A 57,466-nucleotide genomic window follows, 5' to 3' on the forward strand; every position below is an offset into this window, starting at 1 on the left:
CTACGTCGGCGTCGACGGTACCAACCCGGCGCTCAACAGCGCCCGCCTGCAAATCAACCTTAAGCCGCTGGACGAGCGCGACGATCGCGTGCAGACGGTGATCGGCCGCCTGCAGAACGCGGTGAGCGGCATTCCCGGCATTGAGCTTTACCTCCAGCCGACGCAGGATCTGACCATTGACACCACCGTCAGCCGCACCCAGTACCAGTTCACCCTGCAGGCCAACTCGCTGGACGCGCTCAGCAACTGGGTCCCGCAGCTGCTGGCCCGGCTGCAGGCGCTGCCGCAGCTCTCCGACGTCAGCAGCGACTGGCAGGATAAGGGCCTGGCGGCGTATATCAACGTTGATCGCGATAGCGCCAGCCGTCTCGGCATCAGCATGGCGGACGTCGATAACGCGCTGTATAACGCCTTCGGTCAGCGCTTAATCTCCACCATTTATACCCAGGCGAATCAGTACCGCGTGGTGCTGGAGCATGATACCCAGGCCACGCCGGGGCTGGCGGCGCTGGATAATATTCGTCTGACCAGCAGCGACGGCGGGATTGTGCCGCTGAAATCCATCGCCAGCGTCGAGGAGCGCTTTGCCCCGCTATCCATAAACCATCTCGATCAGTTCCCGGTTACCACCATCTCGTTTAACGTGCCGGACAACTATTCTCTGGGCGATGCGGTCGAAGCGATTCTTGGCGCCGAGCAGGCGCTGGAATTCCCGAGCGATATCCGTACCCAGTTCCAGGGCAGCTCGCTGGCCTTCCAGTCGGCGCTCGGCAGCACCGTCTGGCTGGTGGTTGCCGCGGTGGTGGCGATGTATATCGTCCTCGGAGTACTGTATGAAAGCTTTATTCATCCGATAACGATTCTCTCCACCCTGCCGACGGCGGGCGTCGGCGCGCTGCTGGCGCTATGGCTGGCGGGGAGCGAACTGGACGTTATCGCGATTATCGGCATCATTCTGTTGATCGGCATCGTCAAGAAAAACGCCATCATGATGATCGACTTCGCGCTGGCCGCCGAACGCGAGCAGGGCATGCCGCCGCGCGAGGCGATCTACCAGGCCTGCCTGCTGCGCTTCCGCCCGATCCTGATGACCACCCTCGCCGCCCTGCTGGGCGCGCTGCCGCTGATGCTCAGTACCGGCGTCGGCGCGGAGCTGCGGCGTCCGCTGGGGATTGGCATGGTCGGCGGTCTGATGCTCAGCCAGGTGCTGACGCTGTTCACGACTCCGGTTATCTATCTGCTGTTCGACCGGCTGTCGCTGTATATGAAGAGCCGGTTCCCGCGGCGTGAGGAGGAGGCGTAGGTGAAGTTTTTCGCCCTCTTCATTTACCGTCCGGTGGCGACGATTCTGATTTCGCTCGCCATTACCCTGTGCGGCATCCTCGGTTTCCGCCTGCTGCCGGTGGCGCCGCTGCCGCAGGTGGATTTCCCGGTCATCATGATCAGCGCCTCGCTGCCCGGCGCATCGCCGGAGACCATGGCCTCTTCGGTGGCGACGCCGCTGGAGCGCTCTTTGGGGCGGATTGCCGGGGTCAATGAGATGACCTCCTCCAGCTCGCTCGGCAGTACGCGCATCATTCTTGAGTTCAACTTTGACCGCGATATCAACGGCGCGGCCCGCGACGTGCAGGCGGCGATTAACGCCGCGCAAAGCCTGCTGCCGAGCGGCATGCCGAGCCGTCCGACCTACCGCAAAGCCAACCCGTCAGACGCGCCGATCATGATCCTCACCCTCACCTCGGATACCTGGTCCCAGGGTGAACTGTACGACTTCGCCTCTACCCAGCTGGCGCAGACCATTGCCCAGATTGACGGCGTCGGCGACGTGGACGTCGGCGGCAGTTCGCTGCCCGCGGTGCGCGTCGACCTCAACCCGCAGGCGCTGTTTAACCAGGGCGTATCGCTGGACGCGGTGCGCACCGCCATCAGCAACGCCAACGTACGTAAACCGCAGGGGGCGCTGGAAGATGCTACCCACCGCTGGCAGGTGGCGACCAACGACGAGCTGAAGACCGCCGCCGAATACCAGCCGCTGATCGTGCACTATAACAACGGCGCGGCGGTGCGCCTCGGCGACGTCGCCAACGTCACCGATTCGGTGCAGGACGTGCGCAACGCCGGGATGACTAACGCCAAACCGGCGATTTTGCTGATGATCCGCAAGCTGCCGGAAGCCAATATCATCGAGACGGTGGACAGCATTCGCGCCCGCCTGCCGGAGCTGCAGCGCACCATCCCGGCCTCTGTCGATCTGCAAATCGCCCAGGACCGCTCGCCGACCATCCGCGCCTCGCTGGAGGAAGTGGAGCAAACGCTGGTCATCTCGGTGGCGCTGGTGATCCTCGTGGTCTTCCTCTTCCTCCGCTCGGGGCGCGCGACGCTGATCCCGGCGGTGGCGGTTCCGGTTTCGCTGATCGGCACCTTCGCCGCCATGTACCTGTGCGGCTTCAGCCTTAACAACCTGTCGCTGATGGCGCTGACTATCGCTACCGGCTTCGTGGTCGATGACGCCATCGTGGTGCTGGAAAATATTTCCCGCCATCTGGAAGCCGGCATGAAGCCGCTGCAGGCGGCGCTGCAGGGGAGCCGGGAAGTCGGTTTTACCGTGCTGTCGATGAGCCTGTCGCTGGTGGCAGTGTTCCTGCCGCTGCTGCTGATGGGCGGCCTGCCGGGAAGGCTGCTGCGCGAATTCGCCGTTACCCTGTCGGTGGCGATTGGCATTTCGCTGGCGGTCTCTCTGACCCTGACGCCGATGATGTGCGGCTGGCTGCTGAAAAGCGGCAAGCCCCACGAGCCGACGCGCAAGCGCGGGGTTGGCCGCCTGCTGGTGGCGATTCAGGGCGGATACGGCAAATCGCTGAAGTGGGTGCTGAAGCACAGCCGCTTAACCGGCCTGGTGCTGCTTGGCACCATCGCGCTGAGCGTCTGGCTCTATATCTCGATTCCCAAAACCTTCTTCCCGGAGCAGGACACCGGGGTGCTGATGGGCGGTATCCAGGCGGACCAGAGTATCTCGTTCCAGGCGATGCGCGGCAAGCTGGAGGACTTTATGAAGATCATTCGTGAAGATCCGGCGGTGGACAACGTCACCGGTTTTACCGGCGGCTCGCGGGTCAACAGCGGAATGATGTTTATCACCCTCAAGTCGCGCGATGAGCGCCATGAAACGGCGCAGCAGATTATCGATCGGCTGCGGAAGAAGCTGGCCAAAGAGCCGGGGGCCAACCTGTTCCTGATGGCGGTACAGGATATCCGCGTCGGCGGCCGTCAGGCCAACGCCAGCTACCAGTATACGCTGCTGTCGGACGACCTTGCGGCGCTGCGGGAATGGGAGCCGAAAATCCGCAAAACGCTGGCGGCGCTGCCGGAGCTGGCGGACGTCAACTCCGACAGCCAGAATAACGGCGCGGAGATGGATCTGATCTACGATCGCGATACCATGTCGCGGCTCGGCATCAGCGTGCAGGACGCCAACAATCTGCTGAACAACGCCTTCGGTCAGCGGCAGATCTCAACCATCTACCAGCCGCTGAACCAGTATAAAGTGGTGATGCAGGTCGACCCGGTCTACACCCAGGACGTCAGCGCCCTCGATAAGATGTTTGTGATCAACAGCGAAGACAAGCCGATTCCGCTCTCCTATTTCGCCAAATGGCAGCCGGCTAACGCGCCGCTGTCGGTGAACCACCAGGGGCTGTCGGCGGCGTCGACCATCTCCTTTAACCTGCCTACCGGCAAGTCGCTGTCGGAAGCCAGCGACGCCATCAACCGGGCGATGACCCAGATTGGCGTGCCGTCCAGCGTCCGCGGGTCCTTCGCCGGGACCGCGCAGGTGTTCCAGGAGACCATGAACTCGCAGGTGATCCTGATTCTGGCGGCCATCGCCACGGTCTATATCGTGCTGGGGATCCTCTATGAGAGCTACGTTCATCCGCTGACCATTCTGTCGACCATTCCGTCCGCCGGCGTCGGTGCGCTGCTGGCGCTGGAGCTTTTCGATGCCCCGTTCAGCCTAATCGCGCTTATCGGGATTATGCTATTAATTGGCATCGTGAAGAAAAACGCCATCATGATGGTCGATTTCGCCCTTGAGGCGCAGCGCAACGGCAACCTGCCGCCGGAAGAGGCGATCTTCCAGGCCTGTCTGCTGCGCTTCCGGCCGATAATGATGACCACCCTGGCGGCGCTGTTCGGCGCGCTGCCGCTGGTTATCTCCGGCGGCGATGGCTCCGAGCTGCGCCAGCCGCTGGGGATTACCATTGTCGGCGGCCTGGTGATGAGTCAGCTGTTGACCCTGTACACCACGCCGGTGGTCTATCTGTTCTTCGACCGTCTGCGGCTGCGTTTTTCGCGAAAAGTCCCTCAACCGGTAAGCGAATAACATGACAGATCTTCCCTCCAGCGTGCGCTGGCAGCTGTGGATAGTGGCCTTCGGCTTTTTTATGCAGGCGCTGGATACCACTATCGTTAACACCGCCCTCCCCTCCATGGCGCAGAGCCTCGGGGAGAGCCCGCTGCATATGCATATGGTTATTGTCTCCTATGTGCTGACGGTGGCGGTGATGCTGCCCGCCAGCGGCTGGCTGGCGGATCGGGTCGGGGTGCGGAATATCTTTTTTAGCGCCATCGTGCTGTTTACCGCTGGCTCCCTGTTCTGCGCGCAGGCCGCCACGCTCGATCAGCTGATACTCGCCCGCGTGCTGCAGGGCGTCGGCGGCGCGATGATGGTGCCGGTTGGCCGCCTGACGGTGATGAAAATCGTCCCGCGCAGTCAATACATGGCGGCGATGACCTTCGTCACCCTGCCCGGCCAGGTGGGGCCGCTGCTCGGCCCGGCGCTCGGCGGGATGCTGGTGGAGTACGCCTCCTGGCACTGGATCTTCCTGATCAACATTCCGGTCGGCATCGTCGGCGCCATCGCCACGCTGTGCCTGATGCCCAACTACACCCTGCAAACCCGGCGCTTTGATATCTTCGGCTTTATTCTGCTGGCCGCCGGCATGGCGACGCTGACCCTGGCGCTCGACGGTAAAAAAGGGCTCGGGCTCTCCCCCCTGTGGCTGACGGCGCTGGTGGCCATCGGCGCGGCGTCAATGCTGTGCTATCTGTGGCACGCGCGCGGCAACCGCAACGCGCTGTTTAGCCTGAAGCTGTTTACCAACCGCACCTTTTCTCTTGGCCTTGGCGGCAGCTTCGCCGGGCGTATCGGCAGCGGCATGCTGCCGTTTATGACGCCGGTGTTTTTACAGATCGGCCTCGGCTTTACGCCGTTCCACGCCGGGCTGATGATGATCCCGATGGTGCTCGGCAGCATGGGGATGAAGCGCATTGTGGTCCAGGTGGTCAACCGCTTCGGCTATCGCCGGGTACTGGTGACCTCGACGATTGGCCTCGCGCTGGTCAGCCTGCTGTTTATGGCCGTTGCGCTCGCCGGCTGGTACTGGCTGCTGCCGGTGGTGCTGTTCCTGCAGGGGATGATTAACTCCAGCCGCTTTTCTTCAATGAATACGCTGACCCTGAAAGACCTGCCCGACGATCTGGCCAGCAGCGGCAACAGCTTGCTGTCGATGGTCATGCAGCTGTCGATGAGTATCGGCGTCACTATCGCCGGGATGCTGCTCGGTCTCTACGGCCAGCAGCATATCAGCGCCGATGCGGCGATCGCTCATCAGGTCTTTCTCTATACCTACTTAAGCATGGCGGTGATTATCGCGCTGCCGGCGCTGCTTTTTTCCCGCGTACCGGATGACACCACGACCAATACCGTGATTCGTCGCCGTAAAAGGAGTGAGTCTTGAAGTTCTGGCGTCCCGGCATTACCGGCAAGCTGTTTATCGCGATCCTCGCCACCTGCATCGTGCTGCTGATCAGTATGCACTGGGCGGTGCGTATCAGCTTTGAACGCGGCTTTATTGACTATATCAAGCGCGGCAACGAACAGCGCCTGACCATGCTCGGCGATGCCCTGAGCGAGCAGTATGCCCAGCACGGCAGCTGGACGTTCCTGCGCAACAACGACCGCTTTATTTTCCAGCTGCTGAAAACCTTTGAGCGCGACAACGATGACCGCTCGCCGCCGGGCCGCGGTATGGGCCACGGTCCGATGGATGAGCCGCACGGTGGCCCCGGCCCGGAAGAGATGCCGCCGGACGCCGCGCCGGACCGGCCGCTCGACGGTCCACGCGGCGATCGTGGCGACCGCGGTCCCGGCCCCGATATGCCTCCGCACGGCTGGCGCACCATGTTCTGGGTGGTCGATCAAAAAGGACGCGTACTGGTGGGCCCGCGCGAACGCGTGCCGAAGGACGGTACCCGGCGCAGTATTATGGTCGACGGCGTTGAGGTTGGCGCGGTCATCGCCTCGCCGGTTGAACGCCTGACGCGCAACACCGATATCAACTTTGACCGCCAGCAGAAACGTACCAGCTGGCTGATTGTCGCCCTCGCCACGCTGCTGGCGGCGCTGGCCACCTTCCCGCTGGCGCGCGGCCTGCTCGCGCCGGTTAAACGCCTGGTTGAGGGGACGCACCGTCTGGCGGCCGGCGATTTCTCCACCCGCGTCGCCGCCACCAGCAGCGATGAGCTGGGGCGTCTGGCCAAAGATTTTAACCAGCTGGCCAGCACCCTGGAACGCAACCAGCAGATGCGCCGGGACCTGATGGCCGATATTTCCCACGAGCTGCGCACGCCGCTGGCGGTACTGCGCGGCGAGCTGGAGGCGATTCAGGATGGGATCCGCAAATTTACCCCGGACTCCATCGCCTCCCTGCAGGCGGAAGTCGCTACCCTCACCAAACTGGTCGATGACTTACACCAGCTGTCGATGTCCGATGAAGGCGCCCTCTCCTACCAGAAAACCTCGGTGGATATCATCAATCTGCTGGAGGTCGCCGCCGGCGCGTTTCGCGAGCGCTTCGCCAGCCGCGGGCTGTCGATCGGCGTTTCGCTGCCGGAAAGCGCGACGATTTTCGGCGACCGGGATCGCCTGATGCAGCTGTTTAATAACCTGCTGGAAAACAGCCTGCGCTATACCGATAGCGGCGGCGGCCTGCAGATTAGCGCCAGCCAGAGCGGGGATATGCTGGTTCTCGATTTTGCCGATAGCGCCCCCGGCGTCACCGATGAACAGCTGGAGCGGTTGGTCGAGCGTTTTTATCGTACTGAGGGGTCGCGCAATCGTGCCAGCGGCGGCTCTGGTTTAGGGCTGGCGATTTGCCTTAACATTGTCGCGGCCCACGGCGGTACTTTGCGTGCCGGCCATTCGCCTTTGGGCGGGGTTAGCATTAAAGTAGAACTACCTCTGGAACGTAATTTATCGAGAGACGTATGACTGAATTACCTGTTGATGAAAACACGCCACGCATTCTTATCGTGGAAGATGAGCCCAAGCTGGGTCAGCTGCTGATCGATTATCTTCAGGCGGCGGGCTATGCGCCGACGCTGATTAATCACGGCGATCGGGTTCTCCCGTACGTTCGCCAGACGCCGCCACATCTGATCCTGCTGGATCTGATGCTGCCCGGCACCGACGGCCTGACCCTGTGTCGGGAAATCCGCCGTTTCTCTGAGGTACCGGTGGTCATGGTCACCGCCAAAATCGAGGAGATCGACCGCCTGCTGGGGTTAGAAATCGGCGCCGATGACTATATCTGTAAGCCCTACAGCCCGCGCGAGGTGGTGGCCCGCGTGAAGACCATTCTTCGCCGCTGCAAACCGCAGCGCGATCTGCAGGCGCTGGATGCGGAAAGCCCGCTGATTGTCGACGAAGGTCGTTTTCAGGCTTCCTGGCGCGACAAGCTGCTGGACCTCACGCCCGCCGAGTTCCGCCTGCTGAAAACCCTCTCCCAGGAACCGGGTAAAGTCTTCTCGCGCGAACAGCTGCTGAATCACCTGTACGATGATTACCGCGTGGTGACCGACCGAACGATCGATAGCCATATCAAAAACCTGCGGCGTAAGCTGGAGTCGCTGGACGCCGAGCAGTCGTTTATCCGCGCCGTTTACGGCGTAGGGTACCGCTGGGAAGCCGACGCCTGCCGGCTGGCATAGTTAGCCCCTGCCCGACTTTCCCCGGCTCGCGCTGCGCTTAGCCGGGCTACTGACTCACCGCCGTCTGCGGGCCGGTTAGCCCGGACAGGCGCGTCAAGCGCCGCCTCCGGGGAAAAAGCAGCGGCTGAAACCGGCAGATAGCGGCCGCTTGATGCCTACCCGGAACTGATTTGCCGTCCGCTTATCGCCAAAGATACCCGACTGATATTTACTCCCCTCCCCCACGGCGCTACAATGCCCGCCCTTAATGTGGGGGCACTCCCCAACTCGCCGTACCGGGTGCGGCGAATCTGACCTGTCATCAGAACGAGAAAATCATGTTTAAACCGGAACTCCTTTCCCCGGCGGGAACGCTGAAAAATATGCGTTACGCTTTCGCTTATGGCGCAGATGCCGTTTACGCGGGCCAACCGCGCTACTCCCTGCGCGTGCGTAATAACGAATTCAATCACGAAAATCTGCAGCTCGGCATCAACGAAGCCCACGCGCTGGGTAAAAAATTCTATGTGGTGGTCAACATTGCCCCGCATAACGCCAAGCTAAAAACGTTTATTCGCGATCTGAAGCCGGTGGTGGAAATGGGGCCGGACGCGCTGATCATGTCCGACCCGGGGTTGATCATGCTGGTGCGCGAAAATTTCCCGCATATGGATATTCACCTGTCGGTACAGGCCAACGCCGTCAACTGGGCGACGGTCAAGTTCTGGCAGCAAATGGGGCTCACCCGCGTTATTCTCTCCCGCGAGCTGTCGCTGGATGAAATCGCCGAAATTCGCAGCCAGGTGCCGGAAATGGAGATCGAAATTTTCGTTCACGGCGCGCTGTGCATGGCCTACTCCGGCCGCTGCCTGCTCTCTGGCTATATCAACAAACGCGACCCAAACCAGGGGACCTGCACTAACGCCTGCCGCTGGGAGTATAACGTGCAGGAAGGTAAAGAAGACGACGTCGGTAATATCGTGCATAAGCACGAACCGATCCCGGTGCAGAACGTCGAGCCGACGCTGGGCATTGGCGCGCCGACTGACCAGGTGTTTATGATTGAAGAGGCCAAACGTCCGGGCGAATACATGACCGCTTTCGAAGACGAACACGGCACCTACATTATGAACTCGAAAGATCTGCGCGCGATTGCCCACGTTGAGCGCCTGACCCAGATGGGCGTTCACTCGCTGAAAATCGAAGGCCGCACCAAATCACATTACTATTGCGCCCGTACCGCTCAGGTCTACCGCAAGGCCATTGACGATGCTGCCGCTGGCAAACCGTTCGACACCTCCCTGCTGGATACCCTGGAAAACCTCGCGCACCGTGGCTATACCGAAGGCTTCCTCCGTCGCCACACGCACGATGACTACCAGAACTACGAGCACGGCTACTCCGTTTCCGAACGCCAGCAGTTTGTCGGCGAATTTACCGGCGAGCGCAACGGCCAGCTGGCGGCGGTGGCGGTGAAAAACAAATTTTCCGTCGGCGACAGCCTTGAGCTGATGACCCCGCAGGGCAACGTTAACTTTACCCTCGAGCATATGGAAAACGGCAAAGGCGAACGCATGCCGGTGGCGCCGGGCGATGGCCACACAGTATGGTTGCCTGTTCCGGAAGATATGGCGCTGCAGTATGCGCTGCTGATGCGTAATTTTACTGGTCAGACGACCCGAAACCCGCACAGTAACTAGTTAATTTGGGTTATTTTTTCACGATGTAAAGATATTAGAAACGGATCACATACCGGTTCGTTCAAAGCAGATATCATCCATTTCGCTGAAAAACATAACCCATAAATGCTAGCTGTACCAGGAACCACCTCCTTAGCCTGCGTAATCTCCCTTACGCGGGCTTATTTTTTTATCACTCTCCCGGCCTTCCCATTCCGCATGCGGTACACTTTATGCATCATTGAGCAACAAAGGTCCCCTGATAATGTCCACGTTTCCAGCCAGCTTACTGATTCTGAATGGTAAAGGCGCCAATGAACCGTCCCTGCGAGAGGCGGTTAAACTGTTACGCGACGAAGGTATCGATATTCACGTCCGCGTCACCTGGGAAAAGGGCGATGCCGTTCGGTTTATCGATGAAGCCCTGACGCTGAATGTCGAAACGGTGATTGCCGGCGGCGGCGATGGCACCATCAATGAGGTGGCGACGGCGCTGGTGGAGCGCGACGGCAATCTGGCGCTGGGGATTTTACCGCTGGGCACGGCGAACGACTTCGCCACCAGCGTCGGCATCCCCCAGGATCTGGCCAGCGCCCTGAAGCTGGCCATCGTTGGCCGCGATGTGGCGATAGATGTTGCACGGGTTAACGATAAGACCGGTTTTATTAATATGGCCACCGGCGGTTTCGGCACCCGAATCACGACCGAAACCCCGGAGAAGCTCAAGGCCGCGCTGGGCGGCGTCTCATATTTAATCCACGGCCTGATGCGCATGGATACGCTTAAGCCGGACCGCTGCGAAATCCGCGGCGAGAACTTTCACTGGCATGGCGACGCGCTGGTCATCGGCATCGGCAACGGGCGCCAGGCCGGCGGCGGCCAGCAGCTGTGCCCGGAAGCGTTAATCAACGACGGCCTGCTGCATCTGCGCATTTTCACCGGCGAAGAGCTAATCCCCGCGCTGTTCAGCACCCTGGCCAATCCGGAAACCTCGCCGAATATTATCGACGGCGTCTCATCGTGGTTCGAGATCACCGCTCCCCACGAGATGACGTTTAATCTCGATGGTGAACCGCTAACCGGCAAAACCTTCCGTATGGAGCTGTTACCGGCCGCGCTACGCTGCCGACTGCCGCCGGACTGCCCGCTGCTACGTTAATCAGGTTTCGCAAAGCAAAGACGGCGCCCGGCTGGTATACAGCAGCCGGGTACGTTCGTTGAGCCGCTGGATGTTAAGGTAAAACGGCACCTGCGGCTGGAGGAAAAACGCTGGCAGAATACGCTTTACATGCTCTTCCTGCTCGGTCTCGCCGATGCTGGCTGAGACGGTTTCCGAACGCAGGAAGTAGTGCTGGCCGTCGCGGGTAAAGCTAAACCAGATGTTCTGATTAATGGTAAACGCAGCGCCCTGTGGCGGCGTAATTTCCCCCCGGACCATCGCCAGCCCGCGGCTGCTATCAAATACGTAGCGTAAGGAAATATCGCCCTGGTAGCCTGCGTTAATTAGCCGCATCTCGCCGCTGCACTGGAAATGATTGCGCTGCCAGTATTGCCAGGATTTTATCATTATTCCGCTAAGCACCCCGATAAATACGATAGCGATTAACCATTTAATTTCACACGGGCGCATTGGCTACCTCCTTAATGTAATATTTGGTGAGGCATTGATTATCACGCCATTGACTAAATGGCTGACGGCAGCGAATCACCGACACCCGCGCTTGCCCGGGATAAAGCGTCAAATAAATCCACGAGTATTCTTCACATTCAAATTTGCTGCGCTTGATAAAATTGACATGACGAACGTGATCAACCACATCATTATTGGCAAAGAAATGACATTGTTGCGAAAGTTTAGCAATTATGGGCGAATAAGTTTGCAAATAAGAGTCGAATTCTGTTTGCCACGCAACAAAACCGCCGACCAGACAGCTCAGCAGCGCCGCAAGCCCCCATAACAGAGAGCATCGCGGCCTTAACCGCTTTTTTTCAGGCACACTCGCAGCCGCGACCTCCTCGTGCACGGGCCCATCTACGGGCACCTGTGGCTCCGGCGCCTTCTCCATCTCGCACGGCTGGGACTCCGTCACCGATATTGTCGCATCCAGCCTGACGCCAACCCTCGGCAGCGTAATAATAATATCGCCCTCCATGCCCAGCTCTTTAAATGCCCGGCGCAGCAGAGAAATATTCTGGTAGAAACCGTTGCTGGTTACCTGGGAGCCATGCTTTATCCACACTTCCTCGAAAAAGGTTTCGCGGGCAACGGTTTTGCCATCCTGCTGAATAAGCAGCAATAAACAACGGCTGGCCGGCATATTTAATGAAACCGTTTTCGTCTCGTCAGCAATGAGTATTAGAGCACCACGTTGAGGAATAAATGTAATTATTCCATTAATCGTATATGTTTTTTCCATCCTGTTCCCTGAGAATAGTAATCAAGTGGATAAGCGGCATGGGTACCCTACTCTAATACGGTAATCCTTTATGACGCAGCTGATAACTTAAGATTATTCGCAGGCGAGTTTACTCTATTACTCAGCGGATCTGGAGGCGTAATGCGCAGTTTTTCCTTGCAATTAACAAGGTTTAAATGAATTTACAGCATGGAATATTTTGAAATTTGAAGAAAATCTGGTTATTTATTTCAAAATGAATAATAAACACAAATTATGATTCCATATATTTTCATTCATACAACAGATACTTTCATTTTAGATCTAAACACCACTTTTACATTAATAGACGATATTTATAACTATTAATACATATCATTTCAAAGTTTTATCCAAAAACAGGGCGCATTGTCCGCGAGACAATGCGCCATATCGCTTAGTATGCCGCCACCTCGCGCGCCATTTCGCGCGTATATTGCCGGCTGGCGTTAACCAGCATCTGCGTATAGGCCGTTTGCGCCTCGCCGTTGACCAGCGCATCGACCGTCAGGGTTTCAAGGATTTTCCCGTACTGCATTACCGCCACCTTCTGGCATAAATGGGCAATGACGCCCAAATCGTGGGTCACCATCAGGTAAGTGAGTTTAGCCTCCTGCTGCAATTCTGCCAGCAGGTTGAGGATCTCGGCCTGCACCGACACATCCAGCGCCGACGTCGGCTCATCCAGCAGCAGCACCTGCGGCTCAAGGATCAGCGCTCTGGCAATCGCCACGCGTTGCCGCTGGCCACCGGAAAGCTGATGCGGATAGCGTTCGCGAAACGCACGATTGAGGCCCACTTTGTCCAGCAGCGCATGAATCCGCCGGTCGCGATCGTGAATGCGATGAATCTGCAGCGGCTCTTCAAGGATATCGCCAATGGTGTGACGGGGATGCAGCGATCCGTACGGGTCCTGAAATACCATCTGCACCTGACGGCAGCGCTCGCGGCTAATCTCATGCCCTAAGCGCTGCCCGTCAATGGTTAGCTCCCCCTGCCAGTGGGTAAACAGCCCCGCCAGGCACTTCAGCACCGTGGTTTTGCCGGAGCCGGACTCCCCCACCAGACCGTAGATCTCGCCGGGCTTAACGTGGAAATTAACGTCGTACAGCACCTGGTTACGCTTCTCCCCTTCGCCAAATGCGAGGTTGAGACGTTGAACTTCAATCATCATCCACTCCTTATTCCGTTAACCAGCTGGCCTGGCGCTGCAGCACCGGCAGTATCGGGCGACGATGCTGCATATCCGGCAGCGAGTTAATCAGCCCCTGAGTATAGGGATGGCGGGCGTTATCGAGATCGCAGGCGGCAATAGACTCCACCACCCGTCCGGCGTACATCACCAGCACGCGGTCGCAAAAGCTGCGCACCAGGTTGATGTCGTGGCTAATAAAAATCAGCCCCAGCCCGCGCGACTGAACCAGATCATCCAGCAGGCCCAGTACCTGCAGGCGCACCGACACGTCCAGCGCGGAGGTCGGCTCATCGGCAATCACCAGCTCCGGGTCGGTAATCAGCATCATGGCAATCATGATGCGCTGCCCCTGTCCGCCGGATATCTCATGCGGATAAAGCTGATAAACGCGCTCCGGCTGGCGAATACGCACCACCTCCAGCATCTCCAGCGCCTTTGCCTTCGCCTCATCTTTGCGTCCCGGATGATGGGTCAGCCAGGCCTCGGCGATTTGCTTACCGACGCAGACCACCGGATTGAGCGAATATTTCGGGTCCTGCATAATCATGGAGATACGTTTGCCGCGCACGCCGCGCATCTGCGCTTCAGTAAGATGCAGCAGATCGAGGTTGGCAAACTGCATCCGGCTGGCGCTGACGCGGGCCTTTTTCGGATGCAGCTGCAGCAGGGCGCGCCCAACGGTGGATTTACCTGAACCGGACTCGCCGACAATGGCCAGCTTTTCGCGCCCCAGCTGGAAGGAGACACCGCGCACGGCATGGGTCACCGCGCTGCCGTTAACAAAGTCGACGCACAGATCGCGCACATCGAGCAGCGGAGCATTATTCGCTGCGGGGATCGAGGATGTCACGTAGGCCATCTCCTAAGAAGTTAAACGCTAAGCTGTTGATCAGAATCGCCAGCCCCGGAATCGTAACCACCCACCAGCACTCCATCATGTAAGTGCGCCCGCTGGAGATCATCGCCCCCCACTCCGGCTCCGGCGGCTGCGCGCCGAGCCCGAGAAAGCCCAGACCGGCCGCGGTCAGAATGATCCCGGCCATATTCATGGTGATACGGATAATGACCGAGGGCAGACACAGCGGCACGATATGGTGCCAGAGGACGCGGGCCGATGATGCGCCCTGCAGACGTACGGCGGAGATAAAATCGGCCTGGCGCAGAGAGAGCGTTTCGGCGCGCGCCAGGCGGGCTATCGGCGGCCAGGCGGTGAGCGTGATGGCGATAACCACGTGCTCCAGCCCCGGACCTAAGGCGGCGACAAACGCCAGCGCCAGGACCAGACTCGGGAAGGAGATGAAAATATCGGTGACGCGCATCAGCACCATATCGACCTTACCGCCAAAATAGCCGGCGCTGACGCCGAGCAGCAGCCCGAGCGGACCGACGGTCACCGAGACCAGCAGCACGATATAGAGCGTGATGCGCGAGCCGTACACCAGGCGGCTAAAGATATCCCGGCCAAACTCATCGGTGCCGAACCAGTGCTGCGCGTTCGGCGCGACCAGCGCGCTGTTGAGGTCCTGCACCAGCGGGTTATACGGCGCAATCAGCGGCGCGAAAATCGCCACCACCAGCAGCAGAAAGATAATTCCGCCGCCGATGGCCGTTAGCGGGTTGCGCGCCATTTTGCCGATAAACCCGACGGCCCGCGCCGCCGCGCGTTGCAGCCGCTGACGGCCTTCGCCCGTGCCGCCCGAAAGCGGCGAATCCAGAGAAACGGTCATGATTTTGTCCTCGGGTCAAAGAATTGATACAGCATGTCGGAGAGCAGGTTGAGCATCACGAAGATCGCCCCCACCAGCAGCACGCAGCCCATTACCGCATTCATATCGCCCAGCAGCAGGCTACCGGTGAGGTAGGAGCCGAAACCCGGCCACGAGAAGACGGTTTCAATCAGCACCGCGCCTTCCAGCAGCGCGCCGTAGGCCAGCGCCACCACCGTCAGCAGCTGTACGAGGATATTGCGAAACGCATGGTTCCAGATGACCTGACGCTCGGTCAGCCCCTTCACCCGCGCGGTAATAATGAACTCCTGCGACAGCTGGGCCAGCATAAAGCTGCGGGTCATGCGGCTGATGTAGGCCAGCGAGTGAAAGCCCAGCAGCGAGGCGGGCAGAATCAGGTGATTAATTGCGTTCCAGAAGACCTGACCGTTGCCCGCCAGCAGCGCATCAACGGTCATCAGCCCCGTGCGGCGCGGCACCATACCGTCCAGACCAAGGTCCACCCGTCCGGCGCCGCCCACCCAGCCGAGCCAGGCGTAGAAGACTAAAAGCCCCATCATCCCGACCCAGAAAATCGGCGTCGAGTAGCCCGCCAGGCTGATAATGCGCACAACATAATCGGAGACACTATTGCGCCGCGCCGCCGCCAGCACGCCCAGCGGAATACCGAGGCCCGCGCCGACGAGAATCGCCATCGTCGCCAGCTCCATGGTGGCCGGGAAGACGCGGATAATGTCGTCCACCACCGGTTTCCCGGTCAGCAGCGCGTTGCCCAGATCGCCGTGCAGCAGGTTGACGAAATAGATGCCAAACTGGGTGGTCAGCGATTTATCAAACCCCAGCTGATGGTAAACCTGCTGGTAGGTACTCTGGTCAGCGTCCGGACCAACAATCGCCAGCACCGGGTCGATGGGCATGACGCGGCCAATAGTGAAGGTCAACAGCAGCAGGCCGAACAGCGTAATCACCACCTGCAGCAGCCGTTTTGATAAGCGCCGGCCGCGTGAGCCGGGCGCAAGGATTGCGATACTCATCCTTTTTCTCCTTCGCGGACTTTATCGACGTCACGCAGAAAAGTGGTGGCTGAGGGGTGCGGCTGATACTCCCGCACCTCGTTACGCACCACCACGGAATCGACCATCTGCGAAAGCGGAATGAGGGCCGGGACCAGCTGGTCGTAGCGCGTCTGGATGGCCTGGTAGTCGGCCACCTGTTTTTGCGGATCGCGTTCCAGCAGGGCGCGGTCAATCATCGCGTTGAGCTGCGGGTCGTAAAAGCCGGTGCGCCAGCCCTGGAAGTTGGTCAGGCGCGCCTCATCGCTGTTATCCGGGTTATAGACCAGCGCGCGCAGGCTGGAGTGCGGGTGCGGCTCCATTCCGCTGCCGCCGCGTCCTATCAGCAGGTCAAATTTACGCTCGCGCATCGCGCCGTAGATCTGGTTACCGGTGCCGGTGATAATTTTGGCGTTAATCCCCGCCTGCATCAGCGTCGACTGCACGGCGATTGCAATGTTCAGGAACGGCTGATCCGAGAGGACCCGCAGCGTGGTATCAAAGCCGTTGGGATAGCCTGCTTCCGCCAGCAGCTTTTTCGCCCGCGCCACATCCAGCTTATAGCCCGGGTCGGGCAGCGTTGACGGCATGCCCGCCTTAATCGGCCGCTGGTGCAGCACCCCGTAGCCCGGCATCAGCGCTTTATTGATGCCCTGGTAGTCAATCAGATAGCGCACCGCTTCGCGCACTTTCGGATGGGCGAAGTGCGCCTCTTTCATGCTCATCGCCACGTAGTACATGGTGCCGCGCTGCACCGCATCGACGGTCAGCTGGGGGTCGCTGCGCAGGGCGTTGATGTCGGAAACCGCCATATTGTTGGCAATATCGAGGTCGCCTTTTTCGATCATCAGGCGCAGGGTTTGCGACTCCTGGAAATGGCGCAGCACCACGCGGCTCATTTTCGCCTCGCCGCGCCAGTAGTCAGGATTGCGCTTCATGCGCAGCACATCTTTCGCCTGCCAGGTTTCCAGCGTGAACGGCCCGGAACCGGCTTCATGGGTGATCAGCCAGCGGTTACCCCAGTCGTTATCCTGCTGGTGGCTTTGCACCGTTTTGCTGTCGAGCACTCCGAGGTTGCCCAGCGCCGCCAGCGAGTAGATCACCAGCTGCGGGTCGTTATCTTTAGGCAACACGATCTGCACCGTGAAGCTGTCCGGCGCGCTGACCTGGCCGTCGATGTTTTTCTGACTGAAGCCGTAGGATTTCCATACCGAGGCCTGCGCCAGGTTGAGGTGCAGGATGCGCCGCATCGACCACACAACGTCGGCGGCGGTCAGCGGATTGCCGGAGTGAAATTTCACGTCGTCGCGCAGATGAAAGGTCAGGGTTTTGCCGTCGGGGCTGATATCCCAGGATTTCGCCAGCGCGGGCTTAACGTTGGTGAGCTGCTCAGGGTCAAGCTCCACCAGCGAGTCGTAAAGGTTGACCACGATCCCCACCACTTCATTACCGGTCATCGCCGCCGGGTCCAGGGTGAGCAGGTTATTCATATTCATACCGATGATGAGCTGGTCGGGCGGCGTTTTCGCCATCGCCGCCCCGCTCCCCATCGACACGGCGAGCGCGAGCAAGCACGCTGCCAGTCGGGAGGTTTTTTTCATATCTCTGTTTGCCTGTACTGTAGGGTACATGTTGCCGGATAGCGGCATTTTCGCCTTATCCGGTCTACCGGGCCGCAGACCCGATAAGCGCAGCGCCATCGGGCATTTATTTTTTTGAATCAGTCGTGGCTAACGGTATTGGCTTCGATATACGCAAAATTAATGTCTTCGCCGAGGCCCGGACGTTGTGACAGATGCACAAAGCCCTGGTCATCCATCGGGTCAACAATGCTATTGAGATAAGCCGCCGGTTCATCGTAGTCGAGGAACGGATGCAGCAGGCCGCGCTCGTACCAGCGGCAGTTGCGGATCGCCCCGACCACCGCCAGGCTTGCCGCGCCGTTGCCGTGGACTTCGCAATCCATGCCGAAAGATTCCGCCAGCGCCGCGACCTTCATGGTCGGGGTAATACCGCCCACGCCGTTAGCGCCGGCGCGCAGAATGTCGCAGGCTCCGGCTTTCACCCATTCGGCGCGCATGCGGTGCTTGCCGCCGAAGCTCTCCGGCCCGACGATGGGGATCGACAGATTTTCCGCCAGCCACGCGTAGGAGGACATCGAATCCTCCTCCATCGGCTCCTCAAACCAGGCGAAGTTGAGTTTTTCCAGCTCTTTGCCGATCCACAGCGCCTCGGCGCGGCTGTACCAGTGATAGCCGTCAATCATCAGGTCAATATCCGGCCCCACCGCTTCGCGCACCGCCGCGCAGGCTTTAATGTCCATTTTGGGATTGGGCGCAAAAGAGATTGGCGGCATCCAGGTGTGCAGCTTGATGGCCTTGTAGCCGCGGGCGACCAGCTTTTCGGCAAAGGCGGCATACTCTTCCGGGGTCGACAGACCGCCCGGCAGATCGTCGCCGCACATCGTACTGCCGTAGGCCGGGACGGTGTCGCGATAGCCGCCGAGCAGCTTGTAAACCGGCATCTTGAGGCTGCGGCCTATCAGGTCCCACAGCGCCTGTTCAATAAACGACAGCGCGCGCTCGGTCAGCTGGTGAGCGCTGCCGCGCTGCCAGTGGTTAAGATCCTGCCAGATACGCTCGCGGTTAAACGGGTCCTGCCCCACCAGCACCTTGCGGAAAAAGGTATTCACCACGAACGGGCGCACCACTTCCGGAGGCGCAAACGAAAAGCCCTGCGCGCCATCATCGGCGGTGATGGTCAGCATCGCCATTTTGGCCATGCTTTCAGCCCCCGGATGGGAGTGCCCGGCGCTGTCGGAAACCCGACGCGTGGGATACTGGAAAACGGTGACATTTACAGATTCAATTTTCATGCTCGGTCCTTATCACGGCCAAATCCGATCGATAGAAGCAAATCGGCAAAGTGGTTTCACATTATTGAAAATATGTTTCAATATCTAATCTAAGCACAATTACGCAGCAGTGCCTCGGACAAACACCGCTAAGCAAGGCAATAAATTTGGGCATTGGCACAACAAGGCGTGACTGTTTTCACAAAAGATAAGCGAAATGTGAGGCGGATCGGCATGGTGAAAAAAGGGGGCGTGAGCGCAGAAAAGAGAGTAACCGACCGTGTACATCCCGGGATTTTCTGCGCTCACGAAAGGGTGAGTTATTCGACCGCCTCCGCCTCGGCGGTAAGGGCTTCCAGCAGTTCAGGCAGCGCCCGATAGCGCCCAGCGGCGCCCTGAAAACGCGCGTGCTGGCTATCTTCGGCAATCACTATCGTGGCAATCCCCGCCGCCCGGGCGGCGCTAAAGCCGTTGAAGCTGTCTTCGATCACCAGGCACCGGCTGGCGTCGAGATTGAGCTTACGCAACGTCGTCAGATACACCGCCGGATGCGGCTTGCCCTGCGCTTCATCATCCGCGCTGGAGATAACGTCAAAATAGTGCCAGAGCGAGAGCTTGTTCAGCACCGCGGAGATAACCTGACGGGATGAAGAAGTAGCGAGCGCAATCTTATAGCCCGCGTGGCGAAAATAGCGTAACGCCTCGCGCACCCCGCGCATCGGCTCGCCTTCGGCGGCGATCAGGCCGGTGATACGCTGCAGTATGGCATCTTCAAGCCGCTGCGGGGCGAGGTCAAGCTGACAATACTGACACCAGGTACGGGCAATGTCGTCAAGGCGTTTACCTTTGGTCAGCCTTTCGCACTCCTCATCGCTCGCCGTTGCCCCCCAACGGGCGAGGGCTTCGATCTGCGCCCGCCGCCACAGGGATTCGGAATCAATAATGACGCCATCCATGTCAAAAATTACTGCCTGAATACTCATCATCCACCTCGTTAAGGCTGGCATGCCGGGCATGCCAGCCGCATTATCTTAAGAGAACTCCACCTGCTCGCCGGCCGGCGCTTCCTTGCGGGTAAAACCCGGCTGCTCGACGTGAATAAACGCGCAGAGGAAAAAGGCCGCCACGTACAGCGCGGTATAGGCGATCACCACCCCAATGGTGCTGAAGAACGGTAGCAAAATTACCGCAATGGCCGGCGCGAGAAAGTTCGACATCCCCGCCGACAGGTTATATACCGAAATGGCCGCGCCTTTGTGCTTCGGCTCCAGCGCCGGGAAAACGGCCGCCAGCGGTACGAACGCGGCGACAAAGATCCCCAGGGCGATAGCCGGAAGCAGCGCCATCGCGAAGTTATGTCCGAAGTGCTGCGGAATGTAATAAAACGCCAGGCTGGAGAGCGCCATGCCGATGCAGCCGAACCAGCGCACCACCTTCATCCAGCCCAGTTTTTCGCCCAGAATGCCCCACAGCACGTTCGAAAAAATGGTGGTGAAGAAGAAGACCGCCCACACCTGCAGCCATTCCGAGGTAGTAAAGCCCAGCTCATCGACGAACATCATCGGCATAATCACCGCAAAGCCGAACAGCGACAGGGTGTTGATAATTCTCACCATGCTCGACAGCAGAATATTGCGGTTGGTATAGAGCAGCGTCGCCGCGCGGCCCAGTTCGGCAAACTTCTCGCGGGTGGTCAGGTTCTGCATATGGTGCGGCGTTTTAATATGGCGCAGGGAAGCCAGCGCAATGATGCCGCCGGTGACGCAGAAAGCCAGCGCCAGCCACAATGTCCCCAGCTCGCCGATATGCGGGATGGTAAAGCTCGGAATATAGCTGCCGAACACGCCGATGCCGATCGAGTAAACCGCCCAGAACCAGCCGATCGCCGAGCTGGCGTTATCGCTTTTCACGTTGTGGATAATGGCGACGATAAACGAGTAAAGGAACAGCGGATACGCGAAGCCGCGGATGCCGTAGAAAACCAGGATCAGGGCATAGTTCGCGTGACCGAGGCCGAAAACGAGGAACAGCACGTGGAACACGCACCACAGCACGAAGCCAATCATCATGGTCTTCAGCGGCGTGATGATTTCCGCCACCACGCCGGAGATCCACGCCGACAGCGCGGCGGCCAGGCCGTAGAGGGTAAAGGCGAACGATGCCTGCGCCGGGGAGAACCCGAGCTCTTTGATGTAGTGCGACAGGAATGCCAGTTCAAAACCGTCGCCGGTCATAAATACGGCAATGGCGATGTATCCCCAGAGCAGGTTCAGGGGTAAACCGAGCCACTGTTTATTATTGATGGACATAATGACCTCGTTTTTAGGGTACAGGAGGCCGCTCCGGTCAGTTCACCGGAACGGTTATGGTGATAAAAATTAATGCTGCCGATAGTTCAGATCGTTTAAATACAGGGCCTTAAACTGCGCATAGCGCCGCATCAGGGTTTGATGGCGTACCGGGTCCGCGCGCCAGGTCTGCCAGATCTCCGGTTTTTCACAGACTTCGGTAATCGGTTTGCCCGCCGCCAGGCAGGCCAGCCGCGCCGCGCCCAGCGCGCCGCCGGTCTCACCGCCTTTGTGGGTCACCACCGGCATATCGAGGATATCGGCCAACAGCTGCGCCCAGAACGGGCTGCGGGCGCCGCCGCCAACCAGCGAACATTGTTCGATCTGCGTACCGCTCTCTTTCAGTACCTGCAGACCGTCGCTGATGCCGAAGCTCACCCCTTCCAGCACCGCGTAGCCGAGCTGGGCGCGCAGGCTGGAGTGGGTCATGCCCCAGAACATGCCGCGCGCGTCAGGATCGTTGTGCGGCGTACGTTCGCCGGAGAGATAAGGTAAGAAGAACGGCGCGTGGGACTTCTCCTCTTCGCTAACTTCGGCAATCTCCTCCAGCAGCGCCACTTCCGTGGTGCCGGTCAGGCGGCAGAACCACTGCAAACAGCTGGCGGCGCTGAGCATCACGCTCATCTGATGCCACAGATTCGGCAGCACGTGACAAAACGCATGGACCGCCGACTGCGGAGCCGGACGATAGGCATCGGTCACCACAAACAGCACCCCGGAGGTACCAAGCGAAATGAACGCATCCCCGGGCGAAACCGCGCCGACGCCTATGGCGCTGACCGCGTTATCGCCGCCGCCTCCGGCTACCGCTACCGAGGCGTTCAGCCCCCAGCGTTCGGCCACCTGCGGGTCAAGGGTGGCGGAGACCTCGCAGCCTTCGACCAGGGTCGGCATCTGGCTGCGCGCCAGGCCGCATTTATCCAGCAGAGCGTCGGACCAGTCGCGCTTCGCCACGTCCAGCCACAGCGTCCCGGCGGCGTCGGACATATCGGAGACTTTTTTACCGGTCATCCGGTAGCGCAGATAATCCTTCGGCAGCAGCACCGTGGCGGTGCGCTGAAAGTTTTCCGGCTCATGGCGACGCACCCACAGCAGCTTCGGCGCGGTAAAGCCGGGCATCGCCAGGTTTCCCGCCACCTGATGCAGCTCCGGCGCCATCTCTTCCAGCTCCGCGCACTCCGCGGCGCAGCGGGTGTCGTTCCACAGGATTGCCGGGCGAATCACCTCCCCCTCGGCATCCAGCAGAACCGCGCCGTGCATCTGCCCGGAAAGGCCAATGGCCTTAATGGCCGGCCAGTGCTGGGCGCATTTTTCCCGCAGCGTGGTCATCAGATACTCCGTCGCCTCCCACCATGACTGCGGCGACTGTTCTGACCAGTGCGGATGGGGCCGCTGGATGCTCAGCGGCGCGCTATGGCTGGCGATAACCTCATTGTTCTCATCAATGACCAGCGCTTTGACTTCCGATGTGCCGAGATCGATACCCAGATACATAGCCACCTCTTAGTTAATCAGCGTATAAACGGCCGCCACTTTTTCGCGCATCAGCGCGAGGAAATCGGCGTTTTCGGCCAGTTCGCCAAACAGCGCTTTATCGCAGGCGTAAAGGGCCAGCGGATCGTTGGCTTCAAACATCTGATGCACCCCCTCGGCGTCGAGGATGCCGTCCTGGTACTCATACGGCAGGGTGCCCTTGTGCCACTGCTCCATAAAGACGAAGAACAGCGCGGGCAGCATGGCGGTGGCTTGCGGGCGAACGCCGCGCTGGTAGCACTCCTGCAGGGTTGGGGCGATCATCGCCGGAATTTTCGAGAAGCCATCGGCGGCGACGCGCTGGTTGGTGTCCTGGATATATGGGTTGGTAAAGCGTTTGAGCACCACGTCGCGATAGGCCGGCAGGTCAATGCCATTATCGCCGAGGCATGGGATCACATCTTCCGTAACGTAGCGGTCGGCAATGGCGTAGATGAAATCCGTTAGCGTGCTTTCATGAATGTACTGCTGGCCAATTAACGTTCCCGCCCACGCAATGCAGCTGTGCGACGAGTTCAGAATGCGAATTTTCGCCTCTTCGTAAGGAATCACCGACGCCACCATCTCAACCCCGACCGCTTCCAGGTTCGGGCGTTCATCGCGGAAGTTGTTTTCCACCACCCACTGGATAAAGGTCTCGCCCATCACCGGCGCTTTATCGTCAATGCCGGTCTGCGCTTTGATGCGCGCGGGCAGGTCCGCCGCCGGACGCGGGGTGATGCGGTCGACCATGGTGTTCGGACAGGTGGTGTTGGCGGCCATCCAGTCAATCACCGCCTGCTTGCCGGTTAGCTGCAGGAACTCAACCATACCGTCGTGGAAGCGTTCGCCGTTATGGCGCACGTTATCGCAGTTCAGCAGAGTCAGCGGCCCGGCGTTGTCCGCCATACGCTTTTCCAGAATCCGCGCGATAGTGCCGTAAATCGTTTTGCACTCCCCTGCCAGATCGGCCTGCAAATCGGGGTTGCTGGTTTCCAGCTTATGGCGGGTATTCAGGTAGTAGCCACCTTCCGTCACGGTGAAGGCGATGACTTTGGTCTGCGGGTTTGCCCCTTCGTTAATCAGCGGCTGCAGCCCGGCCTGCCACGGCAGCAGTTTCTGAATGGAGGTGATCTCTTCATATTCACGTTCCCCTTCCGGGCTGACGGTTTCCAGCACATAGCGCCCGCCCTGCGCCGCCAGCGCCTGAACCACCTGTTCGGCGTCGTTGCGGATATTCCCCGCCGCGATGTGCCAGCGTTTATCTCCGGAAGCGATCAGACGATGCAGATACCACGCCTGATGCGCGCGATGAAAAGAACCCAGACCAATGTGAAGCCATGTGAATTGATTGTTCATGTTCCGCTCTCCTTGAGTTGATGGCCTCACTGTAAATGATCAATTGACCAAAATAAGAGCCACGGATCACAAAAGAACAATTACCCAATAAAATTACAAATGACCAGAAAAGAGCAAAAGCTTGCCAGTTTTCCCGACCACGGCGAGAATGCGGGTATTCGCCGGGCGAAATTATCGCCGCGGCCCGACACTTAGGGCAGGAAAGCATGAGCAAAGAAGATGATATCCGGCTGGATCAAAAGGTCCGCGCCGCGTGGATGTACTACATCGCCGGGCAGAATCAGAGCGAGATCGCAAGCCAGCTTGGCACGTCGCGGCCGGTGGTACAGCGGCTGATCGCCGCCGCGAAAGAAGAAGGGATTGTATCGATTAGCCTGCACCACCCGGTAGCGAACTGCCTCGACTATGCGCAGCTGCTGCAGGAGAAGTACCGGCTTATCGAGTGCAATATCGTCCCCGCCTTTAACGAAGAAAGTACCCTGGATAGCGTCTCCTTCGGCTGCTATCAGCTGATGGCCCGCTATCTGCAGGATGATAAAGAGAAAATCATCGGCCTGGGTTCCGGCCTGACCCTGAAAAAAGCGCTGCAGCGCATCGACTTCGACAGTCTGAACACCCGCTGCGTCGCCCTGATCAGCGCCATGGACGCCGACGGCCAATGTAACTATTACGATGACGTCCCGCTGCTGCTGACCAGCAAAATTAAGGCCAAGTACTATCAGTGGCCCGCGCCGCGCTACGCGCAGACCCAGGACGAGTACGACATGTGGTGTACCAGCCGGCTGTTTCGCAGCGTTTCCGCCGTCGCCCGCCGGGCGGACGTTATTTTTGTCGGCATTGGGCCATTAGGTACCCAAAGCCCCATCTTCAAAGATGGCTTTATCAATCAGGCGCAGATGGATGAGCTGACCGCACGCGGCGGCATCGGCGAGATCATGGGACGCTTTATCGATGCCGAAGGCGGCGTGGTGGAGAGCGAAATCAACAGAATGATCACCAGCTACGATATCCGCCAGAACCAGTGCCCGCGCATCGCGGTGGCGTGCGGCGAGTACAAACGTCCGGCGATTCTGGCGGCGCTTAAAGGCGGCTGGATCAACGGCCTGGTGACCGACGAGCACACCGCCCGCTGGCTGCTGACGCGCTAACGGCGGCAGCCGGATCAGCGGCTGCTCATCAACAGCGGCGGGATTTCAATCCGCTGCTGCCCGGCCTCGCCGGCGTCAATAATCGTGAACACCGCTTCCAGCATCGCCGGCACGTCCTGCTGCACCATGTCGATATCGTGCCCCAGCAGATAGACGAACGGGTCCCAGTCAAAGCAGCCCATCGGCGGCTGGGCGCTGCCGGTAAGTCCCGCCTGCGACAGCCAACGCACCACCCCTTCCAGCGATATTGTCGAGTTGACAAATAGCCCCGTCAATGGGGTCTTCGCGGTAGCAAACCGCTCCTGCATGCAGGCCTCAACTTTGCCTTTTGAATAGCCGGGCGCCAGGATATTTTCCTGCGGCACGACCAGCCCCTGCTCCCGATGCGCATCGTGGAAGCCGCGTAAACGCTCGCGGGTGTTATGGTCGCTGCTGCGCCCGCCGATAAAGGTCAGCGGCGCCAGCGCTCCCCGGCGGCGAGCGCTGTTGGCGAGGATTTTGTGGGTCAGCGCCTTCGCGCCGCCGTAGTTATCCGATATCACCGACGGGGCGACAGAGCCCGGCAGGTCGAGATTGACCGTGGGCACGCCTGCCTGTTGGCACAGGGCGGTAATTTTGTCCGGATTGGTTGCCCCGGTGGCCACCACCCAGTCAACCTGCCAGGAGAGCATCGCTTTTACCGCTTCGATCTCCAGCTCCGGCCTCCGGCGCGTACAGGTGATAATCGGCAGCAGGCCGCGCTCGCGGGCCATCTCCTCAAAGCGCTCCGCCACCGAACCGAAATAGCGGTTATCGTATTTGGGGATAATCATACCGATGACGCGCGATTTTTTGCTGCGCAGCATGCTGGCCTGGCGGTTAATCGCATAGCCCTGCTCCTCGGCAATCCGCGTCACCTTTTCGGCAAGCTTCGCGCTGATGCGGCGCTTTTTCCAGTTGCCGTTGAGGATAGCGCTCACCGCGCTCGCCGAAACGCCGGACAGTTCCGCCAGGTCGTAAATCGTGATTTTCTTCATTTTCCCAACTTGCGTCACAAAATCATTTCGCTGTTAATTTCCCCACTTGCTCAATCGATGAAGCTAGCGCAACATGAGCTTCATCGATTGAGCTTCCATTTTACTTCCCGAAGTATTAACGCATTCAGCGTGAATACGCCAGCGAACATCAAAAAAATGACGCTCATATTCAATACCTTAACAAGTTTTCGTCTCCAGCGTCGAACGCGATGCCCTCGCGTTCGATAGTTCCAACCAGACTCTGTAAAGGATTATAAAATGAACCACTCTGTCTCCTCTATGAATACTTCCCTTAGCGGTAAAGTCGCCGCCATTACCGGCGCGGCGTCCGGTATCGGCCTCGAATGCGCCAGAACCCTGCTGGGCGCTGGCGCAAAAGTGGTGCTTATCGACCGTGAAGGCGAGAAGCTCAACAAACTTGTCGCCGAACTCGGCGAAAACGCCTTCGCCCTGCAGGTTGACCTGATGCAGGCGGATCAGGTCGATAATATTCTGCAGGGTATTTTGCAGCTTACCGGGCGTCTCGATATTTTCCACGCCAACGCCGGAGCTTACATCGGCGGGCCGGTGGCAGAGGGCGATCCGGACGTCTGGGACCGCGTGCTGCACCTCAACACCAACGCCGCCTTCCGCTGCGTGCGCAGCGTCCTGCCGCATCTTATCGCGCAAAAGTCCGGGGACATTATCTTCACCAGCTCTATCGCGGGGGTGGTGCCGGTGATCTGGGAGCCTATCTATACCGCGTCGAAATTTGCCGTCCAGGCGTTTGTTCATACTACTCGCCGCCAGGTTTCGCAGTACGGCGTGCGCGTCGGCGCCGTGCTGCCGGGCCCGGTGGTCACCGCCCTGCTGGACGACTGGCCGAAAGCCAAAATGGACGAAGCGCTGGCCAACGGCAGCCTGATGCAGCCGATTGAGGTGGCCGAGTCGGTGCTGTTTATGGTGACGCGCTCGAAAAACGTCACCGTGCGCGACATTGTGATCCTGCCGAACAGCGTGGATCTCTGACCGTTCAACCAGACTGTGTGAGAGGATGTTATGCAAATCGATACGCAACATATTATTGGCGTCGATGTCGGTTCGGGCAGCGTTCGCGCCGGGGTGTTCAATCTGCGGGGCGAGCTTCTCGCCCACGCGACCCGGGAAATTACCCTGTTTCGCAGCGCCGGAAGCGTGGTCGAACAGTCGAGCCGCGAGATCTGGCAGGCGGTGTGCTACTGCATTAAAACGGCGGTGGCCAGCGCCGGGGTCGCGCCGTCATCGATTGCCGGAATCGGCTTCGATGCCACCTGCTCGCTGGTGGTGATTGGCGATAACGACGCCCCGCTGGCGGTCGGGCCTTCGGAAGATGCGGAGCGCAACATTATCGTCTGGATGGATCACCGCGCCACCGGGCAGGCGGAAAAGATCAACGCCACGGGCCACGCGGTGCTGCAGTACGTCGGCGGTAAAATCTCGCCGGAGATGGAAACGCCGAAAATTCTCTGGCTGAAGGAGAACCGCCCGCACATTTATCAGCAGGCGCGCCACTTCTTCGACCTCGCCGATTATCTCACCTGGCGCTCAACCGGCGATTTAGCCCGCTCGGTCTGTACCGTGACCTGTAAATGGACCTACCTGGCGCATGAACAACGCTGGGATGCCAGCTACTTCCGCCAGATTGGCCTCGAAGAGCTGGCGGATGAAGATTTTGTCCGCATCGGCCAGCAGATTGTCGATCCGGGAACCCCCTGCGGCGACGGCCTTTGCGCCACGGCGGCAGAGGAGATGGGCCTGCCGGTCGGTACTCCGGTGGCGGTCGGGATGATCGATGCCCACGCGGGCGGTATCGGCACCGTCGGCGTGCTTAACGGCGCGGTTAACAATATGGCCTACGTCTTCGGCACCTCCTCCTGCACCATGACCACCACTCAGGAAGCGGTGTTCGTGCCCGGCGTCTGGGGGCCATATTACTCGGCGATGGTGCCGGGGTTCTGGCTGAGCGAAGGCGGGCAGAGCGCGGCCGGAGCGGCCATCGACCAGCTGCTGAGCTTCCATCCCGCCGCCGCCGAGGCTAAGGCGCTGGCCAGGGCGCGCGGCGTCCCGCTGCCGGTTTATCTTGCCGATAGCGTGCTGGCGAAAGTGGAACGTCCTTCTGCCGCGGTCAAACTCGCCGCCGGGCTGCACGTGGTGCCTGAATTTTTAGGTAATCGGGCGCCGCTGGCCGACCCGCACGCGAAAGCGATTATCGCCGGGCTGGGGATGGAGCGGGATCTGGACAACCTGATGGCGCTCTACGTCGCCGGATTGTGCGGCATCGGCTACGGCCTGCGGCAGATTATTGACGCCCAGAAGGCGTGCGGCATCCACAGCGAGCATATCGTCATCAGCGGCGGAGCCGGGCAGCATCCGCTGGTGCGCCAGCTGCTGGCTGACGCCTGCGGAGTGAGCGTGGTGAGTACCGAATCCAGCGAACCGGTGCTGTTAGGTTCGGCGATTCTCGGCGCGGTGGCCGGCCAGATCGCCCCGTCCCTGCCGGAAGCGATGAAGCAGTTTACCCGGGTGGATAAAACCTACCGCTGCGTTGCGCAGTATAGCGCCGATCATCAGCGGCGCTATGAAGCGTATAAAACGCTACAGCACACGGCGCGGCTGATTCGCGAGTAAGCAAGATCCCGGGCTGCGGCGTAAACGCCCTACCCGGGCTACCAGACCGCACGAAACCGTAGCCCGGCCAGGCGTAGCGCCGCCACGCGAATGCTTAAGCGATGGTGACTTTGCCGTCCAGATAGACATCCTGCACGGCATTGATCAGCTTCACGCCGTCGGCCATCGATTTTTTAAACGCCTTACGGCCCAGAATCAGCCCCATGCCGCCCGCGCGCTTGTTGATAACCGCGGTGCGCACGGCATCGGAGAGATCGGTTTCCCCGCCCGCGGCGCCGCCGGAGTTAATCAGCCCGGCGCGGCCCATATAGCAGTTCGCCAGCTGGTAACGCACCAGATCGATCGGATTATCGCTGGTGAGCTTGCTGTAAACCCGGTCATCGGTATAGCCGAAGTTCACCGCTTTATAGCCGCCGTTATTTTCCGCCATTTTCTGCTTCACGATATCCGCGCCGATGGTCGCCGCCAGATGGTTAGCCTGGCCGGTTAAGTCAGCGGAAACGTGGTAGTCGACGCCATCTTTCTTAAATGCCGAATTACGCAGATAGGCCCACAGCACGGTCACCAGGCCCAGTTCGTGCGCGCGCTCAAACGCAGCGGAGATTTCTTCGATTTGACGACGAGACTGTTCGGAACCGAAATAGATCGTCGCCCCGACCGCCACGGCCCCCATATTGAACGCCTGCTCAACGCTGGCGTACAGCGTCTGATCGTATTCGGTCGGGTAGCTCAGCGTTTCGTTATGGTTCAGCTTGACCAGGAAGGGGATGCGGTGCGCATAGCGGCGCGACACCGAGGCCAGCACGCCATAGGTGGAGGCCACGCAGTTACAACCGGCCTCAATGGCCAGTTCGACGATATTTTTCGGATCAAAGTACAGCGGGTTGGCGGCAAAAGAGGCGCCAGCAGAATGCTCTACGCCCTGGTCGACCGGCAGGATCGACAGATAGCCGGTTCCCGCCAGGCGGCCAGTGTTATACAGGGTTTGCATATTACGCAGCACCGCCGGCGGACGGTTGTTATCAACCATCACCCGATCGACGTAATCCGACCCCGGCAAATAGAGCTGGTCGGCTGGAATCGTCATACAGCGGTGCTGTAAAAGCGTGTCGGCATCTTTGCCAAGCAACTGCGTAATATCAGTCATAGCGATCTCCCGTAAGTGCCGGTCGAAACCGGCATGCATTTTCCCAACCCAATTTTTTTGGGCAGCAATAAGTCTGGTATCGAAAGTGGGATTTTTCCATTGCAGAGGGATTTTTAAATATCATCCGCTGACATCATCCATAACCGGGAAAATGTTATATCGGTCAAAGTTCCACCCTAAAGGTATTTAAAAGGTATTACATAATGGTATTGTTATTACGTACCTTACCTATCATGAAGGATTTAAAGATGAAAACTACAGTAAAGCTGTCATTCATGATGTTCATTGAGTGGTTTATCTGGGGCGCGTGGTTTGTCCCTTTATGGTTATGGCTGAATAAAAGCGGATTTACCGCTGGTGAAATTGGCTGGTCCTATGCCTGTACCGCCATTGCGGCGATCCTTTCGCCGATCCTCGTAGGTTCATTGACCGATCGCTTTTTCTCAGCGCAGAAAGTGCTGGCCGTACTGATGTTTGTCGGCGCGGTATTAATGTATTTCGCCGCGCAGCAAACCACCTTCAGCGGCTTCTTCCCGTTGTTGCTGGCCTACTCCCTCACGTATATGCCGACCATTGCACTGACCAACAGCATCGCTTTTGCCAACGTGCCGGATGTCGAACGTGACTTTCCCCGTATTCGCGTGATGGGCACCATTGGCTGGATTGTCTCTGGCCTGGTCTGCGGCTTTCTGCCACAAATGATGGGCTATAGCGATATTTCTCCGACCAATATCCCTTTGTTGATCGCTGCTGGCAGCTCGGTGCTGCTGGGTATTTTTGCCTTTATGCTGCCCGATACGCCGCCGAAGAGTACCGGCAAGCTGGATTTAAAAGTGATGCTGGGGTTGGACGCGCTCATCCTGTTACGTGATAAAAACTTTCTTGTGTTTTTCTTCTGCTCATTCCTGTTCGCTATGCCGCTGGCTTTCTACTACATCTTCGCCAACGGCTACCTCACGGAAGTCGGAATGCAAAACGCGACAGGATGGATGACGCTCGGCCAGTTCTCTGAAATTTTCTTCATGCTGGCACTACCGTTCTTCACCACACGCTTTGGCATTAAAAAGGTATTATTACTTGGTCTTATCACCGCGGCGATTCGTTACGGATTTTTCGTCTACGGCGGTGCAGATCAATACTTCACCTATGCCCTGCTGTTTCTTGGAATTTTGCTTCACGGCGTAAGCTACGATTTCTATTACGTTACTGCCTATATCTACGTTGATAAAAAAGCACCGGTACACATGCGTACGGCGGCGCAAGGGCTAATCACGCTCTGCTGCCAGGGGTTTGGCAGTTTACTCGGCTATCGTCTGGGCGGCGTAATGATGGAGAAAATGTTTGCTTATCAAGAGCCGGTAAATGGGTTGACCTTCAACTGGGCAGGAATGTGGGGCTTCGGCGCCGCTATGATCGCCGTTATCGCCGTGTTGTTTATGATTTTCTTTCGCGAATCGGATACAGAGATCACCGCTATTAAGGTGCAAAACGACGATTGCGATGCTGCACTGAAACAAGAGGAAGTTAAATGAAAACGGAACGTATTCTCGGCGCGCTCTACGGGCAGGCATTAGGCGATGCGATGGGCATGCCGTCTGAACTCTGGCCTCGCTCACGCGTTAAAGCTCACTTTGGGTGGATTGACCGTTTCCTGCCGGGGCCGGCTGAAAACAATGCAGCCTGTTACTTTAATCGTGCCGAATTTACGGATGATACATCGATGGCGCTCTGCCTCGCGGATGCCATCATTGAATGTCATGGCAAAATCTCACCAGAAGTTATCGGGCGCAATATCCTTGCCTGGGCTGAAGGGTTCGATGCGTTCAATAAAAACGTGCTGGGTCCGACTTCTAAAATTGCGCTCAATGCCATTCGCGACGCAGTACCGATCGATGAACTGGAGAACAACGGCGTCACGAATGGGGCGGCGATGCGCGTCTCACCGCTAGGCTGCCTGCTCGCACCAACACAGCTAGACAGCTTTATTGATGAGGTGGCGCTGGCTTCCAGCCCCACGCATAAATCCGACCTCGCGATTGCGGGTGCCGTCGTGGTGGCGTGGGCAATCTCTCGGGCTATCGAAGGAGATAGCTGGCAGGCTATTGTCGACTCGCTGCCTGCTGTGGCACGCCAGGCGCAGGAAAAGCGGATCACCACTTTTAGTGCCTCGCTGGCTGCCCGGCTGGAGTTGGCTTTGTGCGTGGTACGTCAGGCAAATGGTATTGAATCAGCCTGTGAGGGGCTCTATCAGCGCGTTGGCGCAGGCACCAGTACCCTTGAATCCGTTCCCTGCGCAATTGCGATGGTAGAGCTGGCTGGAGGCGACCCTAACCGCTGCGCCATTCTGTGCGCAAATCTCGGTGGCGATACCGACACCATCGGCGCAATGGCAACTGCAATTTGCGGTGCACTGAGGGGGATTTCTGCTATCGACGCCACCCTGAAGCAACAGCTTGATGAAGTGAACCAACTCGACTTTACCCGCTACGCCACGGCGCTTGCACACTACCGAGAGCAACGGGAGGCATCATGAATCTGATGCAACGATTACCCACCTTAGGCAACAAGCGTCCCATCACCATCGTCGGCGCGGCGGTCATTGATGTGATTGCTGACGCTTACGCCCTCCCCTGGCGAGGCTGTGATATTGAACTGCAACAGCAAAGCGTCAATATTGGCGGCTGTGCCCTGAATATTGCGGTTGCCCTGAAACGTCTGGGAATGGAGGCCGATAACGCCCTACCCGTTGGACAAGGCGTATGGGCTGATATCATCCGTAATAACATGGCCCGGGAAGGGCTTTCCAGCCGCATCGACGGCGTCACGGGTGACAACGGCTGGTGTCTTGCGCTGGTTGAGCCGGACGGCGAACGCACGTTTATGTCGTTTAGCGGTGTTGAAAACCAGTGGAATCCCGCCTGGCTGGCGCAACTAACTGTTCCGCCGCAAAGCCTGGTGTCACTTTCTGGTTATCAACTGGCATCGCCCTGTGGGGAGGTGCTGGTGCACTGGCTGGAATCCCTGCGTGATATTACACCGTATATTGATTTCGGCCCGCGCATCGCTGATATTCCCGAGACACTAATGCAGAGGATCATGGCCTGTAAGCCTGTTATTTCTCTGAATCGCCAGGAGGCGGAGATCGCCGCAGAGCGCTTTAGATTACCCGTGGCAACCGAAGCGTTTGGTCAGGCCTGGCTAAAGAAATTCGCAATGCCGTTGATTGTTCGTCATGACGAAGAGGGTGCGTGGTACTTCAGCGCGGAAGAACAGGGACTGGCAGCGCCGTTCCCTGTGGCGGTAATCGATACAATCGGTGCAGGTGACAGCCACGCAGGAGGGACACTAGCCGGACTCGCCTCGGGATGGACACTGGGCGAGTCGGTACTGCTTGGTAATGCGGTTGCGTCCTGGGTGGTAGGACATCGCGGCGGTGATTGTAGCCCAACGCGCGAAGCATTACTCCTCGCACACAAAGACGTATAGATCGCTACGACAGCGGTTGATGCTGTATTCAATCGGCCGCTGTTGTTGATCGAGTGCAACCTGATTGATAACCAGCACCGGTATTTTTTCATCCATATGAATGTGCGACTGAAATTCGGCATCCGGCATACGTGCACTGACGCGCGAGCGCGTACGCTGCGGGAAGATATGCTGACTGCGAAAATAGTCATACAGCGACACGCCGATAGCATCAACATCATGAATCAGTTGGGCAGGAACCCAGGACTCTTCTATGGACACGGCCTCATCATCCACATAGCGAATTCGCTTGAGCAAAAATACATCACTTTGCGGGGCAATCGCCAATTGTGTCGCCACCTCATCCGGGCAGCTCACTATCCGTTTGTTGACCCACAGAGTGTCAGGTTTTTTTCCTCTGAGCACCACCTGCTGCGAAAAACCGCGCGCCTCTTTCAATGAATACTCAAAGATATTATTGATTTGCGTACCGTAGCCGCGGGCTCGGGTCACCACCCCTTCATCTTCCAGCGTCCGCATCGCTTTGCGAACGGTAATGCGCGACACCCCCGTCAACTGGCTCAGGTCGCGCTCGCCGGGGAGAATATTACCGTGCTCCAGCGCACCACTGCGTACAGCATTTTTAACCGTTTCAGCAAACTTCAGGTACAGCGGCGTGTTATCCGGCGCTGCAATACGCTCGTTCAGTTGTGCTATCAACAGGGTATGCGCTTGTTCCATCGTGTTTTTTCCTGGCGAAAGTCAGGAAACAGTATACTTTTCGCCAGGCATGAAGACTACCACCATGCGTGAAAATGGTGTACCGGGCCGATACCGTGCCCCACTTCCAGCGAATCCGCCTGCGCCAGCGCCGCCGAAAGCCAGCCTTTGGCTTCCGCCACGGTCTGCCCCCAATCATCGTAACGCGGACGTAACGCCGCCAGCGCAGCAGAGAGCGTACAACCCGTACCGTGAGTATTTTTGGTCTGCACTCTTGGCGCGGTAAAGCGCAGCTCCCCTTCGCGGGTAAAGAGCCAGTCCGGGCTTTCCGCATCATCCAGATGGCCGCCTTTCATTAATACCGCCCCGCAGCCCATTCCCAACAGCGCTCTGCCCTGCTCCAGCATCTCTTTTTCCGTTCTGGCATGCGGCGCAGCCAGCAGCGCCGCCGCTTCCGGCAAGTTCGGGGTGATCAGCGAGACCTGCGGCAGCAGGCGCTGGCGCAGCGTCTCCACCGCCGACGCTGAGAGCAGCGGATCGCCGCTTTTTGCCAGCATGACGGTATCGAGCACCACATTTTTAATCTGATAACGCGCCAACCGTTCCGCCACCGCCTCGACGATATCGGTTTCCGCCAGCATCCCGATTTTGGTGGTATCGATGCGCACATCGCTGAAAACGGAATCGAGCTGCGCGGCGACAAAATCAGGCTCTATCCGGTACACCGACTGGACGCCGCGGGTGTTTTGCGCCACCAGCGCGGTGATGACCGAGCAGCCGTAAGCGCCCAGCGCCGAGAAGGTTTTGAGATCTGCCTGGATCCCCGCGCCGCCGCTCGGGTCGGTGCCGGCGATGGTTAGCGCATTAATTCGTTTCACAGATCGCCTCCCGCATAGAGCGCATCGAGGAAGGCGGGAGTAAAGCTGCCGGGGCCGCCCTGCAGCGCCGCTTTTCCCCCCGCAAGCTTCATCAGACCGCAGGCCGCGGCCACGTTCTCCAGCCGATCGCCGGGCATCGCCGCAGCGGCGGCAACCACCGCCGATAGCGCGCAGCCGGTGCCGACTACCCGGGTCATCAGCGGATCGCCGCCGGTGACCGCGCGCGTGCGCTGGCCGTCGGTCACGTAATCGACCTCGCCGGTTACCGCGACAACGGTATTCAGCTGGCGAGCCAGCTCCTGGGCCGCGGGCAGCGCTGCGGCGGCGGTATCGGTCGTATCGACGCCGCGCCCGCCGCCGCTCATTCCGGCCAGGGCCATAATTTCCGACGCATTACCGCGAACGGCGGCAGGCTGCAGCGCCAGCAGCTCCCGGCAAAATTCTGTCCGTAAGGTCAGCGCGCCGACCGCCACCGGGTCCAGCGCCCACGGTTTACCCGCCTGCTGCGCGCTGCGCGCCGCCGCACGCATCGCCGCCGCGCGTTCGACGGTCAGCGTACCGACATTAATCAGCAGCGCATCGGCAATGGCGGCAAACTGGCTGGCTTCGTCCGGGTCGATAACCATCGCCGGGGATGCGCCAATCGCTAACAGGACGTTGGCGGTAAAGGTCTGCACCACGTCGTTGGTCATGCAGTGAACAAGAGGAGAATGGCGGTGAAAAAGGTGCCGCAGATGGGCAATATGCGCGGGGTTCAGCAGGTCAGACATCGTTTGCTCCCGCCAGGCGATGAAGAAGCGACGACCCTGCGGTCTCTGACTTCCCTACGCTGGCATTATCCAGATCAGGTGGTACGGGTTTTTCTCAGCCCATCAGTGATGGGGCACCCCGAGTCATTTAGATTACATTTCTCTTACTTTTTGCCAGCTTAGGGGAAGTTGCTTGCTGGCGCAAGCCCATCCTCTCGGTTATCGCTTCTTCACCTTAAAAATACGCCAGTGTGCCATTACATCACGACCCGGAATAATCCTAAGCAGCTAAACGAAGTAGATTTTTTAACTACTCTTTTTTTGGGAAAACTTGCAGTGCATACATGACCAATTATTCTTCGGGAGAATTCCATAAGCCCGATTTCCGGCGGTAACAATGGAACGCAGATGATGTTTCTTGGTATCACCTTCGTAGCATCTCGGACAGAAAGGGATATCATCACCTTCTTTTCAGTACAATGGCAGCTTAAATACGAAGGTTGATTTATCTGCCAACTGTTCTTCAAGATGTTTGTTCAGCGTCGAAAAGCAAAGTCTGCGTAGTTATCGCTTCGATTTTGGCGTTAGCAAGTTCGACCATCAGATTAGCCTGCTCAAGTTTGAGCGTAGCCTTGTCCAGTTCATCGCTGTTATTCGCCAGTTTCTGGGTGATGCTCACCGCTTTATCGAGAATCCCGACCGCTGCCGCCGTGCTTGCCAATATCCCTGCCATAACATCCTCTGCGTGAGATTTATCTAAGCGTTATTGCGCTTACTCTACCGGATAACCTTCTGTTACGAAACGAAGTTTCGCTTACGTCTAATACTTGTTGCGCATGTGGTTATTGTTTGTAAAATGACCACGGTGATTATTTCCATAACAAGTAGAGGGACTTATGAAGCAATACACCAACGAACTTATCCCATCAGTGCTCACATCATTCAAGAACCCATTCAGCCCAGATCAACTGGCAGACGCAGACGAAGAACAACGTCAGATTTTCAAATCCCATGTTGAAGAAATGAAAGACCGATCTTTAGTGGCGATTTGGCGTTTTGCCACTGCGGGATCACTCACCCAAAACGGTGGGAAGATTGAGAAAGCCAGCGCCAACAACTCATTTACTCTTGAAGACGGGAGCGAGGTTAATCGGGCAATGGTTGGTGATTACGTTGTTTATCCTGACGGAACACGCGCAAGAATCATTAACGGGTCGGGGTCAGTCAATACCAACGGCAACGGCGTTTCTTATGCCCTCGTAGGGAGCCAGCTTGATAACGGTGATGTGATTGTTAGCACCCCACAAGATTATGCTCTCCTGTGCCAGTTAGACAATAGCCCAGCAATGCCAGCCGATTTCCTCACTCCAGCGGCACTCTAAAAAATAAGGAGTTCAGAAAATGGCTATAGGTTTTTGGGTAGTACAGGGCGATAAAACAACATGTGGGGGTTCTGTACTGACCGGACACCCGAAAGGGAAGAAGATTGGCCCGAATCAAAACAGACAGGCAACAGTAGGCTGCCAGGTATCCTGTGGTAAACATCCAGGTAAATACAGCGTGGCAGGTGGATACCCTGGCGAGGTCATTCACGGGCAGTTAGCCGCGAGTACTATATACAGCCGTTCAACCTGCCCATGTAAGGCTTTCTTCATCCCTACTCATACTTTTATGAAACATGGCCCTTATCAGGCACCAGTGAAAGCAGCACCTGCGCCAGTAGCGGTGAAAGCCACGTCTGAGCCAGTTCAGGAGCCAGAACAACACGCACAGACAGCAAAAAAACCTGCGCAAGTAGAACCAAAACCGCAAGAGTCAAAACGCGAACCTGTAGACGCTGGTTTCTGTATTCTCCCTTACGGAGCCGAAACAAGAGCCTATGAACCGTGGTTGTTCGAAAGCGAACCGCCAGCAGGAACACGCGAACTTTATCGCTCACTAAATGGTGCAGGTAAGGAATACAAAGCCGGTTCTATTATGCTTCTGGTTGATCCTGATAAGCAGGACGACGAACAGATCGCCCACATGAAAGCCGCGAAAGCGCGAGTCGATGCAGCATTGGCCCCATTGACGCATGAGGAAGCTAACTTACTGCACAAACACTACGCTACCATAGCTAATTTCACCAGCTACGCTGATACAGGAATTGGCCTTGCTGCTGATCCTGTTGGAAAATACTTTGAGAGTATCGAAAAAATACTCAAAGAGATCCAGGAAACATATAAAAACACCTACATAACACGTGGTGCATTAATTAGTGAACAATTTTATGTCCGACGTAGCCAGTTGTTTAAAGAGCTTGAATCCATACTCAAAGTCTACTTCCTGAATAAGGCTATGAAATTCGGAGAGTATACCAAAATAAAAAATGCACTCGGCCTGTCCAGTAGCTCTATTACCCACAAATGGAATGAAACGGGGATCAGTGACATTGAAGGTTATGCTACCCACATCGAACGGGCAGCTAAATACGTAAAAGCAATGCGTTACACTGGTTATTTAGGCATTGGTTTTAGCGGACTCCATTCTCTTAACGAAATCCATGAGGCATGTTCTGTTGGTCGCGAAACTGAATGTACCAAGAAAAAGTATACTGAGATTGGTAGCTTTGCTGTAGGTACGGGGGTTGGTGTTGCTGGTGGCTATTTAGCAATACCTCTTTGTATCGCTATCGGTGTTGGTACTGCTGGTGTCGGAGGACTTGCTTGCTCTGTGATCGCTGGGGCTGGTTTAGGCTATGTCGGTAGTAGTGCAGGTGGCGCATTCGGTGAATGGGGTGGAGAACAGCTGTATGAAATTTTCGGTAATTAATTTTATAATTATGTATCGAAACTCGATTGGATTGGTATTGTGTCTATGCCTGATACTTACGGGTATTATTTCAATTATTTACGATCGTATTTCGAAAAATAAATTCATTACTCTCTGCTCGCTATTTGTTAAAAAATTTGGAGCAAGACCAGCAGAAGTTTTAATTTATCAGGATGGTGGGTTCTTTTTCTCGTTTATGCGTGATGCATTCTTTATTAAAGCATTATACTTTAAAGAAAACTCATTCCATACGCGAGGAATGGATAATGAACAAATTCGATTTATTAAAGAACTTCCTAATCAGTACACCGATTGGTTACGTGTAAAAGTGCGACTTTCCATCATCGGTATTATTTTCCTATTCATGATGTTATCAGTATTTTATTTGCCATCATTTATTTAACGAAAACAAACTAAATAGCCAAGCGCAGAACTTGGTTATTTTATTCACTCCCAATTAATACCATCAATTACATAAGAAACTGAGGATAAGGGAAACGTATGCAAATAGCGTTTAGTGATCCCTCCGCTTTTCTCATGACCTACGGTTTGCTGTAGGTGCAGAATGTTTTTCACCCAACCAGCCATTGCCGAAGAGCAAACACTATGACGAATGGAATGCAGTAACCGCCGTTGTCCGTAATCATCCAGATACGGGATACCAAGCTGATCTCGTAGATCAGCAAACACCTTGCCGATCTTAGTCATGTTTGTACCCGCCACTTCTGAGAAGATCCGCTCTTTCCACTGGCGATCAACGTATTCCATGAATCCCCATTCGATCAACTTGGGATGAATAACTACCTGTCTTGTAGCATTCTCCGTCTTCCCTTGCCCTCCTTCGGCAATCAGGAAATAGTAGCGCTGGCTATCTTCATCGAATTTAATTTGTGACTTCTCCAGTTTACCTATCTCGCCTCTTCTCGACCCCGTGTATGCCAATAATAACGTGATCCATTTTTGCCAGTTATCAGGCTGCTTAAGCGCCCATCCGACAAACTTTTTCATCTCCGCCGTGCTGTATTGCGCCAAATCTTGCTTTTGATAGCGCAGCCACTACGCCATCAAAAGCAAGATTTGGGCAGAATGTCTTTGCCCTCGGTAAGAAAAGAGTAGGAACAATTATCTGCTGTTGTTGGGCTAAAAGTGGATTTCTTGCAGCCTTGCGTTCTGACGTAATCAGATTTGACAAAAACGCTTCGAACACAGGGAGCGGGGTTGCTAAAGATTTAACAAATGGCAGGTGCGGAATGATGCAAACCATCAAAGCAGATGCTTCGCGGTAGCTGTCAGTAGATAGTGATTTTTTGTATGACCGCCCATCAGATAAGCGGATCTGAATGTAATAGTTACCGTATCTCTTGAAGGTGTACGGAAGTGATTTTAACCTCATGAACAAGCCCTTTTTGTACCTCAAGTGCATTACGCACGGACAAAAAGAGAGTCAATTTCATGATAAGTAGGCCGAATTTCGGCCCCCTACGCTGGCATTATCCAGATCAGGTGGTACGGGTTTTTCTCAGCCTTCACAAAGAAGGGCACCCCGAGCCATTGAGAAATAAAAACGTTCTCAGCGGGCAGGTTACGGTAAGTCGCGGGACAACGCAAGCCGGCCCGGCGTAGGTATACAAGCGCAAGGCAATTCAAAATTAACAATAAGCAATCAAATAATTAACAAAACAAACACTTTTGCAGATACGTGTTTATAGTTTAGGAGGCGTTACAGGATGTAACCCGACGTCATATCGAAATTAACGAGTGAATCAGCGTAAACCCATGAGGATTCCGATGAAATTAACACCGATTATGAAAAGTCTGGCTCTGGCAGGAATTATCTCGACTCTCCCTGTGACCAGCTGGGCCGAAACGTCGCCGAAAGAAGCCGCTGCGGCGACCAAACAGGCAAACGACGCGCTGTATAAACAGCTCCCCTTCTCCGACAACACCGACTTTACCAACGCGCATAAAGGTTTTATTGCCGCGCTTCCTACGGAAGTGATTAAAGGTGAACAGGGCAACGTTATCTGGAACCCGCAGCAGTATGACTTTATTAAAGAGGGGGAAAAGGCGCCGGATACGGTCAACCCCAGCCTCTGGCGTCAATCCCAGCTCATCAATATCAGCGGCCTGTTTGAAGTGACCGAAGGCGTGTACCAGATCCGCAACCTCGATCTCTCCAATATGACCATCATTGAAGGTAAAGAGGGCATCACGGTTGTGGATCCGCTGGTATCAGCGGAGACCGCAAAGGTCGGAATGGATCTGTATTACAAAAATCGCGGCAATAAGCCGGTCGTTGCGGTGATCTACACCCACAGCCACGTTGACCATTACGGCGGCGTGCGCGGCGTGGTCGATGAAGCCGATGTCAAATCCGGCAAAGTCAAAATCTACGCGCCTTCCGGTTTTATGGAAGCTGCCGTTGCTGAAAATATTATGGCCGGTAACGTGATGAGCCGTCGCGCCAGCTATATGTACGGCAACCTGCTCAAACCGGATGCCACCGGCCAGGTTGGCGCAGGTCTCGGCACCACGACCTCTGCCGGCACCGTCACGCTGATTGCTCCCACCAATATCATCGAGAAAGATGGTCAGAAAGAGACCATCGACGGCCTGACCTACGATTTTATGCTGGCGCCGGGCTCGGAAGCACCGTCGGAAATGCTGTGGTATATCGAAGAGAAGAAGCTCATTGAATCCGCCGAAGATGTCACCCATACCCTGCATAACACCTATTCGCTGCGCGGGGCGAAAATTCGTGAACCGCTACCGTGGTCGAAATATATCAACGCCGCCATTGTGCGCTGGGGCGACAAGGCTGAAATCATTATGGCCCAGCACCACTGGCCGACCTGGGGTAATGAGAACGTGGTTAACCTGCTGAAGAGCCAGCGCGACCTGTATCGGTACATTAATGACCAGACTCTGCGCATGGCCAACGAGGGCCTGACCCGCGATGAGATCGCCGCCAAATTCAAGCTGCCGGACAGCCTGGCCAATACCTGGGCCAACCGCGGCTACTACGGCTCCGTCAGCCATGACGTGAAGGCTACCTACGTCCTCTATCTCGGCTGGTTCGACGGCAACCCGGCTACGCTGGACGAGCTGCCGCCGGAAGAAGCGGCGAAGAAGTTCGTTGATTATATGGGCGGCGCCGATGCTATCCTCAAGAAAGCCAAAGAAGATTACAACCAGGGCAACTATCGCTGGGTAGCTCAGGTAGTCAGCAAAATTGTCTTCGCCGATCCCGGCAATCTGGAGGCGCGCAATCTGGAAGCCGATGCCCTGGAGCAGCTGGGCTATCAGGCGGAATCAGGACCGTGGCGTAACTTCTACCTGACCGGCGCGCAGGAGCTACGCAACGGCGTCGTGAAAGGCCCGACGCCGAATACCGCCAGCCCGGATACCGTGCGGGCCATGACTCCGGAAATGTTTTTCGACTATCTTGCGGTCCATATCAACGGCGAAAAAGCCGGAACCGCCAAAGCGGTGTTCAATATCGACCTTGGTAACGATGGCGGTAAATATAAGCTAGAGCTGGAAAACGGCGTGCTCAACCACACCGCCGATGCCGAAGCCAAAGACGCCGACGCTACCATCGCGCTGGATCGCGCCACGCTGAACAAAATCATCCTGAAAGAGGAAACGCTAAAACAGGCGGAGGATAAGGGTGAAGTCAAAGTGACCGGCGACGGCGCGAAGCTGGACGAGATGCTGGGCTATATGGATAAATTTGAGTTCTGGTTCAATATCGTGACGCCGTAAATAAGCTCCCGCGGCGGCCAGCTGCGGGACTTAATCCGTCCGGAGTTTCATTTGCTTTCCCCTCGCCGCAGGCACAAAATTATCAACAGGTATCACCCTGCGTCGAGGTATCGTTATGTCCGTTTATCACCATGCTCTGGTGCTGATCAACAGCAGCCTTGACGGCGTTCCGCTGCTGGCGCACGCCGCGAAAATGGCGGAAGAAAACGCTATGCGTATTACCATCGCCCATATCAGCACCGACTACCGGTCGCTTAATTATGTCTCCGACAGCCTGCTGGATGATGACGTTTCCCGGGAGGTAATTCAGGCCAAAGCGCTACTCAATGAACTGGCCACCACGGTCGCCCTACCGGTGCAGACGCTATCGCTGGTGACCACGCGTCGTTTTGCCGATGTCGAAGCGTGCGTGCGGCAGCGGAATATTGATTTGATCATTGCCGGTCACCACAACCGGCTGCTGGGCGTTCTCGCTTCACACTCCCTGGAGTACATTAATCATCTCACCGTCGACGTGCTGATTAAGCATCTTCCCTGACAGCCTCTCCCGCAGGCGGCGCGCTGCGTTCGTCGGGCTCCCCTCCCCGCGCCGGTCAGCGCAGCGAACTTAGTAATAATGCGAAACATTCCTCAATCAGCGGCGGCAGAGGCTGCGGCCCGCGCATCAGCGCCACGGTTCGCGTCAGCGCGGGCTGCTGAAGCTGCGCCACCTTTAACGCCGGATCCTGAAGGTGGGTAGTATAAAGCTCAGGCAGAATCGCCACCGCCAGCCGGGAACGCACCAGGCCGTAAAGCGTTTCAATATAGTCAACCTGATAACGCGTATTCAGCGTGAGGCGATGGCTCTCCGCCAGCGCGCCGACCAGACGCTGAATATTGCCCTTTGAGAACACCGCGATATCGCGCCCCGCGAGCAGCTTCCACGGCAGATGCGGCTGCCCGGCCAGCGGATCGTCGCAGTGCAGCACCGCCACAAACGGATCGTCGCGCAGAGGATAAACCTGCAGCTCAGGCGGTAACGAACTGTCTATTGCGCCAACGGCAAAATCTATCTTTCCCGACTGCAGCTCGCAAAACAGGGCGTCGTTGGTCTGATCGTGAAACTCCACCCTCAGGCGCGGAAACGCCTGGGCCAGCGTTTGCGGCAGCAGCGGAAACAGCAGCGAGCTCACCGAGGGCACCAGCCCGATACGCACCGTACCGTCGCCGCCGGCCTCGACTATCTGCTGCATATCCTGAAACGCCAGCTGCGCCACGCTCAGCACCCGCCGGGCGTGGGGCAAAATCGCCGCCCCCAGCTCGGTTAAGGTCACCGCCGAGGCGGTACGGTTGACCAGCTTGCCGCCGAGCACCGTCTCGATTTGCCGCAGCGCGCTGCTTAGCGCCGGCTGGCTGATAGCCAGCCGGTTAGCGGTGTCGGTGAAGTGGCGTAGCTGGGCCAGGGTCACAAAGTACTGGATCTGCTTAAGGGAGAGCGCGGGCAGACGCTGCCAGGGTTCAGTCATCATGTTTTCATCAATGGTGAGCATGCAGAATAACCCGAGGTTATCGGGCGATAAATTTATTCATCTGGGCAAACGTTTGCTCTGCCCCTAGAGTATCCCCATTATCCTTGTGCCGGAGTTGTTATGTCCAGCAGTGCTGAAACCCGCCGCCGCGCCGTGCAGGCCGCACGCGGCGAATCCCCGTTCGATCTCTTATTAACCGACGCGCAGATTGTCGATATGGCCACCGGAGAGATCCGCGAGGCCGACGTCGGGATCGTCGGCGAAACCATCGCCAGCGTGCACCCGCGCGGCAGCCGCTCCGATGCCCACGAACGCCGCTCGCTGGCGGGATATTTCCTGTCGCCGGGGCTGATGGACACGCACGTCCACCTTGAAAGCTCCCACCTGCCGCCTGAACGCTATGCCGAAATCGTCCTGGCTCAGGGCACCACGGCGGTATTCTGGGACCCGCACGAGCTGGCCAACGTGCTGGGCGTCGAAGGCGTGCGCTACGCCGTCGCCGCCAGCCGCCATCTGCCGCTGCAGGTGATGGTCGCGGCGCCGTCCAGCGTGCCGTCGACGCCGGGACTGGAGATGTCCGGCGCCGATTTTGCCGGCGCGGAGATGGAAACCATGCTGGCCTGGCCGGAAGTTTGCGGCGTCGCCGAAGTGATGGATATGCACGGCGTGCTGCACGGCAGCGAGCGGATGCAGGAGATTATCCAGGCCGGTCTCAACAGCGGCAAGCTGATCGAAGGCCACGCCCGCGGTTTGCGCGGCGCGGATCTGCAGGCCTACCTTGCCGCTGGGGTCACCTCCGATCACGAGCTCACCTCGGCGGACGATGCGCTGGAAAAACTGCGCGCCGGGCTGACTATCGAAATTCGCGGCTCGCACCCTTACCTGCTGCCGGATATCGTTACCGCGCTGAAAACGCTGCCGCATCTCTCCTCGCAAATCACCGTCTGCACCGACGATGTGCCGCCGGATATGCTGCTGGAAAAAGGCGGCATTATCGCCCTGCTCAACCTGCTGATTGAGCACGGACTGCCGGCCACCGACGTCCTGCGCTTCGCCACCTTAAACGCGGCGATCCGTCTGCAGCGTAACGATCTGGGGCTGATTGCCGCCGGACGCCGCGCCGATCTGGTGGTTTTTGATTCATTAGAAAAGCTCGACGCGCGGGAGGTGTACGTCGCCGGGAAGCTGATTGCCCGCGAGGGCGCCCTGCTTGGGTCGATTCCGCCGGCGGCGGGTATTACCCCGCCGCGCGATACCCTGCAGATGCCGCCGCTCAGCCCTGACGATTTTATCCTCCGCGTCGGCGCGATTCGCCACGGCGTCGCCCGCCTGCGGCATATTCGCGGCGCGCGCTTTACCCAGTGGGGAGAGGTTGAGGTGCAGGTCCGCGATGGCCGGGTGCAAATCCCGGACGGGTTTAGCCTGATTTGGGTTAAGCACCGCCACGGTCGTCACCAGGCGACGTCGCAAATTGCGCTGCTGGAAGGCTGGGGCGAGCTGCGCGGCGCCATCGCCACCAGCTACTCCCACGATTCCCACAACCTGGTGGTGCTCGGCCGCGATGCCGACGAGATGGCGCTGGCGGCAAACCGCCTGATCGCCTCCGGCGGCGGTATGGCGCTGTCTCAGCAGGGAAAAATCCTTGCCCACGTGGCGATGCCGATTGCCGGAATGCTTTCCGACTTGCCCGCTCCGGAGCTGGCCAGACAGTTCCGCCAGCTTCGCGACCTGAGCGCGGAGGTCGCCGACTGGGAGCCGCCCTATCGCGTATTTAAGGCTATCGAAGGCACCTGCCTTGCCTGTAACGCCGGACCGCATTTGACCGATTTAGGTTTGACCGACGGCAGCACCCGCCAGATCGTCGAGCCGCTGATAGACTGCCGGGAAATCCCGGAACACACAGAACACAACAATAATCATCAGGGAGCCTGAGCATGGCCGACAATACCCTTCATTCATCCACGCAAGGAAGCTGGCTGGAGCGCCGTTTTGCCTTGTATTCCCGCGGCAGCACGCTGCGCACCGAATGCCTCGCGGGCATCACCGGCTTTCTCGCCGCCGCCTACCTGCTGGTGGTTATCCCCGGCCTGCTGGCGGTTGGCGGGATGGATAAAGGCGCGGCAACCACCGGCACGATTCTGGTGTTCGTCGGCGGCACGCTGCTGATGGCGTTTTATGCCAACCTGCCGTTTATCGTCGGGCCGGGCATCGGCGGCTCGGTGCTGGTCGGCGTCACGCTGGCAGGCAGCGAAGGCATTGGCTGGCAGATTGGTCTTGGGATCGCCTGCTGGTCGGGGATTCTGTTTTTCCTGCTAACCAGGTTCGGCCTGCGTGAAGTGGTGACCCGTTCGGTGCCGCAATCGATCAAGCTCGGCCTGACGGCCTCCATTGGGCTGTTTGTCGCGGTGCTGGGTTTCCGTAACGCCGGGCTGGTGCTGGCTAACGCCAAAACCAACGCCCTGATGCTCGGCGATTTTCTCTCACCGGGGGCGCTGGTGGCGCTCTGCGGGCTGTTTCTGGCCATTGCCCTTCAGGCGAGAAAAATCCCCGGCTCAATTCTGTGGGCGATTCTCTTTGCCACCCTGGTCGGCATTCCGATGGGCGTCACCAGACTCCCGGGCAGCTTTATCGATATGCCGCATTCGCTGACGCCGGTGCTGGGGCAAATCGATATGCTGGGCGCGCTGAATATCGCCTTCCTGCCGTTCCTGTTCGTCTTTTTCGCCTCAGAGTTCTTTTCCACGATGGGCACCACGCTGGCGGTAGGCGGCGAAGCGGGTCTGCTGGATGAGGAAGGCAATATGCCGCATATCAATCGCCCGTTTATGGTTGACTCGATCGCCGCGGCCGTTGGCCCCTGGCTGGGCATTCCGGCGGCGACCGCGCTGATTGAATCCTCAGCGGCAGCGGAAGCCGGCGGCAAAACCGGGTTAACCGCGCTGTCGGCGGCGGTGATGTTCCTCCTGATGCTGCTGTTTACCCCGGTGGCGCTGATGATTCCGAAAGAGGCGACCGCGCCTGCGCTGATCCTCATTGGCCTGAATATGTTCAGCGGCCTGCGCAAAGTGGACCTGGCAAACTTCACCGACGGCCTGCCGGTGCTGATGATGGTGATGATTACGCTGATTGCCAATAGCTTCGGGACCGGGATTGCCGGCGGGCTGCTGTTTTATGTGGTGATTAAAACGATTGCCGGCAAATGGCGGGAAATCCCCATCGGGCTGTGGATCCTTGCGATTCCGCTGGTCTACTACTTTGCCACGCTGGTGAAGCATTAAGCTTCGCACCGATCGTTCTGCCGGAGGCGGCGCTAGCGCGCCTGTTCGGGCTACCAATCCGTAGCCCGGCTAAGCGCAGCGCAAACCGGGAAAAAGCCGCGCCGATGCATCACCCCGACACCGTCCCGGAGGCGGCGCTGGCGCGCCTGTCCGGGCTACCAATCCGTAGCCCGGCTAAGCGCAGCGCGAACCGGGAAGAAGCCATGCCGATGCATAACCCGGCACCATTCCCGAGTCGGCGCTAGCGGCCCGCAGAGGGCGCGCGGGAATGAACCGCTTCGCACGCCTCTTTCACCGCCTCATACAGCAACCGTACCGCAGGCGAAAGCTGCTTGCGGTGCGGGCAAATCATATTCAGCGGCACCACGTCGCCCTGATACTCCGGCAACAGCACCTGGAGCCGCCCTTCACGGATATCATCCCCGACGTCGAGTTCAGATTTGAACGCGATCCCCTCCCCGGCAACCGCCAGGCGGCGAATCACCTCCGCATCATCGCTCACGATAGTGCCGGCAACCTGCACGTAATGGACCTTCCCGTCCAGGCTCAGCGGCCAGCGATCGAACGCCCTGCCGCGCAGCACGTAGGTCAGCGCATTGTGCCGGGCCAAATCTTCCAGCGTCTTCGGTTCGCCGTGTTCGGCTATCCAGCCGGGCGAGGCCACCAGCATCCGGCGGTTCTCCGGCGCGACGGGCAGGGAAATAAACGAGGCACCGTCGTTATCGCCGTAGCGAAACGCCACGTCTACCGGATCTTTAAATACGTCGGTCCGATGATCGGAAAACAGTATCCGCAGGCGCAGCGCGGGATGGCGCTGGCGAAAAGCGCGAAACACGCGCAGAAGCAAGTTGCGCCCCAGGTCGGACGGCACGGCAATTTGTAACGTACCGCGTACTTCGTCATCCGGCGTGCTGATTTTTTGCAGCCCCGCGTGCAGCGTATCAAGCATCTGCGTGGCATAGGGCAGCCAGGTTTCGCCTTCCGGCGTCAGGCGTAAACTCCGCGTAGAACGGGCAAAAAGACGAATATTCAGCGTCGTTTCCAGACGCTTGATCGCCGCGCTCACCTGCGCGGGCTGCAGCCCGGCCTCTCGCGCCGCATCGCTGAAGCTGCTTAACGCCGCAGCGCGGACAAACAATGCCAGATCTTCCAGCCGGAACATACACACTCCTCAACCCGGATTATTCTCAAAACAGGCGCGCGCCGATGAAAAACGGCGCTGCATCACCGTTTGCTTACACTTTTAACCAAACCAACGCTTGCCAATCCCTTGACGTATCAGGAATCATACGAGGCTGCGATTTTGTGTCCAGGATAATAATGGGGAAATTATGCGTAAAACAAAAATGATGCTTCTGGGCGTACTGTTGGCCTGCGCCAGCGGCGCGTGGGCGGCGACCGGCGAAGGTATACAGAAATATGAGCTGGATGGGGTCACCGCGGACTTCAAACAATTTCACATCGGCGATACCGTCCCGCCGCTGTACCTCACGCCAGAATACAACATCAAGCAGTGGCAGCAGCGCAATTTGCCTGCGCCGGATGCCGGGACCCGCTGGACCTATATGGGCGGAAGCTACGTGCTGATTACCGAAACCGAGGGGAAAATCCTCAAAATTTATGATGGCGAGATTTTTTACCATCGCTAAAAGCTGAACGCCAGCGCGCTCTCCCTGCCGCTGGCGTTTTTTTGTGGCAAAGCGCTATTCGTTAAAGCGGTTCTGTTTGTGCATAAATTCCTCGACGGCAATATATGAAGCAACCTGCTCATAGAGCATTAAAATACTTAATATCAGATCGCCGCCGCTACGCAGTAAATCATCCGGGGCCGTACGACTCTTGTCATCCGATAAAAAAACAATCTGTTCAAAAATATCACTGTACTCACCATAAGCGCCAATCGGAATCTCAGCTATCGGGAGATGCTCCTGGCAATAACGCAACGCGTCTGCTGCTTTCTCCGGCAGCGAGCGCGTATGCATAAAAATAACCAGTAGTTCTCGTAACTTAACGATTAGAGCAATATTATTCATCATGCACTCCGGAAATGTGTACGGCTATACTTTCCTTCCATCGTTTTTATATACGTATTACTGATAACATCCACGTTTCGCCAAATAAAAAGCCAAAATTAAATCTCATCACGGCGAATTAAAATCGTTACTTCTTTGCTATTAAAGCTCGCACAACCGCCAGAGGAAAACAATGTTAGCAATATGTTTTATTGATTAATCTCAATATCGCTAAATGTGAATAAAAATAAATAATATTTAACAGCAATATTATTCGCGCGGTGATTATCTCCTCGGTAGAAAACCGGGACGGAAAAATAAAAAACCGCACGGCGAAAAGCGCCGGGCGGCTCAGGATAGTGAGGAGATTAGACCGCGCGGAAGGCTATCTCTCCGGGGATGACTTCCCCCTGCCAGTACAGCTGCGCCGCGACGCGGTCGGCCAGCTGGCGGTAGGTCTCGGTAAACTCGCTTTCCGGACGCGCAACCACCGTCGGCGTCCCTTTGTCGAGGTCTTCGCGCAGGGTAATATGCAGCGGCAGCTGGCCCAGCAGCTGGGTATGATATTTCTCCGCCAGCTTCTGCGCGCCGCCGGTACCGAAAATCGGCTCGTGGTGTCCGCAGTTGCTGCAGATATGCATGCTCATGTTTTCCACGATACCCAGCACCGGTACCTCGACTTTTTCAAACATCACGATGCCTTTTTTGGCGTCGATCAGGGCAATATCCTGCGGCGTGGTGACGACGACCGCGCCGGTGACCGGAATGTTTTGCGCCAGCGTCAGCTGAATATCACCGGTGCCCGGCGGCATATCCAGTACCAGATAATCGAGATCCGGCCACAGCGTTTCCTGCAGCATCTGCATCAGCGCCTTGCTGGCCATCGGGCCGCGCCACACCATGGCGTTGTCGTCGGTCACCAGATAACCGATGGAGTTGGTAGCGAGACCGAATTTCATAATCGGCGCCATATGGGTGCCGTCCGGCGAAGTCGGACGCTGATCTTCCGCGCCGAGCATGGTCGGAATCGACGGCCCGTAAATATCGGCATCCAGAATGCCGACTTTCGCCCCTTCCGCCGCCAGCGCCAGCGCGAGGTTGACCGCCGTCGACGATTTACCCACCCCGCCCTTGCCGGAGCTGATGGCGATAATGTTTTTCACGCCGTTGATGCCCGGCTGATTTTTTACCCGCTGAAGCGTGGCGATGCTGTGCGTCAGCTTCCAGTCAATGGCTTTGGCGCCGGTAATGCGCAGCAGCTCGGCGCTGCACTGCTCCTTCAGCGCTTCAAACGCGCTGTTCCAGACGAACGGCATCTGAATTTCAATGTGCACGGTCTCGTCCAGCCAGGCGACGTGATGCAGCGCCTTCAGCGTAGTGAGGTTATGTTTCAGGGTTGGGTGCTGGAAATTAGCCAGGGTCCCGGCGACCATCGCGCGCAGACGCTCGGGGGATTTGGCCTGGGATTGCGAACTCATCCCGACTCCTTTGTTATTGTGAGTTGAATCTTGTGCGTTAAGTTTACCTTAAAGGGAATAATTCCCCCACCATAAGCTTTGGGCTTACCAAATTATTGCCTTTGCGGTAACATCAAAACCCCTTTTTACAATAGAAGATGTAATGCCCACTATGACTCAAGTCGCGAAGAAAATTCTGGTAACGTGCGCGCTGCCGTACGCAAACGGCTCAATCCACCTCGGCCACATGCTGGAGCACATCCAGGCTGATGTCTGGGTCCGTTACCAGCGAATGCGCGGCCACGAAGTCAACTTCATCTGCGCCGACGACGCCCACGGCACCCCGATCATGCTGAAAGCGCAGCAGCTCGGAATTACTCCGGAGCAGATGATTGGCGAAATGAGTCAGGAGCATCAGACCGATTTTGCTGGCTTCGACATCAGCTACGACAACTACCACTCCACGCACAGCGATGAAAACCGCGAGCTGTCGGAGCTCATCTACACGCGCCTGAAAGAGAACGGTTTTATCAAAAACCGTACCATCTCTCAGCTTTACGATCCGGAAAAAGGCATGTTCCTGCCGGACCGCTTTGTGAAAGGCACCTGTCCGAAGTGTAAATCACCGGATCAGTACGGCGATAACTGCGAAGTGTGCGGCGCGACCTACAGCCCGACCGAGCTTATCGAGCCGAAATCGGTGGTATCCGGCGCGACGCCGGTGATGCGCGAGTCCGAGCACTTCTTCTTCGACCTGCCGTCGTTCAGCGAAATGCTGCAGGCGTGGACCCGCAGCGGCGCGCTGCAGGAGCAGGTGGCGAATAAAATGCAGGAGTGGTTCGAGTCCGGCCTGCAGCAGTGGGATATCTCCCGCGATGCCCCGTACTTCGGCTTCGAAATCCCGAACGCGCCGGGTAAATACTTCTACGTCTGGCTGGACGCGCCGATCGGCTACATGGGCTCCTTTAAGAACCTGTGCGACAAGCGCGGCGACGCCACCAGCTTCGACGAGTACTGGAAGAAAGACTCTACCGCCGAGCTGTACCACTTTATCGGCAAAGACATCGTTTACTTCCACAGCCTGTTCTGGCCGGCGATGCTGGAAGGCAGCGGCTTCCGCAAACCGACCAACCTGTTCGTTCACGGCTACGTGACGGTCAACGGCGCCAAGATGTCCAAGTCGCGCGGTACCTTTATTAAGGCCAGCACCTGGCTGAATCATTTTGACGCCGACAGCCTGCGCTACTACTACACCGCCAAGCTCTCGTCACGTATCGATGATATCGACCTGAACCTGGAAGACTTCGTGCAGCGCGTCAACGCCGATATCGTCAACAAGGTGGTTAACCTTGCCTCGCGTAACGCCGGTTTCATCAACAAGCGTTTCGACGGCATGCTGTCCGCCGAGCTGGCCGATCCTCAGCTGTATAAAACCTTCACCGATGCGGCAGCAAGCATTGGCGATGCGTGGGACAGCCGCGAGTTCGGGAAAGCCATCCGCGAAATCATGGCGCTGGCCGACGTGGCAAACCGCTACGTTGACGAGCAGGCGCCGTGGGTGGTCGCCAAACAGGAAGGCCGCGACGCCGATCTGCAGGCCATCTGCACCATGGGCCTGAATATGTTCCGCGTGCTGATGACCTGGCTGAAGCCGGTTCTGCCGCAGCTGGCCGCCCGCGCCGAAGCGTTCCTCAACGGCGAACTGAGCTGGGATGCTATCCAGCAGCCGCTGCTCGGTCACAAGGTTAACGCCTTTAAAGCGCTGTATAACCGCATCGAAATGAAGCAGGTTGAGGCGCTGGTCGAAGCGTCGAAAGAAGAAGTGAAGGCGCTGTCAGCGCCGGTCACCGGCCCGCTGGCGGACGATCCGATTCAGGAAACTATCACCTTTGACGATTTCGCCAAAGTGGATATGCGCATCGCGCTGATTGAAAACGCCGAGTTCGTCGACGGTTCCGATAAGCTGCTGCGCCTGACGCTGGATCTCGGCGGCGAGAAGCGTAACGTCTTCTCCGGCATCCGCTCCGCCTATCCGGATCCGCAGGCGCTGATTGGCCGCCTGACGGTGATGGTCGCTAACCTGGCGCCGCGCAAAATGCGCTTCGGCATCTCTGAAGGCATGGTGATGGCCGCAGGTCCTGGCGGGAAAGATATCTTCCTGCTCAGCCCGGACAGCGGGGCTCAGCCGGGCCAGCAGGTCAAGTAAGGCTGTATAAAGCGCTGCTCCGGCAGCGCTTTTTTTTGAGCGCCACGATATTGTCGACGACATCGCCCGCCGGGTGCTGGCGCAGAAAGAAGAAAACGCTGGCATAAGCGCGAAACGGCGACGTCCGAGGATACGCCCGGCACCATCGCCCAATGCTGTATACAATTAGAGATGATGATTGATTAACAAGGAATGATAATGAAATTTAACCGCAGGATGACCGCCGCTCTGGGCGCCACGCTATTGATGGCTGCGCTTGTCGGCTGCGATAATAACAAAGATGAGGTCAAAACGTTTAACAATACGATCAACGGCGTTGATCTGACCTACATCTATCACTACAAAGGCGATGTCGTCACCCGCCAGGACGCGGAGAATACTATCCCCTATCAATCACTCGGGGTAAGTAACGAAGAGCAGGCGCGCAAGCTCATCGACCCTATCGGCGCGGCCTACAGCAAAATCAAAGGCGTTACCCACAGCGTCGACTATAAAGAGAACGTCGCGCAGGAACACCTCTCCATCGACTTTAATCAGGCTAAAATCAGCGAGCTGTGTCACTTGCCGGGGGCCAGTTTTTCCGACTGTTCACAAAAGTTCATTTCGCTGAGCGAGTCGGAGAAATTGCTGAAATCGCAGGGTTTTAAAGAAGTGAAACAGCCCTGACTGGTGCGGAGTACTCCCGGCTTGCGCTGCGCTGAGCCGGGCTACGGAGCCGTGCATTCAGTAGCCCGGCTCAGGCGTTTACGCCGCAAGCCGGGGAGGCATATCAGGATTTCGCGTGTTCGCGCTCGGTCAGTCCGCGCAAAAAGTAGCGCAGGAACTGGTCGCCGCATTCGCGGAAGTTTTTATGATCCGGGGCGCGCATCATGGCGGTGATTTCCGGCATGGAGACGCGGAATTTCTGCTGGGTGAGGATAGCGAGAATATCATCCGTCTTCAGAGAGAAGGCAATACGCAGCTTTTTCAGCACGATGTTATTATTCACCCGGCGTTCGACCGCCAGCGGCGGCGCGGACGCATCTTTACCGCGTTTGTCGTAAATCAGGCCATTGAGGAAATTCGACAGCACGATATCCGGGCAGCGCACAAACCCCTCTTCGTCTTCTTTTTTCAGCCAGGGAACCAGCTGTTCCGCGCTGACCGGCGCATCCGCCAGGGCAAAAATACGAACCAGGCCGCTGTTATTGGTTTTCAGGGTGTAGCGCAGGCTACGGAGAATATCGTTACTGATCATATTGCCTTCATGATGAAAAAATCTGCCGCTAAGTCTATCACGATTCCGCCGTTTTACAGCCCAATCGCCTCTTTCAGGCTCTTCAGGTAGCGGCGGCTGACCGGCACCGTTTGGCCAGCGCGCATCAGCAGCTCCGCCTGGCCGTTCTCCTCAAAGCGGATCTCCTTGAGATGGGACATGTTAACCAGATACTGCCGATGGCAGCGCAGCAGCGGCGTTCGGCTCTCGAGCGTGCGCAGGGTGAGCTCGGTAAAGCCCTCTTTCCCTTCGCGGTCGGTCACATAAATCCCGCTCATCCGGCTGCTGACGAAGGCCACGTCTTCCATCTGCAGTAGCCAGATCCGGCTGTGGCCGGTGCAGGGAATATACTTCAGCGCCTGCTGGGTATCGTCGAGCACGGTCATATCCTGCAGGCTGCGCTCCTGGCGCAGGCGAAACAGCGTTTTTTCCAGCCGGGCGGACTCAATCGGCTTCAGTAAATAATCAAACGCGTGCTCTTCAAAGGCCTTCACCGCGTACTCGTCAAACGCGGTAAGGAAGACGATATAGGGCCGATGCTGCGGATCGAGCATGCCGACCATCTCCAGACCGCTGATGCGCGGCATCTGGATATCCAGAAACAGCACGTCCGGGCGCAGCTTATGTACCGCGCCAATCGCCTCGACGGCATTCCCGCATTCGCCAACGATCTCAATATCAGGCTGGGTCTCCAGCAAAATACGCAGGTTTTCACGCGCCAGCGGCTCGTCGTCGACAATTAATACTTTTAACATGCGCTTTCCTCCAGAGGCAGTCTCAGCGTGACGCGGGTAAAACATTCCGGCTCGCAGGTTACGGTGATCCCGCAGTCGGTGCCAAAGCGCGCCCGCAGTCTGCGGTCGACCAGGTTCATGCCCAGCCCGCTGGCGCTGGGTTTGTCCTGATACAGCCCGGCATTATCTTCAATATCCAGCTGCAGCCAGCGCTCTTGCTGACTGGCGCGGATGGTGATTTCGCCCACCCCAAGGTGCTGCGAAGTCCCGTGTTTAATCGCGTTTTCGACGATTGGCTGCAGGGTAAACGCCGGTAGCTGATGCTGCCCCAGCGCCTCGGGCACCAGCATATGAATCTGCAAATTGGTCTGAAAACGCGCTTTCTCAATCTGCAAATAGGCGTTCACATGTTCAATCTCATCGGCCAGGGTCACGATCTCCGCTGGCCGCTTCAGGTTTTTGCGGAAAAAGGTCGACAGGTACTGCACCAGCTGCCCGGCCTGGTCGCTATCGCGGCGAATCACCGCTTTTAGTGTATTCAGCGCGTTGAACAGGAAGTGCGGGTTCACCTGGGCGTGCAGCAGCTTGATTTCCGACTGCGTCAGCAGCGCCTTTTGCCGCTCATACTGTCCGGCCAGGATCTGCGCCGACAGCAGCTGCGCAATTCCCTCCCCCAGCGTGCGGTTGATGGAGCTAAACAGGCGGTTTTTCGCTTCATAGAGTTTAATGGTACCGATGACCCGCTGATTTTCGCCGCGCAGCGGGATAACCAGCGTCGAGCCCAGCTTGCAGTTCGGATGAATCGAGCAGCGGTAAGGCACCTCGTTGCCGTCGGCGTAAACGACTTCGCCGGTATCTATCGCCTTTTGGGTATAGAGCGAAGAGATGGGTTTGCCCGGGAGGTGGTGATCGTCGCCGATCCCGGTAAACGCCAGCAGCTTGTCGCGATCGGTTATCGCCACCGCGCCGATATCCAGCTCCTGGATCAGCACCTGCGCGACCTTCATGCTGTTCTCTTCGTTGAACCCCTGGCGCAGGATCCCCTCCGTCGAAGCAGCGACCTTCAGCGCCGTAGCCGAGAAGGCCGACGTATATTTTTCAAACATCGCTCGCTTATCCAGCAGGATGCGCATAAACAGCGCCGCCCCTACGGTGTTGGTGACCATCATGGGCGCGGCGATGCTTTGTACCAGATGCAGGGCATCTTCGAACGGGCGAGCGATAAGCAGAATAATCAGCATCTGCACCATCTCGGCGAAAAAGGTGATCGCGCCGGCGGTGAGCGGGCTGAAGACTTTGTCCGGCCGCCCGCGTTTGACCAGAATACTGTGTACCAGCCCGCCGAGTAGCCCTTCTACGATGGTGGATACCATACAGCTCAGCGCGGTCATGCCGCCCAGCGAGTAGCGGTGAAGCCCGCCGGTCAGCCCCACCAGGCCGCCAACCACCGGCCCGCCCAGCAGGCCCCCCATCACCGCGCCGATGGCGCGCGTATTGGCGATCGAGTCTTCGATATGCAGCCCGAAGTAGGTACCGAGGATGCAGAAAATAGAGAAGGTTACGTAGCACAGGAGCTTATGCGGCAGCCGGACGGTGACCTGCATTAACGGGATGAACAGCCGCGTTTTGCTCATCAGCCACGCAATGACCAAAAACACGCACATCTGCTGAAGCAGCAGCAACACCAGATCAAACTCGTACATACCCGCAGACCACACTTCATTTGAAAGCGCGTAACATACACTGCTTGCTTATAACTTTCTTTGAAGCAATACATGAAAATGATAATTCATGTTCAGGATCACATTTCTTCGCGTCTCGCCGGCCCAAACCTGTACAAAAAACAGACAAAAATTCCCGCTTCGGCAAACAGCTTCTACAGTTAATGGAGGAGAACACAGCGGGAGGAGAAAATGGCGCTTTATACAATCGGCGAAGTGGCCCAGCTTTGCGATATCAATCCCGTGACGTTACGCGCCTGGCAGCGGCGCTACGGATTACTGAAACCCCAGCGTACCGACGGCGGCCACCGCCTGTTCAACGAATATGAGATAGACCGGATTCGCGAAATTAAACGCTGGATTGACTCCGGCGTGCAGGTGGGGAAAGTGAAAACGCTGCTGATGGATAATGAGCAGGAGGTGGCCGACGGCTGGCGCAAGCAGCAGGAAATTTTGCTCGGTTATCTGCAAAACGGTAGCTATCATCGCCTGCGTATGTGGCTTAAGGAGCGCAACCACAGCGAGTCAGCGCAAATTCTGGTGAAGCACCTGATTAATCCATTACGCCAGCGCCTGCTTAGCCCGCAGCCCACGCTGCTGGCGCTGCGGGGCATCCTTGATGGTATTCTGATTAATCATATCGCCCGCACTCTTTCATCCACGGCAAAATATCCCGGCAGCCATGCGCTGATTATCGGCTGGAATGTGAATGATATCACCCGGCTATGGCTGGAGGGCTGGATAGCCAGCGAACAGGGCTG

At 57.6% G+C, this 57,466-nt stretch carries 52 protein-coding genes and 2 riboswitches (2 of these 54 running past the window's edge); of the genes, 25 read left to right on the top strand and 27 right to left on the bottom strand.

The genetic code is table 11. From position 1 onward, the window contains the following. The 7 genes from SIK97_RS13905 to yegS all read left to right on the top strand — a co-directional run. Positions 1-1,303: the end of an MdtB/MuxB family multidrug efflux RND transporter permease subunit gene (locus tag SIK97_RS13905; protein ID WP_057173272.1), read on the top strand. 1,820 nt of this gene lie to the left of the window's left edge; only the last 1,303 of its 3,123 coding nucleotides appear in the window; its start codon lies beyond the left edge, outside the window; the stop codon is at positions 1,301-1,303. Then, a complete protein-coding gene (gene mdtC, locus SIK97_RS13910) occupies positions 1,304-4,381 on the top strand; it encodes a multidrug efflux RND transporter permease subunit MdtC (RefSeq protein WP_016946935.1) in 3,078 nt (1,025 codons plus the stop codon). It begins immediately after the preceding gene. Between the two features lies 1 nt (position 4,382). Continuing rightward, positions 4,383-5,798, top strand: coding sequence for an MFS transporter (locus SIK97_RS13915; protein ID WP_014230099.1), 1,416 nt, complete (start codon positions 4,383-4,385; stop codon positions 5,796-5,798). Next, positions 5,795-7,330, top strand: coding sequence for a two-component system sensor histidine kinase BaeS (gene baeS / locus SIK97_RS13920; protein WP_016946933.1), 1,536 nt, complete (start codon positions 5,795-5,797; stop codon positions 7,328-7,330). Before SIK97_RS13915 ends, baeS begins: the two co-directional genes overlap by 4 nt. After that, the gene (baeR, locus tag SIK97_RS13925; protein ID WP_014230101.1) at positions 7,327-8,049 is read left to right on the top strand and encodes a two-component system response regulator BaeR; all 723 of its coding nucleotides are present in this window, start codon (positions 7,327-7,329) and stop codon (positions 8,047-8,049) included. Before baeS ends, baeR begins: the two co-directional genes overlap by 4 nt. Positions 8,050-8,366: 317 nt before the next feature. Continuing rightward, positions 8,367-9,728, top strand: coding sequence for a tRNA 5-hydroxyuridine modification protein YegQ (yegQ, locus tag SIK97_RS13930; protein WP_025107782.1), 1,362 nt, complete (start codon positions 8,367-8,369; stop codon positions 9,726-9,728). 244 nt (positions 9,729-9,972) lie between these two features. Then, positions 9,973-10,866 (top strand): lipid kinase YegS, encoded by an 894-nt coding sequence (yegS, locus tag SIK97_RS13935; protein ID WP_009654032.1) that lies wholly within the window; start codon positions 9,973-9,975, stop codon positions 10,864-10,866. Here yegS and SIK97_RS13940 read toward each other — a convergent pair whose 3' ends face one another. The 12 genes from SIK97_RS13940 to dalD form a co-directional block, all read right to left on the bottom strand. Beyond that, positions 10,867-11,337, bottom strand: a complete 471-nt coding sequence (locus SIK97_RS13940) for a hypothetical protein (RefSeq protein WP_057173271.1) — start codon at positions 11,335-11,337, stop codon at positions 10,867-10,869. Further along, entirely contained in the window at positions 11,324-12,124 is an 801-nt protein-coding gene (locus SIK97_RS13945; protein WP_057173270.1) for a winged helix-turn-helix domain-containing protein, read from the bottom strand. The genes SIK97_RS13940 and SIK97_RS13945 overlap by 14 nt, the downstream gene beginning before the upstream one ends. A gap of 415 nt (positions 12,125-12,539) precedes the next feature. Then, complete coding sequence (locus tag SIK97_RS13950) at positions 12,540-13,313, bottom strand: ABC transporter ATP-binding protein (protein WP_014230105.1); 774 nt, start codon at positions 13,311-13,313, stop codon at positions 12,540-12,542. 10 nt (positions 13,314-13,323) lie between these two features. Beyond that, complete coding sequence (locus tag SIK97_RS13955) at positions 13,324-14,187, bottom strand: ABC transporter ATP-binding protein (protein WP_032719918.1); 864 nt, start codon at positions 14,185-14,187, stop codon at positions 13,324-13,326. Next, complete coding sequence (locus SIK97_RS13960) at positions 14,159-15,064, bottom strand: ABC transporter permease (protein ID WP_032719861.1); 906 nt, start codon at positions 15,062-15,064, stop codon at positions 14,159-14,161. Before SIK97_RS13960 ends, SIK97_RS13955 begins: the two co-directional genes overlap by 29 nt. Beyond that, positions 15,061-16,098 carry an ABC transporter permease gene (locus tag SIK97_RS13965; RefSeq protein ID WP_032719862.1) on the bottom strand — a complete coding sequence of 346 codons (1,038 nt, stop codon included), beginning with the start codon at positions 16,096-16,098 and terminating at the stop codon, positions 15,061-15,063. The genes SIK97_RS13960 and SIK97_RS13965 overlap by 4 nt, the downstream gene beginning before the upstream one ends. Next, entirely contained in the window at positions 16,095-17,717 is a 1,623-nt protein-coding gene (locus SIK97_RS13970) for an ABC transporter substrate-binding protein (RefSeq protein WP_032750570.1), read from the bottom strand. Before SIK97_RS13970 ends, SIK97_RS13965 begins: the two co-directional genes overlap by 4 nt. A 119-nt stretch (positions 17,718-17,836) precedes the next feature. Then, the gene (locus SIK97_RS13975; protein ID WP_025107789.1) at positions 17,837-18,991 is read right to left on the bottom strand and encodes a mandelate racemase family protein; all 1,155 of its coding nucleotides are present in this window, start codon (positions 18,989-18,991) and stop codon (positions 17,837-17,839) included. A 299-nt stretch (positions 18,992-19,290) separates the two neighbouring features. Beyond that, the gene (locus SIK97_RS13980; protein WP_057173269.1) at positions 19,291-19,953 is read right to left on the bottom strand and encodes an HAD family hydrolase; all 663 of its coding nucleotides are present in this window, start codon (positions 19,951-19,953) and stop codon (positions 19,291-19,293) included. A 48-nt stretch (positions 19,954-20,001) separates the two neighbouring features. Then, positions 20,002-21,279 (bottom strand): D-arabinitol transporter, encoded by a 1,278-nt coding sequence (gene dalT, locus SIK97_RS13985; RefSeq protein WP_057173268.1) that lies wholly within the window; start codon positions 21,277-21,279, stop codon positions 20,002-20,004. 69 nt (positions 21,280-21,348) lie between these two features. Then, the gene (gene xylB / locus SIK97_RS13990) at positions 21,349-22,812 is read right to left on the bottom strand and encodes a xylulokinase (protein ID WP_057173267.1); all 1,464 of its coding nucleotides are present in this window, start codon (positions 22,810-22,812) and stop codon (positions 21,349-21,351) included. A gap of 9 nt (positions 22,813-22,821) precedes the next feature. Continuing rightward, positions 22,822-24,189 (bottom strand): D-arabinitol 4-dehydrogenase, encoded by a 1,368-nt coding sequence (gene dalD / locus SIK97_RS13995; protein ID WP_057173266.1) that lies wholly within the window; start codon positions 24,187-24,189, stop codon positions 22,822-22,824. Between the two features lie 206 nt (positions 24,190-24,395). Here dalD and SIK97_RS14000 point away from each other — a divergent pair, with 206 nt between their 5' ends. Beyond that, the gene (locus tag SIK97_RS14000; protein ID WP_014839020.1) at positions 24,396-25,337 is read left to right on the top strand and encodes a sugar-binding transcriptional regulator; all 942 of its coding nucleotides are present in this window, start codon (positions 24,396-24,398) and stop codon (positions 25,335-25,337) included. A gap of 14 nt (positions 25,338-25,351) precedes the next feature. Here the strand turns inward: SIK97_RS14000 and SIK97_RS14005 are convergent, their stop codons facing one another. After that, complete coding sequence (locus SIK97_RS14005) at positions 25,352-26,353, bottom strand: substrate-binding domain-containing protein (protein ID WP_057173265.1); 1,002 nt, start codon at positions 26,351-26,353, stop codon at positions 25,352-25,354. Between the two features lie 258 nt (positions 26,354-26,611). Here SIK97_RS14005 and SIK97_RS14010 point away from each other — a divergent pair, with 258 nt between their 5' ends. Together SIK97_RS14010 and SIK97_RS14015 are read left to right on the top strand one after the other, a co-directional pair. Then, on the top strand, positions 26,612-27,361 hold the full coding sequence (locus tag SIK97_RS14010) for an SDR family oxidoreductase (RefSeq protein WP_004852583.1): 750 nt from the start codon (positions 26,612-26,614) through the stop codon (positions 27,359-27,361). Between the two features lie 30 nt (positions 27,362-27,391). Then, positions 27,392-28,999 carry an FGGY-family carbohydrate kinase gene (locus SIK97_RS14015; protein ID WP_057173264.1) on the top strand — a complete coding sequence of 536 codons (1,608 nt, stop codon included), beginning with the start codon at positions 27,392-27,394 and terminating at the stop codon, positions 28,997-28,999. 94 nt (positions 29,000-29,093) lie between these two features. On the opposite strand, the gene fbaB is transcribed toward SIK97_RS14015, so the two are convergent. Further along, a complete protein-coding gene (gene fbaB, locus SIK97_RS14020) occupies positions 29,094-30,146 on the bottom strand; it encodes a class I fructose-bisphosphate aldolase (RefSeq protein WP_004852587.1) in 1,053 nt (350 codons plus the stop codon). Positions 30,147-30,394: 248 nt separating this feature from the next. Between fbaB and SIK97_RS14025 the strand changes: the two genes are divergently transcribed. The 3 genes from SIK97_RS14025 to SIK97_RS14035 are packed head-to-tail and all read left to right on the top strand — an operon-like array spanning position 30,395 to position 33,632. Further along, on the top strand, positions 30,395-31,678 hold the full coding sequence (locus tag SIK97_RS14025; protein WP_014230119.1) for a nucleoside permease: 1,284 nt from the start codon (positions 30,395-30,397) through the stop codon (positions 31,676-31,678). Beyond that, on the top strand, positions 31,675-32,679 hold the full coding sequence (locus tag SIK97_RS14030) for an ADP-ribosylglycohydrolase family protein (RefSeq protein WP_014839024.1): 1,005 nt from the start codon (positions 31,675-31,677) through the stop codon (positions 32,677-32,679). The genes SIK97_RS14025 and SIK97_RS14030 overlap by 4 nt, the downstream gene beginning before the upstream one ends. Next, positions 32,676-33,632: a PfkB family carbohydrate kinase gene (locus SIK97_RS14035; protein ID WP_057173263.1), complete on the top strand. Its 957-nt coding sequence runs from the start codon at positions 32,676-32,678 to the stop codon at positions 33,630-33,632. Before SIK97_RS14030 ends, SIK97_RS14035 begins: the two co-directional genes overlap by 4 nt. Here the strand turns inward: SIK97_RS14035 and SIK97_RS14040 are convergent. The 4 genes from SIK97_RS14040 to SIK97_RS14055 form a co-directional block, all read right to left on the bottom strand. After that, a complete protein-coding gene (locus tag SIK97_RS14040; protein ID WP_004122693.1) occupies positions 33,606-34,352 on the bottom strand; it encodes a GntR family transcriptional regulator in 747 nt (248 codons plus the stop codon). The genes SIK97_RS14035 and SIK97_RS14040 overlap by 27 nt on opposite strands. Positions 34,353-34,408: 56 nt before the next feature. Continuing rightward, positions 34,409-35,209, bottom strand: coding sequence for a bifunctional hydroxymethylpyrimidine kinase/phosphomethylpyrimidine kinase (gene thiD / locus SIK97_RS14045; RefSeq protein ID WP_049079385.1), 801 nt, complete (start codon positions 35,207-35,209; stop codon positions 34,409-34,411). After that, positions 35,206-35,979 carry a hydroxyethylthiazole kinase gene (gene thiM, locus SIK97_RS14050; protein ID WP_032750583.1) on the bottom strand — a complete coding sequence of 258 codons (774 nt, stop codon included), beginning with the start codon at positions 35,977-35,979 and terminating at the stop codon, positions 35,206-35,208. Before thiM ends, thiD begins: the two co-directional genes overlap by 4 nt. Before the next feature lie 34 nt (positions 35,980-36,013). Next, positions 36,014-36,110: riboswitch (TPP riboswitch) on the bottom strand. 371 nt (positions 36,111-36,481) lie between these two features. Continuing rightward, on the bottom strand, positions 36,482-36,691 hold the full coding sequence (locus SIK97_RS14055; RefSeq protein WP_241183171.1) for a hypothetical protein: 210 nt from the start codon (positions 36,689-36,691) through the stop codon (positions 36,482-36,484). 163 nt (positions 36,692-36,854) lie between these two features. Here SIK97_RS14055 and SIK97_RS14060 point away from each other — a divergent pair, with 163 nt between their 5' ends. From SIK97_RS14060 to SIK97_RS14070, 3 genes are read left to right on the top strand one after another with little or no spacing between them, the layout of a single operon-like run. Next, positions 36,855-37,340 (top strand): PAAR domain-containing protein, encoded by a 486-nt coding sequence (locus tag SIK97_RS14060; RefSeq protein ID WP_128349432.1) that lies wholly within the window; start codon positions 36,855-36,857, stop codon positions 37,338-37,340. Positions 37,341-37,359: 19 nt separating this feature from the next. Then, on the top strand, positions 37,360-38,769 hold the full coding sequence (locus SIK97_RS14065) for a PAAR domain-containing protein (protein WP_128349433.1): 1,410 nt from the start codon (positions 37,360-37,362) through the stop codon (positions 38,767-38,769). Continuing rightward, positions 38,750-39,172 (top strand): hypothetical protein, encoded by a 423-nt coding sequence (locus tag SIK97_RS14070; protein ID WP_128349434.1) that lies wholly within the window; start codon positions 38,750-38,752, stop codon positions 39,170-39,172. The genes SIK97_RS14065 and SIK97_RS14070 overlap by 20 nt, the downstream gene beginning before the upstream one ends. 44 nt (positions 39,173-39,216) lie before the next feature. Here the strand turns inward: SIK97_RS14070 and SIK97_RS29705 are convergent, their stop codons facing one another. After that, positions 39,217-39,777 (bottom strand): tyrosine-type recombinase/integrase, encoded by a 561-nt coding sequence (locus tag SIK97_RS29705; RefSeq protein ID WP_413614541.1) that lies wholly within the window; start codon positions 39,775-39,777, stop codon positions 39,217-39,219. Further along, entirely contained in the window at positions 39,749-40,162 is a 414-nt protein-coding gene (locus SIK97_RS29710; RefSeq protein ID WP_407081270.1) for a hypothetical protein, read from the bottom strand. Before SIK97_RS29710 ends, SIK97_RS29705 begins: the two co-directional genes overlap by 29 nt. Positions 40,163-40,229: 67 nt before the next feature. Further along, positions 40,230-40,325: riboswitch (TPP riboswitch) on the bottom strand. Between the two features lie 232 nt (positions 40,326-40,557). On the opposite strand from SIK97_RS29710, the gene SIK97_RS14080 reads away from it, so the two are divergent. Together SIK97_RS14080 and SIK97_RS14085 are read left to right on the top strand one after the other, a co-directional pair. Next, positions 40,558-42,534, top strand: coding sequence for an alkyl/aryl-sulfatase (locus SIK97_RS14080; protein ID WP_004852594.1), 1,977 nt, complete (start codon positions 40,558-40,560; stop codon positions 42,532-42,534). 115 nt (positions 42,535-42,649) lie between these two features. Further along, a complete protein-coding gene (locus SIK97_RS14085; protein WP_014230123.1) occupies positions 42,650-43,072 on the top strand; it encodes a universal stress protein in 423 nt (140 codons plus the stop codon). Positions 43,073-43,127: 55 nt separating this feature from the next. On the opposite strand, the gene SIK97_RS14090 is transcribed toward SIK97_RS14085, so the two are convergent. After that, positions 43,128-44,042, bottom strand: a complete 915-nt coding sequence (locus tag SIK97_RS14090) for a LysR family transcriptional regulator (protein WP_162557628.1) — start codon at positions 44,040-44,042, stop codon at positions 43,128-43,130. Between the two features lie 120 nt (positions 44,043-44,162). On the opposite strand from SIK97_RS14090, the gene SIK97_RS14095 reads away from it, so the two are divergent. From SIK97_RS14095 to SIK97_RS14105, 3 genes are all read left to right on the top strand, one after another. Continuing rightward, a complete protein-coding gene (locus SIK97_RS14095; RefSeq protein ID WP_057173250.1) occupies positions 44,163-45,974 on the top strand; it encodes an adenine deaminase in 1,812 nt (603 codons plus the stop codon). A gap of 2 nt (positions 45,975-45,976) precedes the next feature. Continuing rightward, positions 45,977-47,320 (top strand): NCS2 family permease, encoded by a 1,344-nt coding sequence (locus SIK97_RS14100; protein ID WP_047723259.1) that lies wholly within the window; start codon positions 45,977-45,979, stop codon positions 47,318-47,320. Between the two features lie 104 nt (positions 47,321-47,424). Further along, on the top strand, positions 47,425-47,565 hold the full coding sequence (locus SIK97_RS14105; RefSeq protein WP_158010498.1) for a hypothetical protein: 141 nt from the start codon (positions 47,425-47,427) through the stop codon (positions 47,563-47,565). On the opposite strand, the gene SIK97_RS14110 is transcribed toward SIK97_RS14105, so the two are convergent. Then, on the bottom strand, positions 47,562-48,482 hold the full coding sequence (locus SIK97_RS14110; protein ID WP_057173249.1) for a LysR family transcriptional regulator: 921 nt from the start codon (positions 48,480-48,482) through the stop codon (positions 47,562-47,564). The genes SIK97_RS14105 and SIK97_RS14110 overlap by 4 nt on opposite strands. Before the next feature lie 169 nt (positions 48,483-48,651). Between SIK97_RS14110 and SIK97_RS14115 the strand changes: the two genes are divergently transcribed. Next, complete coding sequence (locus SIK97_RS14115; protein WP_004852605.1) at positions 48,652-48,969, top strand: RcnB family protein; 318 nt, start codon at positions 48,652-48,654, stop codon at positions 48,967-48,969. A gap of 54 nt (positions 48,970-49,023) precedes the next feature. On the opposite strand, the gene SIK97_RS14120 is transcribed toward SIK97_RS14115, so the two are convergent. Continuing rightward, positions 49,024-49,353: a hypothetical protein gene (locus SIK97_RS14120; protein ID WP_025107803.1), complete on the bottom strand. Its 330-nt coding sequence runs from the start codon at positions 49,351-49,353 to the stop codon at positions 49,024-49,026. 347 nt (positions 49,354-49,700) lie between these two features. Further along, a complete protein-coding gene (apbC, locus tag SIK97_RS14125) occupies positions 49,701-50,810 on the bottom strand; it encodes an iron-sulfur cluster carrier protein ApbC (RefSeq protein ID WP_004103811.1) in 1,110 nt (369 codons plus the stop codon). A gap of 151 nt (positions 50,811-50,961) precedes the next feature. On the opposite strand from apbC, the gene metG reads away from it, so the two are divergent. Both metG and SIK97_RS14135 read left to right on the top strand, forming a co-directional pair. Next, complete coding sequence (metG, locus tag SIK97_RS14130; RefSeq protein WP_025107804.1) at positions 50,962-52,995, top strand: methionine--tRNA ligase; 2,034 nt, start codon at positions 50,962-50,964, stop codon at positions 52,993-52,995. Positions 52,996-53,193: 198 nt separating this feature from the next. After that, positions 53,194-53,661, top strand: a complete 468-nt coding sequence (locus tag SIK97_RS14135; protein WP_057173248.1) for a YehR family lipoprotein — start codon at positions 53,194-53,196, stop codon at positions 53,659-53,661. A gap of 103 nt (positions 53,662-53,764) precedes the next feature. Here the strand turns inward: SIK97_RS14135 and SIK97_RS14140 are convergent, their stop codons facing one another. From SIK97_RS14140 to SIK97_RS14150, 3 genes are read right to left on the bottom strand one after another with little or no spacing between them, the layout of a single operon-like run. Continuing rightward, on the bottom strand, positions 53,765-54,232 hold the full coding sequence (locus SIK97_RS14140; RefSeq protein ID WP_004852612.1) for a DUF1456 family protein: 468 nt from the start codon (positions 54,230-54,232) through the stop codon (positions 53,765-53,767). Positions 54,233-54,285: 53 nt separating this feature from the next. Then, a complete protein-coding gene (btsR, locus tag SIK97_RS14145; RefSeq protein WP_004852613.1) occupies positions 54,286-55,005 on the bottom strand; it encodes a two-component system response regulator BtsR in 720 nt (239 codons plus the stop codon). Then, entirely contained in the window at positions 54,999-56,687 is a 1,689-nt protein-coding gene (locus SIK97_RS14150; RefSeq protein WP_004852614.1) for a sensor histidine kinase, read from the bottom strand. The genes btsR and SIK97_RS14150 overlap by 7 nt, the downstream gene beginning before the upstream one ends. Before the next feature lie 210 nt (positions 56,688-56,897). Here SIK97_RS14150 and SIK97_RS14155 point away from each other — a divergent pair, with 210 nt between their 5' ends. Then, positions 56,898-57,466, top strand: partial view of a MerR family transcriptional regulator gene (locus tag SIK97_RS14155; RefSeq protein WP_032750593.1) — the 5' portion only. It continues 190 nt past the right edge of the window; the window shows 569 of its 759 coding nt (coding positions 1-569); its start codon is at positions 56,898-56,900; its stop codon lies beyond the right edge, outside the window.

It is taken from the genome of Klebsiella sp. JN_Kp126 (genome assembly GCF_033843325.1).
Lineage (GTDB): Bacteria > Pseudomonadota > Gammaproteobacteria > Enterobacterales > Enterobacteriaceae > Klebsiella > Klebsiella michiganensis.

Excerpts from the sequence above, each read along its gene's own strand:
- SIK97_RS14080 (WP_004852594.1), top strand. The coding sequence starts at position 40,558 with ATGAAATTAACACCGATTATGAAAAGTCTGGCTCTGGCAGGAATTATC.
- SIK97_RS14010 (WP_004852583.1), top strand. The coding sequence starts at position 26,612 with ATGAACCACTCTGTCTCCTCTATGAATACTTCCCTTAGCGGTAAAGTC.
- SIK97_RS14060 (WP_128349432.1), top strand. The coding sequence starts at position 36,855 with ATGAAGCAATACACCAACGAACTTATCCCATCAGTGCTCACATCATTC.
- SIK97_RS14115 (WP_004852605.1), top strand. The coding sequence starts at position 48,652 with ATGCGTAAAACAAAAATGATGCTTCTGGGCGTACTGTTGGCCTGCGCC.
- SIK97_RS13940 (WP_057173271.1), bottom strand. The coding sequence starts at position 11,337 with ATGCGCCCGTGTGAAATTAAATGGTTAATCGCTATCGTATTTATCGGG.
- SIK97_RS14065 (WP_128349433.1), top strand. The coding sequence starts at position 37,360 with ATGGCTATAGGTTTTTGGGTAGTACAGGGCGATAAAACAACATGTGGG.
- SIK97_RS14070 (WP_128349434.1), top strand. The coding sequence starts at position 38,750 with ATGAAATTTTCGGTAATTAATTTTATAATTATGTATCGAAACTCGATT.
- SIK97_RS14005 (WP_057173265.1), bottom strand. The coding sequence starts at position 26,353 with ATGAAGAAAATCACGATTTACGACCTGGCGGAACTGTCCGGCGTTTCG.
- btsR (WP_004852613.1), bottom strand. The coding sequence starts at position 55,005 with ATGTTAAAAGTATTAATTGTCGACGACGAGCCGCTGGCGCGTGAAAAC.
- SIK97_RS13965 (WP_032719862.1), bottom strand. The coding sequence starts at position 16,098 with ATGAGTATCGCAATCCTTGCGCCCGGCTCACGCGGCCGGCGCTTATCA.
- SIK97_RS13975 (WP_025107789.1), bottom strand. The coding sequence starts at position 18,991 with ATGAAAATTGAATCTGTAAATGTCACCGTTTTCCAGTATCCCACGCGT.
- SIK97_RS29710 (WP_407081270.1), bottom strand. The coding sequence starts at position 40,162 with ATGAGGTTAAAATCACTTCCGTACACCTTCAAGAGATACGGTAACTAT.
- SIK97_RS14100 (WP_047723259.1), top strand. The coding sequence starts at position 45,977 with ATGGCCGACAATACCCTTCATTCATCCACGCAAGGAAGCTGGCTGGAG.
- SIK97_RS14095 (WP_057173250.1), top strand. The coding sequence starts at position 44,163 with ATGTCCAGCAGTGCTGAAACCCGCCGCCGCGCCGTGCAGGCCGCACGC.
- SIK97_RS14025 (WP_014230119.1), top strand. The coding sequence starts at position 30,395 with ATGAAAACTACAGTAAAGCTGTCATTCATGATGTTCATTGAGTGGTTT.
- SIK97_RS14135 (WP_057173248.1), top strand. The coding sequence starts at position 53,194 with ATGAAATTTAACCGCAGGATGACCGCCGCTCTGGGCGCCACGCTATTG.
- SIK97_RS14090 (WP_162557628.1), bottom strand. The coding sequence starts at position 44,042 with ATGATGACTGAACCCTGGCAGCGTCTGCCCGCGCTCTCCCTTAAGCAG.
- SIK97_RS14105 (WP_158010498.1), top strand. The coding sequence starts at position 47,425 with ATGCATCACCCCGACACCGTCCCGGAGGCGGCGCTGGCGCGCCTGTCC.
- SIK97_RS13970 (WP_032750570.1), bottom strand. The coding sequence starts at position 17,717 with ATGAAAAAAACCTCCCGACTGGCAGCGTGCTTGCTCGCGCTCGCCGTG.
- SIK97_RS14040 (WP_004122693.1), bottom strand. The coding sequence starts at position 34,352 with ATGGAACAAGCGCATACCCTGTTGATAGCACAACTGAACGAGCGTATT.
- apbC (WP_004103811.1), bottom strand. The coding sequence starts at position 50,810 with ATGAGTTCGCAATCCCAGGCCAAATCCCCCGAGCGTCTGCGCGCGATG.
- SIK97_RS13960 (WP_032719861.1), bottom strand. The coding sequence starts at position 15,064 with ATGACCGTTTCTCTGGATTCGCCGCTTTCGGGCGGCACGGGCGAAGGC.
- SIK97_RS14055 (WP_241183171.1), bottom strand. The coding sequence starts at position 36,691 with ATGGCAGGGATATTGGCAAGCACGGCGGCAGCGGTCGGGATTCTCGAT.
- baeR (WP_014230101.1), top strand. The coding sequence starts at position 7,327 with ATGACTGAATTACCTGTTGATGAAAACACGCCACGCATTCTTATCGTG.
- metG (WP_025107804.1), top strand. The coding sequence starts at position 50,962 with ATGACTCAAGTCGCGAAGAAAATTCTGGTAACGTGCGCGCTGCCGTAC.
- SIK97_RS14030 (WP_014839024.1), top strand. The coding sequence starts at position 31,675 with ATGAAAACGGAACGTATTCTCGGCGCGCTCTACGGGCAGGCATTAGGC.
- dalT (WP_057173268.1), bottom strand. The coding sequence starts at position 21,279 with ATGTCCATCAATAATAAACAGTGGCTCGGTTTACCCCTGAACCTGCTC.
- SIK97_RS14140 (WP_004852612.1), bottom strand. The coding sequence starts at position 54,232 with ATGATCAGTAACGATATTCTCCGTAGCCTGCGCTACACCCTGAAAACC.
- SIK97_RS29705 (WP_413614541.1), bottom strand. The coding sequence starts at position 39,777 with ATGAAAAAGTTTGTCGGATGGGCGCTTAAGCAGCCTGATAACTGGCAA.
- yegS (WP_009654032.1), top strand. The coding sequence starts at position 9,973 with ATGTCCACGTTTCCAGCCAGCTTACTGATTCTGAATGGTAAAGGCGCC.
- SIK97_RS14015 (WP_057173264.1), top strand. The coding sequence starts at position 27,392 with ATGCAAATCGATACGCAACATATTATTGGCGTCGATGTCGGTTCGGGC.
- dalD (WP_057173266.1), bottom strand. The coding sequence starts at position 24,189 with ATGAACAATCAATTCACATGGCTTCACATTGGTCTGGGTTCTTTTCAT.
- SIK97_RS13980 (WP_057173269.1), bottom strand. The coding sequence starts at position 19,953 with ATGAGTATTCAGGCAGTAATTTTTGACATGGATGGCGTCATTATTGAT.
- SIK97_RS13945 (WP_057173270.1), bottom strand. The coding sequence starts at position 12,124 with ATGGAAAAAACATATACGATTAATGGAATAATTACATTTATTCCTCAA.
- SIK97_RS14000 (WP_014839020.1), top strand. The coding sequence starts at position 24,396 with ATGAGCAAAGAAGATGATATCCGGCTGGATCAAAAGGTCCGCGCCGCG.
- thiM (WP_032750583.1), bottom strand. The coding sequence starts at position 35,979 with ATGTCTGACCTGCTGAACCCCGCGCATATTGCCCATCTGCGGCACCTT.
- yegQ (WP_025107782.1), top strand. The coding sequence starts at position 8,367 with ATGTTTAAACCGGAACTCCTTTCCCCGGCGGGAACGCTGAAAAATATG.
- SIK97_RS13915 (WP_014230099.1), top strand. The coding sequence starts at position 4,383 with ATGACAGATCTTCCCTCCAGCGTGCGCTGGCAGCTGTGGATAGTGGCC.
- SIK97_RS14035 (WP_057173263.1), top strand. The coding sequence starts at position 32,676 with ATGAATCTGATGCAACGATTACCCACCTTAGGCAACAAGCGTCCCATC.
- SIK97_RS14085 (WP_014230123.1), top strand. The coding sequence starts at position 42,650 with ATGTCCGTTTATCACCATGCTCTGGTGCTGATCAACAGCAGCCTTGAC.
- SIK97_RS14150 (WP_004852614.1), bottom strand. The coding sequence starts at position 56,687 with ATGTACGAGTTTGATCTGGTGTTGCTGCTGCTTCAGCAGATGTGCGTG.
- xylB (WP_057173267.1), bottom strand. The coding sequence starts at position 22,812 with ATGTATCTGGGTATCGATCTCGGCACATCGGAAGTCAAAGCGCTGGTC.
- SIK97_RS14120 (WP_025107803.1), bottom strand. The coding sequence starts at position 49,353 with ATGAATAATATTGCTCTAATCGTTAAGTTACGAGAACTACTGGTTATT.
- SIK97_RS13950 (WP_014230105.1), bottom strand. The coding sequence starts at position 13,313 with ATGATTGAAGTTCAACGTCTCAACCTCGCATTTGGCGAAGGGGAGAAG.
- fbaB (WP_004852587.1), bottom strand. The coding sequence starts at position 30,146 with ATGACTGATATTACGCAGTTGCTTGGCAAAGATGCCGACACGCTTTTA.
- SIK97_RS14110 (WP_057173249.1), bottom strand. The coding sequence starts at position 48,482 with ATGTTCCGGCTGGAAGATCTGGCATTGTTTGTCCGCGCTGCGGCGTTA.